Origin of the sequence: Pseudoxanthomonas sp. CCNWLW251, from assembly GCF_037402255.1 — a bacterium.
Classification (GTDB): domain Bacteria; phylum Pseudomonadota; class Gammaproteobacteria; order Xanthomonadales; family Xanthomonadaceae; genus Pseudoxanthomonas_A.
Genome location: NZ_JBBEGA010000004.1, coordinates 57,095 through 100,000, shown reverse-complemented (window position 1 = coordinate 100,000; position 42,906 = coordinate 57,095). Strand labels below are relative to the sequence as shown.

Below are 42,906 nucleotides of genomic sequence, written 5' to 3'. Positions count from 1 at the left end.
TGTGACGCCTGCCCGGTGCTGGAAGGTTAATTGATGGGGTCAGCCGCAAGGCGAAGCTCTTGATCGAAGCCCCAGTAAACGGCGGCCGTAACTATAACGGTCCTAAGGTAGCGAAATTCCTTGTCGGGTAAGTTCCGACCTGCACGAATGGCGTAACGACAGCGGCGCTGTCTCCACCCGAGACTCAGTGAAATTGAAATCGCTGTGAAGATGCAGCGTTCCCGTGGCAAGACGGAAAGACCCCGTGAACCTTTACTATAGCTTTACATTGAACGTTGAGTTCGTCTGTGTAGGATAGGTGGGAGGCTATGAAACCGAGGCGCTAGCTTCGGTGGAGCCAACCTTGAAATACCACCCTGATGTGCTTGACGTTCTAACCTAGGTCCGTAATCCGGATCGGGGACCATGTATGGTGGGTAGTTTGACTGGGGCGGTCTCCTCCCAAAGAGTAACGGAGGAGCTCGAAGGTACGCTCAGCGCGGTCGGACATCGCGCACTGTGTGCAAAGGCATAAGCGTGCTTGACTGCGAGATCGACGGATCAAGCAGGTACGAAAGTAGGACTTAGTGATCCGGTGGTTCTGTATGGAAGGGCCATCGCTCAACGGATAAAAGGTACTCCGGGGATAACAGGCTGATACCGCCCAAGAGTTCATATCGACGGCGGTGTTTGGCACCTCGATGTCGGCTCATCACATCCTGGGGCTGTAGTCGGTCCCAAGGGTATGGCTGTTCGCCATTTAAAGTGGTACGCGAGCTGGGTTCAGAACGTCGTGAGACAGTTCGGTCCCTATCTGCCATGGGCGTTGGAGATTTGAGAGGGGCTGCTCCTAGTACGAGAGGACCGGAGTGGACGAACCTCTGGTGTTCCGGTTGTCACGCCAGTGGCATTGCCGGGTAGCTATGTTCGGAAGCGATAACCGCTGAAAGCATCTAAGCGGGAAGCGCGCCTCAAGATGAGATCTCCCGGGGCACAAGCCCCCTAAAGGAACCATCAAGACTAGGTGGTTGATAGGTCAGGTGTGTAAGTGGGGTAACCCATTGAGCTAACTGATACTAATGATCCGTGTGGCTTGACCATATAACCTCAAGTGGCCTTGGACTCGACGATATCGTCAGAGAAAATCCAATGCCCGCTACGTCACAAGACCCTATGAGAGACTGGCGCCTAAATCCGTTTATTGGATGGCGACGCTCCAACCCTCTCCCTGGTGAAATTAGCGCTGTGGTCCCACCCGTTCCCATCCCGAACACGGAAGTGAAACGCAGCCGCGCCGATGGTAGTGTGGCTTAAGCCATGCAAGAGTAGGTCATCGCCAGGGGCTTTACCCCGAAACCCCCGTCCGATAGGACGGGGGTTTTTTCTTGCGTCGCTTTGGCCAACAATCGATCCTCATCTCACAGGGGACGATGCATGAAGCGGTGTCGATTGATCTTGGCGATTGCGCTGATCGTGCCCGGTGCTGATGCTGCGGCAGGAGGCACGTCGATGACGGCGCAACGCGTGCATGAAGCAGCGTTGGTGCTTGATACGCATCTGGACACGCCCGCGAATCTGCGGCGCCCCGGCTGGAGCATCGCAGACAATCACCAGCATGAAGGCGATCTCTCGCAGGTCGACCTGCCGCGCATGAAGGCTGGCGGGCTGGATGGTGGCTTCTGGGTGATCTACACGGCCCAAGGTGCGCGCGATGACACCGGCAAACGCGCCGCGCGCGACCATGGTCTCGAGCGTCTGGCCAGTATCCTGGAGATGCTCGCGGCGCATCCTGCCGAGATGGAACTCGCGCTCACCGCGGATGACGCCGAGCGGATCGCCGGTGCCGGCAAGCGCGTGTCGTTCATCAGCATGGAAAACGCCGCGCCGCTGGCGAGTGATCCAACCCTGCTGACGGCTTACCATCGCCTGGGGTTGCGCATGCTCGGCATCACCCATGTACGCAACAATGATTTCGGCGATTCTTCCACCGATCCGGCAGGTGCCGAGTGGAAGGGACTCAGTCCGGCCGGACGGGCTCTGGTGGCCGAAGCGAACCGGCTTGGCATCGTGCTGGATGCGTCGCATGCCAGCGACGCGGTGTTCGACCAGTTGCTCGCGCTGTCTTCGGCGCCGATCGTCTTGTCGCATACGAGTGCCGATGCGATCTACGACCATCCGCGCAATATCGACGACGCGAGAATCCGCCACCTCGCGGCGAAAGGCGGGGTGATCCACGTCAATGCTTACGGCGGCTACCTGGTCGACATCCCGAAGATTCCGGAACGCGAAGCGGCGATGGAAAGCCTGTCGAAGACGTTCGGCCCCGAAAACAGGCTGCCGGCGGATCGCGTGGCGGACTATCTGGCCGAGCGCCGCGCAATAGACGTGCGGTATCCCGCCAGACGGGCGACGTTCGACGAATACATGGCACACCTGCTGCACATCCTGAAGGTTGCTGGCGTGGATCATGTCGGCATCGGCGCAGACTGGGATGGCGGCGGTGGCGTCGTTGGCCTGGAAGATGTCAGTGCCCTGCCACGGATCACCGAGGCGCTGCTGGCGGCAGGCTACTCCGAAGTGGACATTCGGAAAATCTGGGGCGGCAACCTCCTGCGCGTATTGCGGCAGGCGCAGGAGGGCGCCGCGCCCCCGGCATCTCCATGATCGCAAGGGTGCACTGCCGATACTCTTCGACGACCGCTCCGCTGTGGGTGAATCGATGCGGTGGGTCAGGACGCCTTCGCCCTCGCCGGTGAGCACGGGCAGGGCCGAGACATGAGTGAATCCATCACGCCGCGACGCTTCGTTGCAGGCCTTCCTCTCGACATTCCCCGGCACTGGTTGCCGGGCAACGAAGTGGTTTCGTCGCTGCTCAACGCATACACCATCCTGGTGCCCGCGAACGAAGCCTTCTATATCCGGACGCTCAATGCGTGCATGCCGCATGTCGCCAACGACGCGCTGCGCGGGCGCTGCCAGGCGTTCATCCGGCAGGAGGCGCAACATGGAGTGGCGCACAAGCGCTACTGGGACAACCTGGATGCGCAGGGATACGCATACCGTGGCTTCGAGCGCACGGTTGATCGTGTCGTCTTCCGCACGATGGACCGCTACGCGCCGCTTTGGCTACGGGTCTCACTGGTGAGCTGCGTCGAACACATCAACGCATTCCTGGGGTATGAGTTCCTGTCGCAGTCGATCCTGGTCGAGGCGGATCCAAGTGTGCGCGACCTGATGGAATGGCACTTCGCAGAAGAGATCGAGCACCGTGCAGTCGCGTACGATCTGCTGCAGGCGATTGCGCCTCGCTACTCGGTGCGCCTGCTGGGCGCTCTGACGACAACCACGCTCTTCTACGCGTTGATGATCGGCATGGCGACGTCACTGTTGGCCCAGGATCGCTTGTTGTGGAGAAAGGCCTCCTGGCGCCAGGTGGCCCATCACCTCGGGAAGGGGTATGGGATGGCGCGCCGCACCCATCGTCACCTGCGCGATTACCTGCGTCGGGACTTCCATCCTTCGCGTTTGGAGGGTGCCGACGACCTTGCCGCCCAGGTGCTGGCGAGGCAGGCTCGGAAAGCGCCGCCCGCCGTCGTGGCGATGTCCTCTCGAACCTGAACGCCAGATCGCCGGAGCGGGTGAGGGATTTCCGAACTAGCTGGGCGTTACGTGATCCGGGATTGCCAAGTAATTGATAGGGCAGGAATATTCCTGGACTAGCCCGCCGGAGGGAGATTGTTGCAGACGTAGGACAATGGGGAACTTCCCTGGTGGTTAGCAGTCGAACCCCCCGACTGCTAACATCCCTGCCCATGAGCCAGAACACTCCTACTACCGCCCTGGTCACCAACAGCCTGCCGATTCCCAGTGCCCTGGGTTCGCTGGACGCCTACATCAGTGCCGTGCACCAGATCCAGGTGCTGTCGGTCGAGGACGAGCGAGCGCTCGCCCACCGTTATCGCGAGGATGAAGACCTCGACGCAGCGCGCGAGCTGGTGCATTCGCACCTGCGCTTCGTGGTGCATGTCGCCCGCGGTTACAACGGCTACGGCCTGCCGCTGGGGGATCTGATCCAGGAAGGCAACATCGGCCTGATGAAGGCGGTGAAGCGTTTCGATCCCGACATGGGTGTGCGCCTGGTGAGTTTCGCGGTGCACTGGATCCGTGCCGAGATGCACGAGTTCATCCTGAAAAACTGGCGCATCGTGAAGGTCGCCACGACCAAGGCGCAGCGCAAGTTGTTCTTCAACCTGCGCAAGTCCAAGACACGCCTGGGCTGGATGAATGCCGAGGAAGTCAGCGTCATCGCCAAGGACCTCAACGTGTCCGAGCGCGAGGTGCTGGAGATGGAAGCGCGCCTGTCTGGTCGTGACATCGGTTTCGACGCCTCCTCTGACGAGGACGAGGATCATGCCCCGCCCTCTCCGGCCAGCTACCTGGTCGCCCACGATGAGGATCCTTCGCAGGCCTACGAGCGTGCGGACAGCGAAGACAATCAGATGGAACTGCTGCGCGAAGGCCTGGCGAATCTGGATGAGCGTTCGCGCGACATCATCAAGCGCCGCTGGCTGGATGGCGAAAGCAAGATCACGCTACAGGAACTTGCCGACGAGTACGGCATTTCCGCCGAGCGTGTCCGCCAGGTGGAAGCCAACGCGCTGAAGAAGATGAAGGCGCTGTTCGCGGCCTGACCCGGCATCGCGTCAGCGTACTGAAGAGGCCCCGTAAGGGGCCTCTTTTCGTTTGCAAGGTTCATCGATCGGCGGAAGTGTGATCCACTACGCCGCGATCCGCCTCGGGCGGCAACTAAAGGAGCAGGGCATGGCGTGGGGCAACAAGCGGCAGTGGGTACTCGCGTTGGCATTGGCATGCGGCATGGGGGCGGGCGCGGGCGGCACGCCGGCCATGGCGGCCATGGCGGCCGAAACCGGCAACACCAAATCCTCCGGCGAAACGCGCGGCGTGAGTTTCAGCATCGATCGCGAGGAATACGACGCGCAGGCGCGCGCCGCGATGCAGATCGATCCGGTGGTGTCCGCGCAGCTTGGCGCGATTCGCAAGGTCGTGCTGGACGATGCCGCGAGCATGGACCAGCCCGGCCCGGACGTACTGGTGTTCGACGTCGAGGGCAGCCGTGGCAAGGGGCGCGTCACCGCGCGTTTCATCACCGTCAGTGCGACGGAGGAGGCGCTCGGCCCCGGCGTGCTGGTGATGTCGGACGGCACCGAGCACGTGATCGAAGGCGACGCCGACGCGTTGGCTGCGGAAGACGACCACCATGGGCACGACCACGATGAGGACGTCGGGGCGGGCGCCGATCTCTTCACCCGCCAGGCGCAGGAAGCCGCGCAGCGGTATCCGCTGATCCGCCAGCACATCGGCCAGATCACGACATTCGAGATCGACACGGAGGCTACCGGTGCCGCGCCGGGCATGAACACCTTCGTGTTCGACGTGGTGGGCGACAAGGGCCGTGGGCGATTGGAAGCGGACTTCATCACCGTCAGCGCCGAGACCGAACGCCTCGGCAAGGGCGTGCTGACGCTGGCCAATGGCCGCCGCTTGCCGTTCGAAGGCGAGCCGCGCGGTGAAGACGAGCCCGCCGATGAAGTGGGCGTCGATGGCCTGTTCGGCGACATGCAGGACAACATATTCACCCGCCAGGCGCGCGTCGCCGTGCAGCGCTACCCGCTGGTGCAGCAGCACATCGGCACGCTCGCCTCGTTCGAATTCGACCTGGCCGCCACGGGCGAGGCCGAGGGTGCCAACGAGTTCGTGTTCGCACTGGCGGGCGACAAGGGGCGCGGCCGCATCCTCGCGGAATTCATCACCGTGGACGCCGACACCGAGCGTCTCGGAAAGGGTGTGCTGACGCTCGCCGATGGCCGCGAGATTGCGTTCGAGGGCGAGGCGCCGATGGAGGGCGAACTGGCGTCGCCGCGCATCGATACGGATCGTGGCGAGGTGCCCGATACGTTCGCGCGGCAGGATGGCATCTTCGTGCTGCAGGCCAACGCGGCGATGCAGGCGCATCCGGTCGTGCAACGCCACATCGGCGACATCCGCGAGGCTGCCTTCGACCGTGACGCGTCCTGGGCAGCGGAAGGCGAGCTGTATGTCTTCGACCTGAAAGGCAGCAAGGGCGCAGGCCGCCTCGAGGCCGAATTCATCACGGTCGATGCGGACAGCGAGCGCATCGGCGACGGCGAGCTGGTCATGGCCGATGGCAAGCGCTATCCGCTGGACCCGAAGTAGGCCGGACAAGATCCGGATAGCGTCGCCTCAAGGGCGGCACGAACATGGCATCCCGTTTCCCGCAGCGTGATGCCATGTCGTTCGTGATCCGCGGGCTGTCGCCCGAACCCTTCCGTCCTCTGTTCGCGCTCGACGCCGCCGCACTGGCGGCGCGCAACATCCGTCGCGTCGTCGCCGATGCCGACCGTGGCTTTCCCTGCCGCGTTACGCTGCAGGATGCGCAGCAGGGCGAGACCCTGCTGCTGCTTCCCTACCCGCACCACGATGTCGCCGGTCCGTATCGCGCCAGTGGGCCGATCTACGTGCGCGAAGCGGCGCTGCATATCCATGCCGCCGAATACCACGACACATTGCCGCCGTCATTCCCGCGCCGGTTGCTGTCGCTACGGGCCTATGACGAGGACGGTCTGATGCGGGACGCCGAGGTGGTGGAAGGCGCGAACGCGTCACCGCACCTGCAGCGTCTGCTCGACGCGCCCGGTGTCGCCTATCTGCACGTGCATAACGCACGTCCCGGCTGCTATGCCTGCCGCGTGGATCCCGGCTGATCCTCGTCCTTGCCGAGGATGATCCGCGCGCCGCGCTGGTAGCTCCAGTACGCCCAGCACCAGTTCAGCAGCACGACCAGGCGGTTGCGGAAGCCGATCAGGAAGAACACGTGCGCGGTCAGCCAGAACCACCACGCCAGCAGCCCGGAAAATTTCAGCCGACCGAAATCCACCACCGCCGCCATCCGCCCGATCGTCGCGAGATTGCCGTAGTCCTGGTAGCGGAACGCGCCGGGCGCCGGACCACCCGACAGTCGCGCACGCAGCACCTGCGCCACGTGCCGGCCCATCTGTTTCGCCGCCGGCGCCACGCCGGGCACGGGACGCCCGTCCGAGGTCACGGCGGCGAGATCTCCCGCGACGAAGATGTCCGGATGACCCGTGACGCTGAGATCGGGCTGCACCGGCACGCGGCCGGCGCGGTCCAGTGGCACGTCCAGCGAGCGCGCCAGCGGTGATGCCGCCACACCGGCCGCCCACACCACCGTCTTCGCGGGCACGAAGGCGTCGCCCAGCCGGTAACCCTCGTCGGTGATGTCGCTGACCGGCGTGCCGGTCACGACCTCGACGCCCAGTTTTTCCAGTTGCCTGCGCGCCTTTTCCGACAGTGCGTCGGGAAACGAAGCCAGCACGCGCGGTCCCGCTTCCACCAGTCGCACGCGCGCCTGCGAGGGATCGATGCGGCGGAATTCGTTCTTCAGCGTGTGCCGCGCGATCTCCGCCAGCGTGCCCGCCAATTCGACCCCGGTCGGTCCACCGCCGACGATCGCGAAGCTCAGCCATGCGGCGCGCCTGCCTGGATCGGTCTCTGCCTCCGCACGCTCGAACGCGAGCAGCAGGTGACGTCGCAGTTGCAGCGCATCATCCAGCGTCTTCAGGCCCGGTGCGTGTCGCGCCCATTCATCGTGACCGAAGTAAGCGTGCGTCGCGCCCGTGGCCAGCAGCAACGAGTCGAACATGATCGTCGTGCCGTCCGCCAGGACGACCTGCCTTGCATCCGGCTCGATCGATGCAACATCGGCCAGCCGTACTTCGACGTTCTCCTGTTTGCGCAGGATGTGGCGCAGCGGCGCGGCGATATCGGGTGCGGACAGCCCGGCGGTGGCCACCTGGTAGAGCAGGGGCTGGAACAGATGGTGGTTGTGGCGGTCGATCAGGGTGATGCGTACCGGCGCGGAAGCCAGCGCACGCGTGGCCCAGAGTCCGGCGAAGCCGCCGCCGACGATGACGAGATGGTGTCCTGCCTGCATGTCGTCTCCTGCTGCCATGGTCGCGTGGCGTCGTCGCGGATTGTCGCACGCGCCGTATCCGGGGCGCGCAGGATCATTCCGGATCGCGATCGATCAGCGAGGTCTCGCGCGTATCGGGCATCCACAGGTACACCAGCAGCGAGCATGCGATGCACGCCGTGACATACCAGTAGAAGCCGGTTTCGTGGCCGATGTCCTTGAACCAGAGCGCAACCATGTCGGCGGTGCCGCCGAAAATCGCCACGGTCAGCGCATAGGGCAAGCCGACGCCGAGGGCGCGGATCTCGACGGGAAACATCTCCGCCTTCACCACCGCGTTGATCGCGGTGTAGCCGCTGAGGATCACCAGCGCGGCCATCAGCAGCCAGAATGCCTGCGCCGGGCTCGAGACCGTCTGCAGCGTGGACAGGATCGGCCACGTGCACAGTGTGCCCAGCACACCGAAGGCGATCAGGATGCGTCGACGGCCGATCCGGTCGGACAGCGCACCGACCACCGGCTGCAGCAGCATGAAGAAGAACAGCGTCGAGGCGTTGATCAGGCTGGCCGTCTGGCTCGCCATGCCGGCGCTGTTGACGAGGAATTTGTGCACGTAGGTCGTGTATGTGTAGAACGCCAGCGTGCCACCCATCGTCAGTCCGACCACGGCGAGCACCGCACGTGGGTGTTGCATCAGGGCACGCAGCGTGCCCTGCGCCTCCTGCTGGTCCGGCGTGCCCGCAGCCTCGCGGCGGGAGAACGATTCGGTCTCCACCATGTTCCGGCGCAGCCACAATGCCACCAGCGCCGCCGCGGCGCCGATCGCGAACGGGATGCGCCAGCCCCATTCGCGCAGCTGCCCGTCGGTCAGGAATACGCGCTGCAACGCGATCAGTACGGCCAACGCGATCAGGTGGCCCATCACCAGCGTGACGTACTGGAAGCTGGACCAGAAGCCGCGATGCCCGCGCGTGGCCATCTCGCTGAGATAGGTCGCCGATGTGCCGTATTCGCCGCCGACGGACAGGCCCTGCAGCAGCCGCGCCAATACCAGCAGGATCGGTGCCGCCACGCCGATGGTCGCGTAGCCCGGCGTGCAGGCGATGATGAGCGAACCCGCACACATCATCACCACCGACAGCATCAACGCGCGCTTGCGGCCATGGCGATCGGCGTAGCGGCCCAGCAGCCAGCCGCCGAGCGGGCGCATCAGGAAACCCACCGCGAAGATCGCGGCGGTCTTCAGCAACTGGCTGGTGCGGTCCCCACCGGGGAAGAACACCTCGGCGAAGTACAGCGAGAATGCCGCGTAGACGTACCAGTCGTACCACTCCACCAGGTTGCCGACCGAGCCGCTGAAGATGCTGCGCAGGCGGCGCGCGGGCGTCATGGCAGCGTGTGTGTCGGCGCTCATCAGTAGAGGTCCATCGGGTCGATGTCGAGCGACCAGCGCGTACGGCGCGCTTCCGGCATGGCATGGATCTGCGGCAACGCGAGGTCGAGTGCGCGGTGCAGCGTGCGGCGTTCCGGCGAGGACAGCAGCAATTGCACGCGGTGCAGGCCGGCGCGGCGTGGCATCGGTGCGGGCAGGGGGCCGTGCATTTCCAGGGTGGCGTCCTGCGCGCGCAGGCTCTGCTTGGCGGCCTGCAGGAACTGGTGCGCGGCGTCCACGTGCTGGGCTTCCGCACGCAGCAGGGCCAGATGTGCGAACGGGGGGAAGCCCGCCATCCGGCGTTGCTCCAGCTCCGCATCGGCGAAGGCGTGGTAGCCGCCGGTGATCAGCGTGTTCAACAGCGGATGATCGGGGTGATGCGTCTGCAGCCAGACATCGCCGCGCTTGCCGGCGCGCCCGGCGCGCCCCGCGACCTGGATCAGCTGCTGGGCGAGCTTCTCGCCCGCACGGAAGTCGGTGGAAAACAGGCCCTCGTCCACGCCGACCACCGCCACGCGGGTGAGGTGCGGCAGGTCGTGGCCCTTGGCCAGGATCTGCGTGCCCACCAGGATGCCGGGCGCATCGCCCAGCCTGGCCAGTTGTTGCGCCAACCCATCACGCTTCTGCGTGGTGCCGCGGTCCACCCGCAGCACCGGCACGTCGGCGAACAGGTCGGACAGCGTTTCCTCCAGCCGCTCCGTGCCGATCCCCTGCGGTTGCAATGCCAGGCCGCCGCAGTCGGGGCATGCCGGGGGGGCGGCCTGCCGCGCGCCGCAGTGATGGCACTGCAGGCGCTTGCCGCCCGCATGCACCGTCATCGCACTGTCGCAGCGCTTGCAGTGCGCGCTCCAGCCGCAGTCGTGGCACAGCAGCACCGGGGCGTACCCGCGGCGGTTCTTGAACACCAGTACCTGGCCATCCGCCTCCAGCGCCTGGCGGATGGCCTGCAGCGTGTCGGGCAGCAGGCCGGCCTGCTGCGGTCGCTTGCGCATGTCCAGCACGCGCACGCCGGGCGGTTGCGCCTCGCCCGCGCGCCGCGACAGGCGCAGGTGCGCGTAGCGGCCGCTGCGCGCGTTGTGCAGCGTCTCCAGCGATGGCGTGGCGCTGCCCAGTACCACCGGCACGTCCAGCGCCTTGCCGCGCACCAGCGCGAAGTCGCGTGCGTGGTAGCGGATGCCGTCCTGCTGCTTGTAGCTGCCATCGTGTTCTTCGTCGATCACGATCAGGCCGGCCTCCGGCAACGGGGTGAACACCGCCGAACGCGTGCCCACGATCACCCGTGCCTCACCACGCAGGCAGGCGGCCCAGGTACGGGCGCGCTCGCCATCGTTGAGGCCGGAGTGCAGCGCATGCACGGGCACTCCCAGGCGCTCGCGGAAGCGCGCCAGCATCTGCGGCGTCAGGCCGATCTCCGGCACCAGCACCAGCGCCTGGCGTCCACGATGCAGGCAGTCGGCGATCGCGTGCAGGTAAACCTCGGTCTTGCCGCTGCCGGTCACCCCGTCCAGCAGCAGGGCACCGAAGCCGGTCGTGCCGGTGATCGCCTCGGCCGCGACGCGCTGTTCGTCGTTGAGCGCCGGACCAGGCCGGGGCGAAGGGGGCGTCGTCGTGGCGGGCGCGACGACGCGTTCGGCCAGGCCGCGTCTGGCGAGGTCTCGTGCGGTGGCGCGCCCGGCATCCACGTGCAGGTCCAGCACGTCCTCGTCGAGCGAGGCGTGTGCGGCCAGCAGGTCGGCCAAACGCCGTGGCCGGCTGCCTGCGCGCAGGCGATCCTGCTGGGTGCGGCCGGCTTCCGTCAGCCGCCAGTGCCAGGCGTGGGTGTCCGGCAGCGGCTCGCCCTGGCGCAACTGGACCGGCAGGGCCGTTGCGACCACCTCGCCCATTGGCGCGTGCGTATAGCGCCCCAGCCAGTGCAGCGAGTCGAGCAGTTCCCCGTGCAGCAGGGGGCTGGCATCGAGCAGCGCCTCGGCGTGGCGCAGCTCCAGATCCGGATCGGCCGGCTGCCCGACGCCGGCCACGAAGCCGGTCAGCGCACGGTTGCCGAACAGCACCTTGACCCGCTTGCCCACGTCCTCCGGCGAGGCGGCGTGGCCGGGCGGGGGCAGGTAGTCGAACAGCCGTGGCAGGGGGATCGGCAGCGCGACCTGGAGGACGGAAACGGGCGACATTGCGTGACAGTGTATCGGCCCCTCCCGGCGGGGGCACATCTCGCGCAGTTGCGGTGATGTCCTGTCAAAATCTTGACGAAAATCACGCAAGTGCCCATCCCACAAGGGGATTCCGATTTATCCACACCAGCTGTGGATAAATCTGTGCATGGCGAGATTGCTTCACGGCGCGATGACGGTCCTGCAAGCCTCGGTGCCACCTTGGCGAAAAAAGCGCCATCCCTATATTTTTCAATGAAATCATGCATTTGCCCGTGAAACCCGATTGACACAATGTCCTGACGGGGGAGTCCCGGGCCCGGCATGACGGTTTGGTGACCGCTGTGCACAACGTTTTTCGCGGAAAGCCTTGTGCGGCCGAAGAGAGCAGGTTCCGGCGCGATGTCAAGCGTCCATACGGGCCCGCAGGCTGACTATGATCGGGTCGTCCGCAACCGGTTTCGCCATGGCTCCCACCCCCGCTTCCGACCCGCCGCCCGCCGCCCTTGCCGCCTTCCTGCGGGGGTGCGAACGCCGGGGCGCGGTGTTCGCCGCGCTCCAGTGCGGAGACCCCGACCGTGGCGACGTCGCCCTGGCGGCGGCATTGCGCGCGTTCCGTGCCAAGGCGGCGGCGCTGCCGATGGCGGACTGGCCGGTGCGCTTCTGGTCGCTGCTTGCCGCCACCCCGCAACTGCGGGCGGACGGCGCGCACGCGCACTGGTCGGGTTCGCTTGCGGCCCTGGCGGCACCGGCGCCTGCCGACCGCGCCGCCCTGCTGCTGCGGCTGGCAGGCGGCCTGCAGGAGGCCGAGGCCGCCGAAGCGCTCGGCATCGACGACCCGGCCTACCGCGATGCCTTGGCCCGTGCCTGTCCGCGTGATGCGGCCGGGCAGCCCGACGCTGCCGGGTGGCGTGCGCTGGCGGAAGCCATCCAGCAGCACCTGCGCGACCTGTCCCCTGACCGTCTCGCCACACTGGCCCGCCTGCGGGAGGACGCCCTTGCCGGCACGCGCCCCGTGCCGCCGGTGGCGAAGCCCGCTGCGCTGGCCGTGACGGCTCCTCCGCGCCGCCGACGCTGGCATTGGAGCCTGCTCGCGGTGCTCCTGTTGCTGGCGGCCGCTGCGGCAGGGTGGTGGTGGTGGGACAGGCAGGGCGCCCCGCCACCGTCCGGCACGGCAGGAGTCCCGGCGGGCGGCGACGGCGCGCTGGCGCTGCCTCCGGATCCGGTGATCGCCGTGGCCGAACTGCCGGCTGCCGACGCCCCTGCCGTGCGCTCCGACGCTGCGATGGCGCCGCACGAACATGTGGACTTCGCGCTGCTCGCCGATGCCGACGAGGAGGCCCTCGCCCGCGAGGCCGACTTCCTGGCCTGGTACGTGGCCGGCGCAGGCACGCCTCAAACGCCTGCCGTGGAGGATGACGATGCGGCGCGTTGAGATGCGGATGGCGCTGCTCGGCGCCGTGGGCCTGGTGGTCTCGATCGCCGGCATCGCCGTCTCCGCCGCGCAGGACGTCGCGCCCGGCGCGCGCTGGCAGGCGATGTCGCCGGCCGCGCAGGCGGCGTGGCAGCAACGGCGCATCGCGTGGGACGCGCTGCCCCTGCACGAACGCGAAGACCGTCGCGCGCGCTACGCCGCCTGGCGTGCACTGGACGAAGTACAGCGCGCGCGGTTGCGCGCCGCGGCCGCCGAGGTCGCCGCGCTGCCGCCGGAGCACCAGGCTGCCCTGCGCACGCAGTTCGCCGTGCAGGATGCGATGCAGCGCAACGGATGGCGCTTGGGGCCGGCGCTCGGTGCTGACTGGCCGCGCCTGCACCCCTTGTTCGCCTACGTACCGCCCGGCGAGCGCGACGCGGCGCTCTCGGTGCTCCACCAGCTCGACGCGGAGCAACGGGACGATCTGGCCGCGCTGGCGCAGCGCTTGCCGCCGCAGGACCGGGATGCGTTCCGTCGTGAACTGCTGGCGGTGCCTGTCAGCCAGCGGCGCGCATGGCTGCGGCAACAGCGTGATCGCTAGCCAGGGGGGAGCACTGAACACCGGATCCCGTTCGTGGTTCGACGGGCTCACTACGAACGGCGTGCACGGCGGTGTGCCTGCACGGCGTCGTCGTGCGGCGCTTCCCTACGCATTCACCAGGCTGGTCAGGGACAGCAGGACCATGGCCGTGACGACGAGCATGAAGTACAGCATGCCCAGCGCGAGGTACTTCACCAGCGTGACGACCGGGTGCTGGCGATAGACGCGCTGCTGCATCCAGAACAGGTACACCGGCATCCAGCACATGATCAGCAGCTCGGCCAACCACACGGGCGCGCGTGCCACGGTCGCCTGCGCGGGCAGCAGGCTGTCGATGAAGGACAGGGCGAAGAACGCCAGCACGCACAGGCACAGGTAAGCGTGGCTGTAGAGCGCCACCACCAGGTGTTCCAGGTACACCCGCCGTGTACCGATGTACGCCAGCTTCAGCAGCAGCGCGAACACCGGCACCAGCACGAACAGCGCCGATGGAACCGACCCCATCATGGTGTTCTTGAACAGTTCGGGGTCTTTCTGCAGGCGCGGGATGTTGTCCTGCGCCCGCGCGATCTTCTTGTTCAACCAGCGGTTGCCGAACGCCGGCAGCCAGTCCACCCGGATCGGATTGTTGGTCGGATGCCATGGCTTTCCGTTCTGCGAGAACAGCGAGCCGGTGGAATCCGGCATCGGCCCGTCCTTCGGAATCCGGTCGGGTTCGGCCAGCGCCGGATGATCCGGCTGCAGCGCGGCGATGCGCGCGCGTGCCCGCGCCTGGGTCCCGCGGATGTTGTCTTCCACGCGACCGCGCGCGAAGGCGAGCGGCGGCGGGATGGTGGCGCGCGCGGCCAGCAGCCCGTCGATGGTCCGGTCGCGCAGGCGCACCACTTCGTCGGGGTCGGTCAACGATTCGAAGTCGACGCCTTCGTCCCCCGCGCCCGTCACCTGGACCGTCGTGCCGCCCTTGCCGTCCGCCACGGCTGGCGGGCTCAGCACATCGCCGCTGCCCATGGCGAACTTGCCCACGAAGAACGTCAGCACGCTGAGGACGACGAACAGCCGCAGCGGCGCCACGAAGGGCGCGCGATGGCCTGACAGGTAGGCGTTCGCCAGCTTGCCCGGCGACATCAGTGTGCGCAGGGTGCGGAAGATGCGGCCGTCCAGGTGCCAGAACGACTCGAACACTTCCTCCACCGCATGCCCGAAGCTGCGCAACGGATTGTGCGAGGTCTGTCCGCAGGCATGGCAGAACTCGCCCTGCAGCGGTGTATGGCAGTTCTCGCACGCGCTGGCGTGCACGGCATCGTGCGATGGGGTCATGGGGCGTTCGGGTGGCGCGGCGGGCTAGCGGGTAAGATACCGGCCTCCCGTGACCCGGTGCCAGCGCGAATCCGCGCGGCCGCAGTCCGGCGGTTGATCCCATGTCCCGTTCCCCCTCCCCGACCCCGCGCTTCGGACAGGAAGTGCGCGCCACAGGCACGCTCGCGTTGCCGCTGGTGCTGGGCCACGTCTCCACCGGCCTGATCGGCTTCGTCGACAACGTCATCGCCGGCCACCACGCCACCCAGACGCTGGCGGCCGTCACCGTGGGTACCGCGTTGCTGTGGCTGCCCATGATGGTGCCGATCGGTACGCTGATCTCGCTGACGGCGTCCGTGTCGCAGCTGGATGGCGCGAAGCGGCGCGACGAGATCGCGCCGTTGTTCCGCCAGGCACTGTGGCTGTCGCTGGGGCTGGGCCTGCTGATGTTCGCCTTCCTGAGTGCCGCGCCCTACGCGCTGGCCGCGTTCGGCATCACGCCCGACATCATTCCCGGTGCGACTGCGTTCCTGCACGGTATCCGCTGGGGCGTGCCGGCGCTGACGTTCTACTTCTGCATGCGCTATCTGAGCGAAGGCACGCACTGGACGCTGCCCACGATGATCCTGGGCTTCGGCGGCCTGCTGGTGCTGGCGCCGGTGGGGTACGTGCTGACGTTCGGCAAGCTCGGGTTCCCGGAGATGGGCGCAGGCGGGCTGGGCATCGCCTCGGCGCTGACCATGTGGCTGCAGGCCATCGCGTTCGCGATCTACCTGGCGCGCGCGCGCCGCTTCGCCGACCTGCAGCTGTTCGCGCATTTCGAGCCGCCGCGTCGCGAACCCATCCTGCAACTGCTGCGCACCGGCCTGCCCATCGGCATCACCGTGCTGATGGAAGGCAGCCTCTTCATCGTCACCGCGCTGCTGATCGCGCGCCTGGGCGCCACGCCCGCGGCCGCGCACCAGATCGCCATCAACGTGTCGGCGCTGTGCTTCATGATCCCGATGGGCGTGGCCGAGGCCACCACGGTGCGCGTGGGCCATGCAGTCGGTTCGGGCGACGTGGCCGGCATCCGCCGCGCCGCGCACGCGGGCTACGTCATCGTGCTGGCCACGCAGGCCATGTCGGCGTTGTTCCTGCTGCTGGGCCATGACCTGGTGGTGGCGCTGTATACCGATGACCTGGCCGTGGCCGCCCTCGCCGGCACCCTGCTGCTGTTCGCCGCCGCCTTCCAGTTCCCCGATGGCATCCAGGTGCTGTCCGCCGGTGCGTTGCGCGGGCTGAAGGACACCCGCGTGCCGATGTGGCTGGCCGTGGCGGCCTATTGGGGCCTGGGCATGCCGCTGGGCGCCGGGCTTGGCCTGGGCCTGGGCTGGGGACCGCAGGGCATGTGGCTGGGCCTGATCGTGGGCCTGACCGCCGCCGCCGTGCTGCTGGGCTGGCGCTTCCAGCGCAGCAGCCTGCGCTGGACCGCCGCCACGCCCGCGGCTTCCGCACGGTGACCAACGGGGCATGTAAGCCCCGCAGGCACACGCTACAGTGACCCCAGTTTCCCGGAGTTCCCCATGAGCCAAGTCGCACCTGCACCCCGCCGCAGCCCGATCACCACGTTCTTCGTCGGCCTGTGGGACGTGATGAACTTCACCCGCAAGCTGGTCCTCAACCTGATCTTCTTCGGGCTGCTGTTCCTGATCTTCATCGTGTTCGTCATCGCCGCCGGCAGTGGCGGGGTGAAGCCGCTGATGGAGCGCACCACCTTCGTGCTGGCGCCGGAAGGCCGCCTGGTGGAACAGTTCACCGCCGACCCCGCCACCCGCGCGCTGGCCAAGGCGTTCGGCGACAAGAGCGCCGAGGAAGTGCAGCTGCGCGATCTGCTGCGCGCCATCGAGGCCGCGCAGAAGGACGAGAAGATCGAACGCATGCTGCTGCGCGTGGACCAGCTGCAGCCCACCGGCTACGCCTCGCTGCGTGAAGTCGCCGCCGCGCTGGCGAAGTTCCGCGCCTCGGGCAAGCAGATCGTCGCCTTCGGCGAGAACGTCAGCCAGACCCAGTACCTGCTGGCCGCGCAGGCCAACGAGGTCTACATCGACCCGATGGGCAGCCTGATGCTGGAGGGCCTGGGCCGCTATCGCCAGTACTACCGCCAGGGCCTGCAGGAGAAGCTGGGCGTGGACGTGCACCTGTTCAAGGTGGGCGAATACAAGTCCGCGGCCGAACCGTACGTGCTGGACGCTGCATCGAAGGAAGCCAAGGAAGCCGACCTGTACTGGATGAACGACGTCTGGCAGCGCCTGCTCGCCGACATCGCCAAGGTGCGCAAGACCACGCCCGAGGCGCTGGCCGCCGGCATCGACACCATGCCCGAAGGCATTGCCGCCGCCGGTGGCGACCTGGCCAAGTACGCCCTGCAGCAGAAGCTGGTGGACGGCCTGAAGACGCAGGAAGAAGTCGAGAACCTGCTGATCGAGCGCGGCGTGGCCGACGAGGATTCCGACACCGGCTTCCGCGCCATCGGCCTGGTCGGTTACCTGTCCCAGCTCGATTCCCGCACCAATCCGCTCGACAAGCGCCCGCAGGTCGCCGTGGTGGTCGCCGAAGGCGAGATCACCGACGGCGACCAGCCGGCCGGCCGCGTCGGTGGCCTGTCCACCTCGGCGCTGCTGCGCGAGGCACGCGACGACGAGGACGTGAAGGCCGTGGTGCTGCGCGTGGATTCGCCCGGTGGCGGCGTGTATGCCTCCGAACAGATCCGCCGCGAAGTGGCTGCGCTGAAGAAGGCCGGCAAGCCGGTGGTCGTCTCGATGGGCGACCTGGCCGCATCGGGCGGCTACTGGATCAGCATGAATGCCGACCGCATCTATGCCGACCCGTCCACCATCACCGGTTCCATCGGCATCTTCGGCCTGATCCCCACCGTGCCGCGCACGCTGGAGAAGATCGGCGTGCGTACCGACGGCGTGGGCACCACCCGCTTCGCCGGCGCGTTCGACATCAGCCGCCCGCTGGACCCGGCGGTCGGCCAGGTGATCCAGTCCGTGATCGACAAGGGCTACGCCGACTTCACCGGCAAGGTCGCCGAGGCGCGCAAGAAGCCGGTCGAAGAGATCGACGCCGTGGCACGTGGCCGCGTGTGGAGCGGTGCGCAGGCCAAGGAGCGTGGCCTGGTCGATGAACTCGCCGGCCTGGACGCGGCGCTGGCCGATGCCGCCAAGCGCGCCAAGCTGGGCGAACCCGACAAGTACCGCGTGCGCTACATCGAGAAGATGTCCTCGCCGTTCTCGCAGTTCATGGGCGGCTTCGCCGGCAGCCGCCTGGGCTCGGCGTGGTTGAAGGACTCCGACTTCGCCCGCGCCCTGCTGGCGCGCAGCCTGCCGGAGATGGAAGCACAGCTGCGTTTCGTCGACGAAGCCGTCAACGACCGCCACGGTGCCCCGGTGAAGAGCCTGGCGTACTGCTTCTGCGGGTTCTGAACCTCATCGTCATCGCATGATCGACGGGCCGCGTGGGTAACCGCGCGGCCCGTTGCGTTTGCGGCATCGCCTGCCATGCAGGTCGCGGAGTGCAGGATCGCCCGGCTGGCAGTGAATATATGAAACATATATGATTCATGTACTCCATCCCTTCTCAAGGCACCTCCATGGGCATCGTCAACATCGACGACGCACTGCACGACCAGCTCCGCCGCGCCTGCACCGTCAGTCACCGCTCGATCAATGCGCAGGCCAACTTCTGGATCAAGGTCGGGATGCTGTGCGAGATGCACCCGGAACTGAGCTTCCAGGCCATCGTCGCCAATGAGCTGCGCGCGGCGGGCGTGCAACCGCAGCCGGTGCGCCCGGGACACGCGTGATCAAGCGCGAGGCCGAGCTCGCGTTGATGGCGGAGGCTGGCGTATTGCTGGCCTCCGTGTTCGACGCGCTCGGCAGGCTCACCCTGGAAGGCATGAGCACGATGGCGATCAACGACTTCGTCGAGCGCATGATCGTGGACGACCTGCACGCGCGGCCCGCCAGCAAGGGGCAGTACGACTTCCCATATGTGCTGAATGCCTCGATCGACGACGTGGTCTGCCATGGCATGCCGTCGGAGGCGGATGTGCTGCGCAGCGGCCAGATCGTCAACCTGGACATCACGCTGGAGAAGAACGGCTACATCGCCGATTCCAGCACCACGTATCTCGTCGGCGAGGTGGCGTATCCGGCGCGGCGCCTGGTGGCGGCCACGTACAGCGCCATGTGGAAGGGCATCGCTGCCGTACGACCCGGTGCGCGGCTGGGCGACATCGGCCATGCCATCGCGCGGTATGCGCGCGCGCACGGCTACAGCGTGGTCAGGGAATACTGCGGCCACGGGATCGGTCGCGAGATGCACGAAGACCCGCAGGTCCTGCACTACGGCACCCCGGGCACCGGTCTTGAGCTGGAAGAGGGCATGGTGTTCACCATCGAGCCCATGCTGAACCAGGGAAAGGCGGCGATCCGCTCGCATCCGGACCAGTGGCCGGTCTACACCCGCGACGGAAAACTCTCCGCCCAGTTCGAACACACGGTTGCGGTCACGCGGACCGGCGCTCGCGTGCTGACGCTGCGGCCGGGAGAAGTGCCGCTGTGTGAGCTTGGGTGATCAGCAACGACCGCATTGCCAGAGCGAGTTCATGCGAGGTCGTGTGATCAGGCAGGATTCTCAAACAACTGCTTGCAATGTCGGATTGACCACGTGGACGACCACGCAGTGGGCCACGATGTGCGAGCCTTCTTGGGCGATGAACTTGAATCCGGGATGGAGGCGGCCAGCCTGATACTCGGGTGCGAGAAACCAGAGCTGCGCTCGTGCGGCGGTCCCGGGGGAATGGATTCGACGCCGATGTACTCGTGATATGCGTCATTGAGCATGCCATCGAGGCCAAAGTCGTGGTGTGGCCTGTATCCGGAGTGGATCGGGCCTGACTTGCCATTGTCTTCGGAGCTCAGGAAGCAGATGTCGGCTTCTATATCAGGTGGACGGCCTGGCCTCGCCATAGTGTCGAATGCTTGAAGTGGGCGAACGATGGAATGAGGTTTCAGTCCTCGCGCTCCAGCGCCGACCACATCGCTTCGATGATCACCATTGAGGCATCATCTGGGCGGCACGGCTTGCGCACGCTGAATCGATAAGCTGGTCATAGCCCCGCCACAGTCCGAGGAGCGGTATCGGTCGAGTGCACTTTATCCCGGAAACCATCGATGACGCCCGACGCTGGCGCAGGGGCGTGATCGATGAATCAGGAGGTGCCGTTGTCGCTGCCCGCCTGCGGTTCCGGCGGCTCGTCGGTCGGTGGCGGCTCGGGAGCGCGGCAGGCCACGCACGCCAGGGTGAGCAGGGCGAGCAGGATGAGGCGGATCCGGATCATGGCGACGGTCCTCCTGTGACGTGGCGCTATGCTACGCCCATCGATGAAGGAGACGCATGTGGCGGCGAACCGGTGGCGATTGGACGGGCAATTGGCCTTGGTGACCGGGGCCAGTGCGGGCATCGGGCTGGCGATCACGCGCGAGCTGCTGGGTTTCGGTGCCGACGTGCTGCTGGTGGCGCGCGACGAGGATGCCTTGCAGGCGGCGCGAGCCGAACTGGCGGAGGAATTCCCCGAGCGCGGTATCAGCACGCTGGCTGCCGACGTGGCGGACGACGAGGATCGCCGGGCCATCCTGGACTGGGTGGAAGACCACGATGACGGCCTCAACATCCTGGTGAACAACGCTGGCGGCAACGTCACGCGCGCGGCGGTGGACTACACCGAGGACGAGTGGCGCAACATCTTCGAGACCAACCTGTTCTCGGCATTCGAGCTGTCGCGCTACGCGCATCCGCTGCTGACGCGGCATGCCGCCTCGTGCATCGTCAACGTGGGCAGCGTGTCCGGCATGACCGCCGTGCGCAGCGGCGCGCCCTATGGCATGACCAAGGCCGCGCTGCACCAGCTCACCCGCAACCTGGCCGCCGAGTGGGCCGAGGACGGCGTGCGCGTGAACGCGGTGGCGCCGTGGTACATCCGCACGCGCCGTACGTCCGGGCCCCTGTCGGACCCGGACTACTACGACGAAGTGATCGAACGCACCCCGATGCGCCGCATCGGCGAACCCGAAGAAGTCGCCGGGGCCGTCGCCTTCCTGTGCCTGCCGGCGGCGAGCTACGTCACCGGCGAGTGCATAGCGGTGGATGGCGGGTTCCTGCGATACGGGTTCTGACGATGGAGATGCGCATGGGCAAGCGGATCGGGATGGCGGTGGTGCTGGTCATCGCGATGGCGTCCTGCGCCTCGGTGCGCGCACCGCTGGCGCCTGACGCCTATCAGCTGGATATCCGCGACAATCCTGCGGAACGTCGCTTCGACGTGGTACTGCAGTCGCGCCACGACCGCGCGCTGTGCGTGTCCAGCGACAGCTGGCCGCTCTCCCCGGGCACGCTGCGTGCCGAGAACACCGGGGTGTACCTGGAGACGGCGGCGGGAATCCTGCCGCTCCAGGGTCAGTTCGTCAGTGTCTATTGCCCCGGTGGTTGCGGCGAGGTGCGCGTCGAACCCGGTGCAACGCTGTCCGGCTTCTTCGCCTACAGTGCGTTCGGCGACGCCGATCGCATCGCCGCGGATGCGAGCAGACAGCTTCACTACGCCCTGGCGCCCCAGGCCTGCCGTCGATCCGTGCGCTAGGGTGTCCGGGCGGCCGCCTCCGGCGCGCTGAAAACCACCCGGCCGTCCGCATCCAGCACTTCGATGCGGGCGTCGCCGGCACGATCCACGCGCAGGCGGATGCGGTCCTTGCCGCTCGCGTCGGCCAGCAGGATCTCGGCATCGTTGCGTTCGTTCTGGATCACGATGCGGCGCGTGGCCTGCCTGGCCGCGTCGAGCACCTTCACGTGCGAGGGCACGGCCTGGTTGATCTGCAGGCCGCTGCTGATGGGCTCGCCGTCGGCGCCGATGCGCGTCAGCAGGCCGATGGCGTCCATGTTGGGATTGTCGAAGGCAAGCGCCGAAACCTTGCCGGCCTCCACGTCGGTGAGTGCAAGGCCGCCGACTTCGTTGCCCTTGCGGTCGTAGAACACCAGTCCCGCGGGCGTGACGGCGCGCTTGAAGGTTTCTCCATTCAACATCGGCGGCGGAAACCGCTGCTGGTTGGCCAGCACCACGCGCGGCGTGCCGTCCGCGTCCACGATGTCCAACCGCTCCACCGACAACCGTTCGAAATGCGGGTCGGGCGCCTTGAAGGCCACCAGCAGCAAGGCGATGAAGGCCATGGTCAGCGCGCCGGCGTAGGCACGCATCAGGCGCATCTCGCGGACCAAGCGGGGCAGGGGGTCGTGCGGCATCGGTCAGTCTCCCAGGGCGGAACACCCGATTCTACCCAGCGCCCTGCGCACGCGTGCCGCATCGCGGTCCGCGATGTTCCGCAGTGCGGCGACGGTCGCCACGGTGCGAAGGAGGGTGCGATTGAAGTTCGTTTTACACGCACGACGTAGCGTGTGCCGACCTGGAGATGAGGGTATCGGGATGCGGCGATGGATCAAGCGCGGGCTGTTGGCCTGCCTGGCGGCGATGCTGGTGGTGGGACTCGGAGGGTTCGCCTACGTATACACGCTGGACCTGGATGCGCAGCCGCCTGCGGATCCGGACAGCACGGTGGTGGACCTGGCCTTCATGCGCGATGCGCAGCCGCCGACACGCGGGAAGATCCTGGCGGTGGTCACCAGCACCTCGCACTTCCCGGGTGGCCAGAAGAAAGCGGGCTTCGAACTGACTGAGCTGGCGCGGGCGTACTACGTGTTCCGGGCCAACGGCTATGACGTCGACATCGCCAGTCCGCAAGGGGGATCACCCCCGATGCGGCGGGATGACGAGGACATGGTCGAAGCCGACCATGCCTTCCTCAACGATGCCGTCGCGCGCGGGAAACTCGATGCCAGCCTGTCGGTGCGAGAGGTGGATCCCGCACGTTACGCGGCGGTGTACTTCGTCGGCGGCAAGGGCACGATGTTCGACTTCCCCGATGATCCGGCCATCCAGCGGCTGGTGCGCGCGGTGTACCAGGCAGGTGGTGTGATTGGCGCGGTGTGCCACGGGCCGGCCGCGTTGCTGGAGGTGACGCTGGACGATGGCACGCCGCTGCTGCGCGGCCGTCGCGTGGCCGGCTTCAGCAACGCGGAAGAGCTGTTCCTGATCGAGGATGCACGCGCGCGCTTCCCGTACCTGTTGCAGGACCGCCTGGTGGAAAAGGGCGCGCGTTACGTGGAAGGCCCGATGTACCTGGACAACACGGTGGTCGATGGTCGGGTGATCACCGGACAGAATCCGTGGTCGACATGGTCCACCGCGGAGGCGATGGTGCGCGCGCTGGGCCATGCGCCGGTCGCGCGCGCACCGGGACGCGACGAGTTGGCGGTGCAGGTGCTGGCGGCCTATCACGCGCGCGGTGTCGATGACGCGCGCAAGGCACGTGCGGAGCGGCCGGGGGCGGACAAGCGCCTGCTGTTGATGCATGCGCTGGTGGCCGCCATGCAGGGGCGACTCGGCGATGCGTGGCGGTTGCAGGCGCTGGCGCGAGACTGAGGGGCATGCAACGACGAGGCGCCGATGCAGGGATCAGGGGCGCAGCGTCATTGCCCGCAGTTGCTTTCGCTGACGATGCGCGCGACGCGCTCGTGTTCGGCCTTGTTCCGATCGACGTTCTCGCGGCGGGCGAAGCGCCAGGCCACTTCGGTTTCGTCGAGGCGCTTCTGCCATGCCTCGCAGAGCGCGCCATCGGGCACGCGGGCGCAGGTGTCGCGCACGACTTCGCAGGCTTGGCCGGCGCCGGATTGCGGGTTGCCATCCAGTCCCACTGTCCGCAACGTCACGCAGCGCGAGGCGGGTTCGCTGTCTTCGGTGACGTAGGTGCCCTTGTCGTGCGTCGTGCACTGGAACAGCACCGGCGGGGGCAGCCGGCGCGCGCTGTCGGCGGTCGCTGGCGCGGCAGGCGTTGCGGATGCGGGTGCGGCAGGCGTGGCCATGGCCGGCGATGCCTGCGTGGGCGAAGCGGGCGACGTGGCCGTGGGCGCGGACGTCATCGGCACCGTGTTGACGCCCTGCATGGTGCGCGCTTCCTGCTTCATGCCTTTGGGGCATGGCGAATTCTGCAGCGTCAGTGCGCCGCTCGCATCCGTGCAGCGGTAGATGGTCACTTCGTCCGCGTGGGCGGCCGGGGTCGCGGTGATCCAGCACAGGACCAGCAACGGAAGACAGGCGGGGGCGGCGCGCACGGGGGGACTCATGGATTCCTGCAATCGTTGGCGATGCGCGCGTCGATGCCGCGCTGTTCCAAGTCTAGCGCGCGCCGCTCGCTCGACATGGCGCTGCCGTAGCGGCGCAGGATCTCGTAGCGACGGTCGGAGAGGCGCGCGCACACTTCCTGCTGTGGCAGCGGGTGGCAGGTGTCGCGCACCCAGGTGCCACCGGGCAGGATCACCGGGCCGGGCCCCGGCGGGTGGCCACCCGGGGGACGCGGTGGCCGGCGGTCACCGCTTTCGAAGGACAGGTGGCCGTTGCCGACCGACACACTGCCGGACACGCTGGCACTGCTTCCGACGCGCGGCCAGGCGGGATAGGCCACGCCATACGGGACCCAGCGCGGATTGCCGTCGTCGTTGTCGCTGGTGTAGACCTTGCCCTCCGGCGTGGTGCATTCGTACATCGGCCGTGGCGGGGTGAGGTACACCACGCGCGTGGGGGGCGGCTCGGCAGGCGGTGGCGGCACGGGCGTGGGCGCAGCGACAGCAGGTGGTGGCACGGGATCCAGCGGCCGTTGCATCGCGCGGACTTCCTGCTTCTCGCCTTTCAGGCACGGCGAATCGCGCAGCGCCACGCTGCCGTTGGCGGTCACGCAGCGGTAGATGGTGACCTGCCCGGCGCCGGGTGCCGCCTGCGCGCCCATGGCGGCAGGCGACAGCGTCAACAGCATCGTCAACAGCGGTGGGGCGAGGCGGAGCATGCGGCCATGGTGCGCGCGTGCCGGAGGGATGGGAAGGTGGAAGGGCGGCCGTGTACGGCCGCCAGTCATTCGCGCAGCGATTGGCCGGTCAGCGCATCACGGATGACCGTGGGACGGGCGAGGCCGCCCGTGTGGCCGGCGACGACGGCGTCGACGCGTGGCAGCAGCAGCGGGTCCAGGGCGTCGCGGTCGCTGACGGCGGGCTTGCCACTGAGGTTCGCACTGGTGGACACCAGCGCGCCGCCATAGGCCTGGCACAGGCCGATCACGACCGGGTGTTCGCTCACGCGCACGGCGATGCCGCGGTGCACGCCGGTGATCCAGCGGGGGGCTTGCGCGGTGGCGGGCATCACCCAGGTGTGAGGGCCTGGCCAGCTGGAGAGCACCTGGGTGAGGCGGTCCGTCGGAACGGCGGCGACATCGATCAGCGGCTTGAGCTGTTCCAGCGTGGCAGCGATGAGGATCAGGCCCTTCTCCACCGGTCGCTGCTTGATCGCCAGCAGCCGGTGCACGGCGCCTTCGTCGAACGGATCGCAGCCCAGGCCCCACACCGCCTCGGTGGGGTAGGCGACGATGCCGCCACTGCGGATGACTTCCGCGGCTTCCTCGATGGTCCGTTCGATGGGCATGGCGTCGTCGGCGTCGTGGTGGGGTCAGAAAGGAGCGTCGTCTCCGGCGACCGCCTTGGATGCCGCCTTCTTCACCGTCTTCTTTGCTGCTGTTTTCTTGCTGGCGGATGTGGTCGCCTTCTTCCCGGTGGCTTTCTTCGCTGCCTTCTTCGCCGGTGCCTTCTTGGCAGCAGCCTTCTTCGGTGCGGCTTCTTTCTTCGCCACGGCTTTCTTGGCGGCGGTCTTCTTGCCGAAGCCCTTGCGCACCGGCTTGCCGGTTTCTTCCAGCAGCTTGGTCACCTCGTCGAACGTCAGCGATGCCGGCTCGCGATCCTTGGGGATCTTTCCGTTGAGCTTGCCATCGCTGATGTACGGGCCGAAGCGACCGTTCAACACCTGGATGTCGCTGCCATCGAATTCCTTGATGATGCGGTTACGCGCGATTTCTTCCTTCTCTTCGATCAGGAACACCGCGCGCGCCAGGTCGATCGTGTAGGGATCGTCTTCCTTCTTCAGCGACGCGTACACGCTACCGCGCTTGGCGAACGGGCCGAAGCGGCCGATGCCGACGCTGACCTCCTCGTCCTTGTCCTGGCCCAGCTTGCGGGGCAGCTTGAACAGTTCCAGCGCGTCTTCCAGCGTGATGGTGTGCATCGACTGGCCGGGACGCAGCGAGGCGAACTCCAGCTTCTCGTCGGTGTCCTTGTCGCCGATCTGCGCATACGGCCCGTAACGGCCCAGGCGCACGCTGACCGGCTTGCCGGACTTGGCGTCGGTACCGAGTTCGCGCGCGCCGGTGGCTTCGCTGCGGTCCACGGTCTCCGCCTTTTCGGCGACCAGGTCCTTGAAGGGACCCCAGAACCGCTCCATCAGCGGCACCCAGTCTTCCTCGCCGCGGGAAACGGCGTCCAGCTCGTCCTCCAGCTTGGCGGTGAAGTCGTAGTCCACGTACTGGGTGAAGTGGCCGGACAGGAACTTCGATACCGCGCGGCCCACGTCGCTGGGCTTGAACGCGCGGCCTTCCATTTCCACGTACTTGCGGAACTGCAGGGTCTGGATGATCGAGGCGTAGGTGGAGGGACGGCCGATGCCGTACTCCTCCAGCGCCTTGACCAGCGCCGCTTCGGTGAAGCGCGGCGGCGGCTGGGTGAAATGCTGGTCGGCGTGGATGCGGTCGAGCGGCACGGTGTCGCCGGGTTTCATCGGCGGCAGCTTGCGGCCTTCGTCGTCGTCCTCGGCGTTCTTCTGGTCCTTGCCTTCCTCGTACACGGCCAGGAAGCCCGGGTCGACCACGGTGGTGCCGCTGGCGCGGAAGCTGTGCTGGCTGCCGGCGGCCAGGTCGACCGAGACGGTGTTGAGCGTGGCCGGGACCATCTGGCAGGCGACGGCGCGCTTCCAGATCAGGTCGTACAGCTTGCGCTCGTCGTCGCTCAGGTGCCGGGCGACCTGCGCGGGCGTGCGCAGCGCGCTGGTGGGACGCACGGCTTCGTGCGCTTCCTGCGCGTTCTTCGACTTGGTGACATAGACGTTGGGCTTGTCCGGCAGCGCCTGCGTGCCGAAGTCGCGCGCGATGACGTCGCGGATCTCGGCCAGCGCTTCCGCCGACAGGCTCACAGAGTCGGTACGCATGTAGCTGATCAGGCCGACGGTGCCTTCCTCGTCGCCGATGTTGACGCCTTCGTACAGCTTCTGCGCCACCTGCATGGTCTTGCGGGTGGTGAAGCCGAGCTTGCGCGAGGCTTCCTGCTGCAGCGTGGACGTGGTGAACGGCGGTGCCGGGCGGCGCTTGCGTTCCTTGCTGGTCACGTCGGTGACGTGCAGCATGCCCTGCGCGGCCTGCTGGATGCGCAGACGGGCCGCTTCGGCGGTGTCGCCGTCGGTGACGGTGAACTGTTCGAACTTCTGCCCGTCGAGCTTCGTCAGCTTGGCGGTGAAGGCCTGGCGCGGATGCGCGCATTCGGCCTCGATGCTCCAGTACTCGCGGGCGATGAAGGCTTCGATCTCTTCCTCGCGCTCCACGATCATGCGCAGGGCAGGCGACTGCACGCGGCCGGCGGACAGGCCGCGCTGCACCTTGCGCCACAGCACCGGCGAAAGATTGAAGCCGACCAGGTAGTCCAGCGCGCGGCGCGCCTGCTGGGCATCGACCAGGTCGCCGGCGATCTGCCGCGGCTGGGCCATGGCTTCCTTGATCGCGCGCGGCGTGATTTCGGTGAAGACCACCCGGTGCAGCGGTTTGTCCTTCAGCAGGCCGCGCTCCTTCAGGATCTCGGCGATGTGCCAGCTGATCGCCTCGCCCTCGCGGTCCGGGTCGGTCGCCAGGAAGATGTCATCGGCACCCTTGGCGGCCTTGGCGATGGCGTCGACGTGCTTCTCGTTCTTCTCGATCAGGTCGTAGCGCATCGCGAACCCGTTGTCGGGGTCCACCGCTCCTTCCTTCGGCACCAGGTCCCGGACGTGGCCATAGGACGCGAGGACGGTGAAGTCCTTGCCGAGGTATTTGTTGATCGTCTTGGCCTTGGCGGGCGACTCGACGATGAGCAGGTGCTTGGGCATGTCAGGGGTTCAGGGGAGTTCGGGTGGGCCGTCCGGGGCCGGCTAGGGTGGCCCAGATGCGGGCGCCAGAGAAGCGGACGCCCGGGGCGGGGGCCCCGGGCGTTCAGATTTCCTATTTATAGTGGTGTCACGGCCGGCCCCGGCCTGTCAAGCCGCCGTGGTGGGGCCGGGCCGGGTTCCGTGACCCGGATCGCGCCGTGGGGCCGGTCAGCGGCTCATCGAAAACAGGGCAGCGAAGGCCACCAGCATCAGGATCACCGCACCGGCGATCAGCAGGCCGCCGATGATCAGCACCACCAGGGCCACCGACCCCAGTTCTTCGCGCTGGCGCCCGGGGTGCGAGGTGAAGGCCCACTTGTCGACCACCAGCGTGTCGCAGACCAGGTCATGCAGGGCCTGCTTGCGCGACGTGAAGGCGGCCATGAGGAAGCCGATGCCGAGGATGACGGCCGACAGTATGGTGGCCCAGTAGCGGGCGAAGCCGCGCAGGAAGCTGATCCTGTCCCCGTCGGTGCGAACCACCTTGATGCCGATGGCCAGTTTGCCGGGTGTGGCCATCAGCCCGGCTGCGGAGTGGAACCAGCCGTAGGCCATGGCAGAAAGCACGTACGAGATGGCGGTTTCGCCGACGTTGAAAGCGCCCGCCGCCCCCGAGAAGCCATCGGCGAACGAACTGCCCAAGCCCAGCAGCCCGGCGATGATGGTGGCCACGATGCCCACCGGGATGCCGATGGCGAACGCGTCGATGAAGCTGGCCGCCACGCGCTTCCAGAAGCCGGCATACACCACGTGACCATCCGCGACGGGGGGGCTGTAGGTGACGCGGCCCATGTCCGCGCGTGGTGCCGCGTAGGGCGACGCGGCCGCCTCCGGGGATTCCCCCGCCGCAACCGCGCGGGTGGCGGCGGCTGCGGCCGCCACGGCATCGGACTGGCTGGCATGCGCTGGCGCATGCCGTGCATAGCTGGGTTCGCTGGCGGTGAAAACGGCCCGGCCGGTCAGCGGGCGCTCTACGGGTGCCGGCTCCGGTTCGGGCTCCTGCGCGGCGGGCGCAGGTGAAGCCGGGACGGGGCGCGTGTCCGCGATGCCGAGTTCGACCGCGAGTTCGCCCAGCGGCGTCCACTGGTTCATGCCCTCCCGCCAGGCAAGCGATGCACTGGTCAGGGCACCGGAACGGTAGAGCCCCGTGAGAGCCTCCGGGGACACCGGGCCTTGGCGCTCGTGCCGGATATCGACGTAATACCACTCGGTCATGCAGGGTCTCCTTGCCCTTTCAGGATTGTGTGGCCAGCGGAATCAGGATGGCGGCCATCATGGCGATGAAGATCAGGCCGTAGATCACGGCCGCGATCGCCAGGATCACCTTCGTGGCGGTGCCGAGGCCGCGCTGCTGCCAGTCGGGGTGCGCGGTGTACGCCCAGCGGTCCACCACCAGCGTGCCCACCGCCATGTCGTGCAGGCCCTGCTTGCGCTCGGTGAAGGCCGCGATCAGGTAGCCGATGTACAGCGTGAGGTAGTTCAGCATGACGGCCAGCCAGCGCAGCAGCGCGCGACCCAGCGTCAGGCGGCGCCCGTCGATGTCGGTGACCTTGATGCCGACCGCCATCTTGCCCAGCGTGGCCTGCTTGCCCGAGGACTCGAAACCGACGTAGTACGCCGCACTGATCACCGGATACAGCAGGTAGACCAGCGCCATCATGCCGAACATCGCCGCCATGCCTTCGGCGTCGTTCCCGCCGCGCATCAGCAGGCTGCCGCCGACGCCCAGCACGACCACGCACACGATGAGCACCAGGTAGTAGGCGAAGCCCACCACCATCGAGTCGATGAAAAGCGCCGCGAGGCGCCGCCAGAAGCCAGCGAGCACCACGTCGCCATCGCCCACGTAATGCTGTTCCGATGCGATCTGTGCCGCAGGCGGTGCGTAAGGCGCGTCTGCGGCGGGGATGTGAAGTTCAGTGGCGGCGTCGGCACCTGGTACCGGCAGGTCCATCGTGCCGACCGGCAGGTCCAGTTCGGAGGCCAGTGCACTCAGCGGCTTCCAGTCCTCCAGCCCCTCTCGCCACACCAGGGACTGCGCGCCCAGGCGCGCCTGGCGGACATGGCCGCCGAGTTCCCCGGCCGTGAACGGCCCCTGCCGCTGCCCTTGGGCGTCGGCGTAATACCAGTGCGTCATGCGTTCGATCCCCGATGAAATACGTGGCCTGCCGCGCCACGTCGACGTTGCTCAGCCGCGACACTCCATGGGCAGCCATTTGTCGTCGATTTCCGACGAGCACTGCCATTCGGTGTGGTCGCTCCCCATGTCCCACCACAGCTTCCTGCCGTCGATCTGCGCGTTGCCGGTATTGCCGAACTCCAGCTCGAAACCGCAGGTGCCGTCGTCGAAGTCGCCGACGACAGCGCGCGTGATGTAGGTACCCGCGTAGCTCTCGGGCGTGCCGATGCCGCCTTCGCCATTGGTGGGGCAGCGGCCTTCGCGATCATGGAAGGTCTTCACGTCGCTGCGCAGTTCGAAGTTGTCGATCACCGCCTGGGAAACCTTCGAGCGCAGGGTGTAATCGTTGTACGCAGGGATCGCGATGGCGGCCAGGATGCCGCCGATGCCGACGCAGGGCAGCACCAGGGCCGCCGCCACGATCAGTGCGATCCTGCCGCCCGACATCCCTTTCTTGGCGACGGGCTGCGCGGGTGCGCGCAACAGACGTTCCTGTGCGGGAGAAGCGGCAACATGCGCCGTCGGCGGCGGTGGAACGGGCGGTGGCGTCCCGCCGCCATCGGCCGGTGCCGCATCCAGTCCCAGCTCGGCGGAAAACTCCCGCAGCGGCAGCCACTCGGACAGGCCTTCGCGCCAGACAAGGCTGTCCAGCGCGACGCGGCCGTAACGGTAATGGGTGACCAGTTCTTCCGACGACACCGGCCCGTGCTGCTGACGGTTCCGGTCAGCGTAGTACCAACCCGACATGCTTCCCCCTGAAGCGTTTCAACGCCTCAGTGTACCGGCTCGGGTTCGTCCGCAAACATCTGGGTTTCCATCCACGCGTAGGCGGCTTCCGAGCCGGGCTGGTTGAACAGCACCATCAGCACGACCCACTTCAGGTCGTCCAGGTCCAGTTCGTCCTGGTCCAGTGCCATTGCACGGTCCAGCACCAGCTCGCGCTGGTCCGCGTCCAGTACGCCATGCTGCTCCAGGAACAGCAGGAAGCCCCGGCATTCGACGTCGAGCTTTTCCAGCTCGGGACCGTGGAAGACGCGGGTGGGGCCGCCCACGCGCGGCGTCGACGCGGCCGGCCGCTGGTCGGCCAGGGCGTCGAGCCAATCGAAGGCCTTGCTGATCTCGGCGGGGCTGAAACCGGCCTGGATCAGGCCGTTCTGGAGAGAGTCGCGATCGCGGACGGGGTCCGCATCTTCAGTGAAGTAATGTTCGAACAGGTACAGCAGTACATCCAGGATGCTCTCTTTCATTGCCCCTCGGCCTGCGTCATCGACGCTGTGGAGGTGAAGAAACCGGTCTTTCTCTGGTATCGGCCGTGTTCTGCCGTTACTAAGCCATCCAGTTCCATGACCAGCAGCATGGAGGACAGTTCCGCAGCCGTCAATCCGGTTCGTGAGACGAGCTGATCCATACCTGTTGGGTCGTGACCCAATCCTTCCCACAACTTCTGGTAGTCGGCATCCAGTCGCAAGGGTGTCTCGCCCGGCCCTGCGATTGCCGCCGATTCAGTCTCGCCCAAGCGGCCACGCAAGGCGTTGGCGAGGTCTGCGGCCAGTGGCGCCACCGCCTCGATGACCTCCTGCGCGCATTCCACCAGAGCGGCGCCGTCCCGGATCAGGCGGTGGCAGCCCCTCGCCAAGGGGTTGTGGATCGAGCCGGGGATGGCGAAGACCTCGCGCCCGGCTTCGCCGGCCTGGCGGGCAGTGATCAGCGCGCCCGACCGCTCGGCGGCTTCGACCACGAGCGTGCCCAGCGTCAGGCCCGCGAGGATCCGGTTGCGCGAAGGGAAATGGCTGCGCATCGCAGGGGTCCCGGGTGGGTGTTCACTGACCACGGCGCCGTGGGTGGCCAGGCGATGGCGCAACCGGTCATGCCCCGGGGGATAGGCGATGTCCGGGCCGGTGCCGACGACCGCAAGGGTGGTGCCGGGTCCCAGCGCCAGCGCGGCCTCATGCGCCGCTGCGTCGATGCCCCGCGCCATGCCGCTTGCCACCACGATCCCTGTCGAGGCGAGCGCCCGTGCGAAGGCGTGGGCATTGTCCCGTCCCCCGCTGGTCGGCGCGCGGCTGCCGACCACGGCGACGGCGGCCCGCCACAGCAGGGTTGGATCGCCTTCGACGAACAGCGCCAGCGGCGGGCTTCCGATCTGCCGCAGCGGGGCCGGGTAGTCCGCGTCGTGCCAGCCGATCAGGTGATGACCGGGGACTTGCAGCCACTCCAGTGTTCTCATGTGTGCTTCATCGGCAGGGCCGCGCAAACGGGTGATCTGTACGTCATCCATTCCTGCCGCTCGCCAGGCGCTTGCTCCTGCCCGGAGGGCCGCCGCCGGTGTGCCGTACTGGTCGAGCAGGCGTCGGCGGCACAACACCGGGCCACTGGCCAGGACCAGTCTGGCCAGTGCGATCGTGTCGTCGGTATGCATGCCGCGAGCGTAGGCCGGAAACGACGACGGCGCCCTCGGGCGCCGTCGCGGTCTTGCGTAGGAATTGCCTGACGCGGATCAGTAGGTCGCGTCGGGGTGCTTCAGCTCGTAGCCGACCCGGGTGGCCTCCACGCCTTCCATGACCAGCGCGTAGCTTACCTTGTCGAAGGTGCGGAACACCATCGCATGGCTGGCGTATTCGTCAGGCAGGCTGACGCGGCCAGCGCCCGACTTCGGCGACTCGCTGATTCGCGAGGACTCCGGATGGGCCATGCGGTTGGCGGTGTGGCTGCCATTGCGCCAGATCGAGAACACGGTGCCGTTGTCCACGCCGTCCAGGCGGCCGCCGGAGATGGCGATCACGTCGCGCGTACCGCCCGAGGTGAGGGCATCCGCCACCGCCAGCACGCGCAACTTGCCGGCCGGATCGCTGGCGGGCGGATGCGGGAAGAAGTGCAGGTCGTAGGGCTGCGCGTCCACCGGGATCAGGCGGTCACCGACGCGGACCTCATGTCCGCCGATGTCGGCGACCAGCGTGCTGACCTCGGTGCCCGGGACGACACCCCGGGTGAAGGTCGCCACGTTGACCTTGGCCAGTTCGTAGCCCAGGAAAGCGCCCTTGCCACTCTGTTCGACGATGTCCTTCCACTGGTCCACTTCGCCGCGGATGGTCTTGCCGCGGAAGTCCAGGTCCTGCGCGCGCGGGTTGTCGGTGAAGCGGGCCGTCGGCCGGACCACCGCGAAGCGCTGGCCCGGCTGCGCGCCATCCAGTCCGCGGACATAGATGTTGTGGCCGCCGGAGCCGCGCAGGCGGTCTTCATCCAGCCCGGCGACATGCGGCAGGCTTTCGAAGCTGTCGACGACGCGGCGATCCTTCAGGTATGCCTCGATGTCGGACAGCGGGATGGCGTTCAGCGGGGCTTCCTGGCGCGGGCCCGGTTGCACGGCCACGCGGTCCAGGTAGGCCAGGCTGATCACATCGCCCGGATAGATCAGGTGCGGGTTCTGGATCTGCGGATTGGCCTGCCAGATCTCCGGCCACAGCCACGGCTTCTTGAGGAAGCGCGCCGAAATATCCCACAGCGTGTCGCCACGCTTGACCACGTAGGTATCAGGGTGGCTCCCCGCCATCTCGGCAGCGGCCGCGTAAGTGCCGACGGTCAGCGCCGCAACGGCGAGAACCGTACGAAAATATTTAAACATGGCGGTATCTACCTGATTCCCCGACAGGTGGTCAGCACTATAGTCCAGAAAACCCGACGCAAAGCAAGCGCCCGCGTTAGAATTCGTGAGGGCTTGCCGGATTCCACTGGCGCCCCCATCCAGAGAAGCATCATGGCCCTGCTCCCCATCCTCGAATTCCCCGATCCCCGCCTGCGCACGAAGGCCGTGCCGGTGGATGCGGGGCATGTGACCTCGTTGGCGTTCCAGCGCCTGCTGGACGACATGTTCGAGACCATGTACGACGCTCCCGGCATTGGCCTGGCCGCCAGCCAGGTGGATGTGCACCAGCGTTTCATGGTGATCGACATCAGTGAAGAGAAGAACCAGCCGCAGGTCTTCATCAATCCCGAGCTGAGCGACAAGTCGGGCGAACAGATCTACCAGGAAGGCTGCCTCTCCGTCCCGGGCATCTTTGCCGACGTGACCCGTGCCGATGCGGTCACCGTGCGTTTCCTCGACCGCCAGGGGCAGCCGCAGGAACTGCGGGCCGATGGCCTGCTGGCGGTCTGCATCCAGCATGAGATGGACCACCTGGACGGCAAGCTGTTCGTCGATTACCTCTCGCCGCTGAAGCGCGAAATGGTGCGCAAGAAACTGGCCAAGCAGCGCAAGCACGTCGCCTGACGTGCGGGCGTGGCGGGATCGGGTGCCGGGCTGGTCCCGCCCGTTCCGATATCCCTTTCCTGAGGTCTCACCCGCATGAGAATCGTCTTCGCCGGCACGCCGGCGTTCGCCGTGCCCAGCCTGCGCGCCGCACATGCCCACCATGAAGTCGTCGCGGTCTACACCCAGCCCGATCGCCCGGCGGGGCGCGGGCGCGGGCTGACCCCTTCGCCCGTCAAGCTGGAAGCGATCCAGCGCGGCATCCCGGTGCTGCAGCCGCTCTCGCTGAGGAAGAAGTCCACCCAGGACGCACTGCGCGAGATGCAACCGGACGTCATGGTGGTAGTGGCTTATGGCTTGATCCTTCCGCAGGCGGTCCTGGACATTCCCCAGTACGGTTGCTGGAACGTACACGCCTCGCTGCTGCCGCGCTGGCGCGGTGCCGCGCCGATCCAGCGCGCCATCGAGGCGGGCGATACCGAGACGGGTGTCTGCCTGATGCAGATGGAAGCGGGCCTGGACACCGGGCCGGTGCTGCTGGCGCAGAGCATGCCGATTGGTCCGGAAGATACCGGCGGGCAACTCCACGACCGGCTTTCCGATCTGGGCGCCCAGGTGTTGCGCGATGCATTGGGTCTGCTGCGCGCCGGTGTCCGCCTGCCGCCGCATCCCCAGGCGGAAGAGGGCGTGGCGTACGCACACAAGCTGGACAAGGCCGAAGCGAAGCTCGACTGGTCGCAACCGGCCGGAGTGCTGGCCCGCAAGGTGCGTGCCTTCAATCCTTGGCCCGTGGCCGAAGCGCAGGTCGCCGGCGAGCGCTTGCGCATCCACGGCGCGGTCGTGGTGGACCAGTCCCACGACGCCACGCCGGGCACGTTGCTCGCGGCAGGCCGGCAGGGGTTGGACATCGCCTGCGGCGTTGGCGTCCTGCGCCTGCGTGTCGTCCAGCGGGAAGGGGGCAAGGCCATCACCGCAGCGGACTACCTCAACGCCCGGCGCGACCTGGTGACGGCATGAACACGCAGGCCGGCGTCGCGGTACGGGTCCTGGCCACCCGTGTCGTCGATGCCGTGATGCACCGTGGCCGTTCGCTGAAAGCAGAACTGGCCGCCTGTCTGCCCCGCATCGATGACGCACGGGATCGCGCGTTGCTGGAGGCGATCTGCTTCGCCGTGCTGCGTTCGCGTGCCCGCAGTGAGGCAGCGCTGGGGCAGTGGATGAGCAGGCCGCTGGGGCCGCGCGACAACGAGTTGCGTGCGCTCCTGCACGTGGGGTTCGCGCAGGTGGTCGTCCTGGGGCTTCCCCCGCACGCGGCGCTGTCGGCGACCGTGGAAGCCGTGCGCGCGCTGGGGAGGCCGCACCAGGACAAGGTCGTGAATGCGCTGCTGCGTCGTGCGCAGCGTGAAGGCCTGCCCGCTGTGCCTGCTGACGCGCTCTGGCCGGAGTGGCTGCGCCGGCAGATCAGGGCCGATTGGCCTGAGCATGCCGAGGCGATCTTCGAGGCCAGCCAGCAGGAAGCGCCGCTGTGGTTGAGAGTCAATCGGTCTCGTGGAAGTCGCGACGAGTACCGGCAACGACTGGCGGATGCGGGCATCGTGGCGGACCTCGCAGAAGGCATGGCGGATGCGCTGGTACTGCACGAACCGCTGGCCGCCACGGCGTTGCCCGGTTTCGCCCAGGGCGATGTCTCCGTACAGGATGGCGCCGCACAGCGCGTGGCCGACCTGGCAGCTGCATTGCCCAACGGAGTCCGCGTGCTGGACATGTGTGCCGCACCCGGGGGCAAGTCCGCACACCTGCTGGAACGTGATCCTTCATTGCGACTGGTTGCACTGGATGTGGACGCCCGCCGGTTGCAGCGCGTCCGGGAGACACTCGACCGGGTGGGTGTCAGCGCACACCTGCAGGCAGCCGATGCCACCGATACGGCGTCCTGGTGGGATGGCCAGCCGTTCGATGTCGTGTTGCTGGATGCGCCCTGCTCCGCCACGGGCATCGTGCGCCGGCAACCGGACGTGCTGCTGCATCGGCGAGCCGAGGACCTTGCGGCGCTGACGCGGCTGCAAGCCAACCTGATGGATGCGGCCTGGCATGTCCTGGCCCGCGGCGGGCAACTGATCTACACGACATGTTCGATTCTGCACGCAGAGAACGGACGACAGATAGAGGCGTTCCGCTCACGCCACCCGGAAGCGATGCTGGATGCACTGGATGACACATGGGGTCACGAAGACGCGGGCGGCCGGCAGTGTTTGCCCGGTGAGGAGGACCGCGACGGGTTCTTCTACGCGTCATGGCACAAAGCGTGAGCCGCGTTGCAGGACGCAACCTGACTAGACTGCATGGAGCGTGCCGCGTACCGGGAATGCCTCGATTGCCGCATACTTCCGCACGCAGAGAACCGTCGATTCACATCACTTTGACGTAACAAGTAAGCGGTTGGCTCAGACTCTGTTTCCCGGAGTACCGCCTGCCGCCTTCATGATCGTGCCGCCACAATCCGCAGGACCCGAGGTGTACAGGTGAGGAGCTATCGTCGACAGGATGTCGCGCGTGGGTTGGCGTGGCTGGCGGGATTCAGCGCGGCCGCGCTGCTGGTGGTGCCGAAGGGACTATCCGTATTCGCGGTACTGATGCTGGCGGCAACCTTGGCCGCGCTCCCCGACGTCTGGCGCAGCGGACGCACAATCCCACGTGCCTGGTATGCGTTGTTGGCGGCGGCATTGATCGTTGTCGCGATCACGGCCATATCCACCTGGTCGGCTGGCGCGGGTTGGACAGCGTTGGACAATCCTTCGCGCGCCCTGCTGCTGCCTTGGTGCGCCTGGGTGGCATGGACGACTGGCGTGCGGATGTCGAGCCTGTGGTATGGCGCGCTGGCGGGCCTGCTCATCGCGTTCGCCATCTCGATCGTGCAGGTGTGGCTGGGCGTCGAGCGGGCTGGCAGCGAGGCGAACCCGATCGTGTTCGCGAATGCCGTGCTGACGTTGCTGGTGGTCGCGGTGTTCTGTCGGCCGCCGGGCAGGGGTCTCCTGATGCCGCTGCTGTTGGTGGGGATGATCGTGCTGGCCAATGTGGCCGTCATTCTCAGCGGCAGCCGCGGCGCGCTGTTGGGTCTGGGATTGGTGGTGCTGATGTTGCTGGTGGGCGGTGCAACGCAGTACCGGTGGCGGCGGCTGGGTATCGCCGGCGGTGTGCTCGCGACCTTGTTCGTCGCGCTATGGACCGTGCCATGGCTGTCCACCCAGTTCAGGCTGGACCAACTGCATGCGGACGTGTCCGGCTATGCGCTAGGCCAGGTGGACAAGCCGATCAGCGCGCGCCTCGCGCTTCTCTCCGTGGCATGGGACGCTTTCCGCGACGCGCCGCTTACGGGCATCGGCATTGACGCTTTCGAGGCGCGTATCGACGCCAGCATCTATTGCCAGGGGGCAGAGCGGCATTTCTGCGGGCTGGAGCACGCTCACAACGATCTCGCCCAGTGGGGCGCGACGATGGGGGTCGCCGGGATCATCGCCTTGTTGACCCTGTACCTGGTCCCGCTGGTAATCGCGGTGCACCAGATCCGCACGGGACGCACGGGGGTGGCGGCAGGAGCCCCGTGGGCGGCCGGCATGCTGGTGGCCACCTACATGGTTTCGGGTCTGACGCAGTCCATGTTCGCCCACGCGCTCAGCACGAGTGCATATGTGGTGCTGGTGGGATTGCTGCTTGGCATCGGCATGCGGAACGAGTGAGCGCGCGCCCGCGCATCATTGCTGGCACATGCTTCATGCTGCGTTAGCGTGTTCTCCGCCTGCAGAACTCGCCAGGTCGGGCAGTAACGCCCGGTCAGCCGTCTCAAGGTGCCTGTCCAGGCCCAGTAGGCTGCGCGTGCGCCGTCCGTGTTTCGTTTCGAAGATCAGCGCATCATTGGCGCTCGTTTCCCCATCGTGGCGTTCAGGGTGATACAGATGGCTGGCCAGACCGGCGAAACGGAGTGACCGACGCCTTATGCCCAACCGTATGGCGCGAACCGCCAGATCAACATCTTCGCGTCCCCATCCCTCGTAGCGTTCGTCGAAGCCGTTGAGTGCGACCAGATCTTCACGCCACCACGCCTGGTTGCAGGTCTTGATGGCTTTCAGGGACGTACTGGGGCTCACGGCTGCGATGCAGCGCGACAACCATGGCAGGCGCAAGGCGTGACGCCGCCGGCGAATGCCCGGATCGAAGAACCGTAAGGTGTAGGCGTCGCTGGCAAGTAGCCTGTCACGACCGTCGGCATCGGTCAGCACGCGCATACCTTGCACGAAGGTGTTACGCCGCGCGGCAGCAAGGTGATCGGCGACGAATGCAGGATGCGGCACCATGTCGCCATCGAGCAGGATCACGTACTCGCCGGAAGCGGCCGCGATGGCGCGGTTGCGGCACAACGCAGCCCGGAAGCCCTGGTCGGGTTGCCAGCAATGATGCAGAGGTATCGGATAGTCGCGTGCAATGCGCTCGACGCAGTCACGCGTGGCGGGGCCAGACCCGTCATCGGCCACAATCACTTCACCAGGCAGTGTCTGCTGAGCTGCGAGCGCGCGCAATGTCTTCGCCAGCGCCTCGGGCCAATTGAATGTCGTGACGACGACGCTGACCGAATGCGGCTTGCGCGAAGCGGGCTTGGTATTCATCGCTTCCCCATTCTGCGGCCAAGCATGATCCCAAGCGCCCGCTCCCATCGTTTCCACCATGGGGCCGTTCCACGCAGCGCGAGCGAAGCATACCGTTTGCGCTCCGTCCGCGAGGGCGCGACCTTCGTGCGGTACTCGTACTTGCCAAGATCCGCTGCGGACCGGTCGAGGCCGACGATGGCCGCGTAGTGGTTGATGATGCCGAGGTTGCGGATGCGGTTGCGGTAAATTGACACCGGGTCGCGGCGTGTGGCCCACCAGCCATTCTTTCCGTGCGACCGATAGCGTACCTCGCCGGTTGGCAGGAAGTACTTGCGTGCGCCCAGGATGCTGGCGCCGTGGACTACGCAGGCATCGGCGCACAGTCGCCACAATGCGTCGAAGGAAGCGGGAAGGTCGAGCGTCCGCACGGCCCAGTTACGGCGGAGCGACAGTGCGGACGTGGGGGCGCCGTACCAGGGCTGGAATACGAGGGTGCTGATGGCCGTGAAGCCGAGATCGACGGGTTTCTCATCGAAGCGGATGTGCTCGCTGTCGTCACCGAAGACCTGCAGGTCACTGAAGACAAAGTCAACATCCGCGCGCTGGTCGTATAGCCCGGCGAGTGCTTCCAGGTAACCGGGTTCCCACAGGTCATCCGCATCCAGGAAGCAGACCACGTCGGCATCGGCTGACATTACGCCTCTTCGGAACGCCGACAATTGCCCGCCATTCTCGCCGAACAGGAGTGTCACCCTGGGGTCGGCACCGTAACGTTGCCGGAGCAGTTCGGGCGAGCCATCACTGGATCCGTCGTCCACCACGATGACCTGTCGTGGCGCATGGCGTTGGGCCAATGCACTGTCCACCGCAGCCTCGACGAACGCGCGGTAGTTGTAGTTCGTGACGACGACGGCGAACGTGGTCATGCTAGGCCTGCAGCAGGCGGCGGAAGTAGGAGATGGTTTCTTTCAGTCCATCCTCCAGCTCGATACGGGGCTGCCACCCCAGCTTCTCGCGCGCCAGCGCGATATCCGGCTGGCGCTGCTTCGGGTCGTCGGAAGGCAGAGGCTGGAAGACCAGCCGGGAACGGCCGCCGACCAGAGCGAGTACTTTTTCCGCCAGCTCCAGCATGCTGAACTCGCCGGGGTTGCCTATATTGACCGGGCCGGTGAAGCCGCGCTCTGTCTCCATCATGCGACCCATGGCATCGATGAGGTCATCCACGTAGCAGAAGCTGCGTGTCTGGCTGCCATCGCCGTAGATGGTGATGTCGTCGCCGCGCAACGCCTGCACGATGAAATTGGACACGACGCGGCCGTCGTTGGGATGCATCCGAGGTCCGTAGGTATTGAAGATTCGCACGACCTTGATGTCGAGCTGGTGCTGGCGGAAGTAATCGAAGAACAGTGTTTCGGCGCAACGCTTGCCCTCGTCATAGCAACTGCGGATGCCGATCGGGTTGACGCGCCCCCAGTAGCCTTCCTGCTGCGGATGCACCTCCGGGTCCCCGTACACCTCGCTGGTGGACGCTTGCAGGATGCGCGCATCGAGCCGCTTGGCCAGCCCCAGCATGTTGATGGCACCATGCACGCTGGTCTTCGTGGTCTGCACCGGATCGTGCTGGTAATGCACGGGCGAGGCAGGGCAGGCAAGGTTGAAGATGCGGTCCACTTCCACGTAGAGGGGGAAGGTCACATCGTGCCGCATCAATTCGAAACGGGGATGATTGAGTAGGTGGGCAATGTTCTGTTTGCTGCCGGTGAAAAAGTTGTCGACACACAGTACGTCATGGCCTTGCTCGACCAGTCGCTCGCACAGGTGCGACCCGAGGAAGCCGGCTCCGCCGGTGACCAGGATGCGCTGCATGGGAAAGGGGGATAGTGGGGACGCAGTATTTTCCCGGGACTGTGGGCTGAGGGCGGGTCCGCGTGTAAGCGCAAGACAGCCGCCAGTCAGGAAGTCATGCCAGTGAAGGATCGGCAGGCCTCCTGCAGCCGGAATCTGCGTGGGAGTCTAGAATGACCGCCATGCACCCCCCCCTTCCCATCTCCCTCGTCGTCATTACCCACAACGAGGCGCTGAACATCGGGCGCTGCCTGGATAGTGTGCCGTTCGTCACGGAAAAGCTGGTGGTCGACAGCGGGAGTACCGACGATACCGTCGCGGTCGCGGAGGCGCATGGCGCGCGCGTGGTTCACCAGGACTGGCTGGGGTTCGGGCCGCAACGCAACTTCGCCAGCACCCAGGCGCGCCACGACTGGTTGCTGGTGCTGGATGCGGACGAGTTCCTGTCGGAGGAACTTGCCGCGCAACTCGAACGCGAATTGCCCTCCTTGCTGGCCTCTGCGAAGGCTGGTGCCTGGCTTCGCCGTCGTACCTGGCTGATGGGCGCACCGATGCGGTGGTACCGGCCGATGGTGGGCGAGCGTTCTGCGCGGATCTATCACCGCGACCGGGCGCGATGGACGGATGCCCGCGTGCATGAGTCGTTGCGTTTCGATGGCGAGACGGTAGAGTTCCGCGCGCCATTCAATCACGCCGACAACCCCAGCTTGGTGCACAAGCAGCTGAAGGTACTCCGTTACAGCGAACTCAAGGCTCTGGACTGGCGCGACAAGCGGCGGCCGGTACGGATGTGGCTGACCCCGCTGGTCTATCTGTCGAGCTTTATCAAGGACTACCTGCTGCGACTGGCTTTCCTGGACGGCTGGCGCGGTTTCATCATCGCCCAGACTGCCGCGAACTACGCTGTCTACAAACGCATGCGCTACTACGAGATGCAACACAACCCGGCCTCCATCGAGGCCGCGCACCGCAAGCTCGCACGACACCAACTGGAACACTGATGGCCAAGCATTATCTCCTTTACGGCTCGGAGCGCTACGCGCTCGCCATCCTGCGGCCGTTGCAGGATGCCATCCGTGCTCGCGGCGACGAGGCCGCCTGGTTCTTCGATGGCCCAGGGGCGGAGGACCTGCGGCCGGACGAGAGGCTGCTGACTACCACGGAGGAAGTCCGCCGCTGGAACGCCATCGCCGTGATCACCGGCAGCAACGCGGTGCCGCACTTCTTCCCAGGCGTGAAGGTGGAAACCTTTCACGGCTTCGATGCGGGGAAGCCCCGGCATATCTACATCCGCGGGTTCTTCGACCTCTACTGCACCACGGGGCCGAACGACACGCGCGCATTCACGGACATCGCCGAGCGCGTCGGCCACTTCAAGGTGGTCGAGACGGGCTGGCCGAAGATCGACCCCTTCATGAAGGATATCGCCGGCGCCCTGCCGCCGGTTCGCGAACCGCCGGTCATCCTGTACCACTCCACGTTCTCCCCGTCGTGGAGTGCCGCGGAGACGCTGTACGAAGAAGTGAAGCGACTGTCGCGCACCGGGGAGTGGCGCTGGATCGTCACCTTCCATCCGAAGATGAATCCGGACACCGTGGCGAAATTCCGCGCGCTGCAGAACGAACACCTGCGCTTCGCCGACGACGACAACATCCTGGACCTGTTCCCGCAGGTCGACATGATGTGTTCGGACACATCGTCGGCGCTGAACGAGTTCCTGCTCACGCACAAGCCGGTGGTGACGTTCAAGAACCGCAGGCCGGGCCCGCAACTGATCGACATCGACGATGCGGCCCAGTTCGAGCCGGCCATCCGACGCGCGCTGTCCCGGCCGCCGGCGCTTATGCAGGCCATCGTCGACTACGCCGACAGCATCCACCCATACCGCGACGGC

General features: G+C 66.8%; 39 protein-coding genes and 2 rRNA genes (2 of these 41 only partly in view). 22 read left to right on the top strand and 19 right to left on the bottom strand.

Features of this window, described 5'->3' with window-relative positions:
• From WBN46_RS15340 to WBN46_RS15310, 7 genes are all read left to right on the top strand, one after another.
• Nucleotides 1-1,080, top strand: a 23S ribosomal RNA gene (locus tag WBN46_RS15340); it begins 1,799 nt to the left of the window's first position.
• Nucleotides 1,081-1,206: 126 nt separating this feature from the next.
• Nucleotides 1,207-1,321 (top strand): 5S ribosomal RNA (gene rrf / locus WBN46_RS15335).
• Between the two features lie 92 nt (nt 1,322-1,413).
• Nucleotides 1,414-2,643, top strand: a complete 1,230-nt coding sequence (locus WBN46_RS15330; RefSeq protein ID WP_337732317.1) for a dipeptidase — start codon at nt 1,414-1,416, stop codon at nt 2,641-2,643.
• A gap of 111 nt (nt 2,644-2,754) precedes the next feature.
• On the top strand, nt 2,755-3,597 hold the full coding sequence (locus tag WBN46_RS15325; RefSeq protein ID WP_337732316.1) for a metal-dependent hydrolase: 843 nt from the start codon (nt 2,755-2,757) through the stop codon (nt 3,595-3,597).
• A 194-nt stretch (nt 3,598-3,791) separates the two neighbouring features.
• Complete coding sequence (gene rpoH / locus WBN46_RS15320) at nt 3,792-4,670, top strand: RNA polymerase sigma factor RpoH (RefSeq protein WP_192199889.1); 879 nt, start codon at nt 3,792-3,794, stop codon at nt 4,668-4,670.
• Nucleotides 4,671-4,800: 130 nt separating this feature from the next.
• Nucleotides 4,801-6,234: a hypothetical protein gene (locus tag WBN46_RS15315; RefSeq protein WP_337732315.1), complete on the top strand. Its 1,434-nt coding sequence runs from the start codon at nt 4,801-4,803 to the stop codon at nt 6,232-6,234.
• A gap of 44 nt (nt 6,235-6,278) precedes the next feature.
• A complete protein-coding gene (locus WBN46_RS15310) occupies nt 6,279-6,782 on the top strand; it encodes a DUF1203 domain-containing protein (RefSeq protein ID WP_337732314.1) in 504 nt (167 codons plus the stop codon).
• On the opposite strand, the gene WBN46_RS15305 is transcribed toward WBN46_RS15310, so the two are convergent.
• The 3 genes from WBN46_RS15305 to WBN46_RS15295 form a co-directional block, all read right to left on the bottom strand.
• Nucleotides 6,755-8,032, bottom strand: a complete 1,278-nt coding sequence (locus tag WBN46_RS15305; protein ID WP_337732312.1) for an NAD(P)/FAD-dependent oxidoreductase — start codon at nt 8,030-8,032, stop codon at nt 6,755-6,757. The genes WBN46_RS15310 and WBN46_RS15305 overlap by 28 nt on opposite strands.
• A gap of 73 nt (nt 8,033-8,105) precedes the next feature.
• A complete protein-coding gene (locus tag WBN46_RS15300; RefSeq protein WP_337732310.1) occupies nt 8,106-9,425 on the bottom strand; it encodes an MFS transporter in 1,320 nt (439 codons plus the stop codon).
• Nucleotides 9,425-11,611, bottom strand: coding sequence for a primosomal protein N' (locus tag WBN46_RS15295; protein ID WP_337732309.1), 2,187 nt, complete (start codon nt 11,609-11,611; stop codon nt 9,425-9,427). The genes WBN46_RS15300 and WBN46_RS15295 overlap by 1 nt, the downstream gene beginning before the upstream one ends.
• A 445-nt stretch (nt 11,612-12,056) precedes the next feature.
• Between WBN46_RS15295 and WBN46_RS15290 the strand changes: the two genes are divergently transcribed.
• Nucleotides 12,057-13,025 carry a hypothetical protein gene (locus WBN46_RS15290; RefSeq protein ID WP_337732308.1) on the top strand — a complete coding sequence of 323 codons (969 nt, stop codon included), beginning with the start codon at nt 12,057-12,059 and terminating at the stop codon, nt 13,023-13,025.
• Complete coding sequence (locus tag WBN46_RS15285; RefSeq protein WP_337732307.1) at nt 13,012-13,605, top strand: DUF3106 domain-containing protein; 594 nt, start codon at nt 13,012-13,014, stop codon at nt 13,603-13,605. Before WBN46_RS15290 ends, WBN46_RS15285 begins: the two co-directional genes overlap by 14 nt.
• Before the next feature lie 105 nt (nt 13,606-13,710).
• Here the strand turns inward: WBN46_RS15285 and WBN46_RS15280 are convergent, their stop codons facing one another.
• Nucleotides 13,711-14,922, bottom strand: coding sequence for a DUF3667 domain-containing protein (locus tag WBN46_RS15280; protein ID WP_337732306.1), 1,212 nt, complete (start codon nt 14,920-14,922; stop codon nt 13,711-13,713).
• A gap of 101 nt (nt 14,923-15,023) precedes the next feature.
• Here WBN46_RS15280 and WBN46_RS15275 point away from each other — a divergent pair, with 101 nt between their 5' ends.
• The 4 genes from WBN46_RS15275 to map all read left to right on the top strand — a co-directional run bounded on the left by WBN46_RS15275 (nt 15,024) and on the right by map (nt 19,524).
• The gene (locus WBN46_RS15275) at nt 15,024-16,403 is read left to right on the top strand and encodes an MATE family efflux transporter (protein ID WP_337732305.1); all 1,380 of its coding nucleotides are present in this window, start codon (nt 15,024-15,026) and stop codon (nt 16,401-16,403) included.
• A gap of 63 nt (nt 16,404-16,466) precedes the next feature.
• Complete coding sequence (gene sppA / locus WBN46_RS15270) at nt 16,467-18,371, top strand: signal peptide peptidase SppA (RefSeq protein ID WP_337732304.1); 1,905 nt, start codon at nt 16,467-16,469, stop codon at nt 18,369-18,371.
• A 167-nt stretch (nt 18,372-18,538) separates the two neighbouring features.
• Nucleotides 18,539-18,751: a ParD-like family protein gene (locus WBN46_RS15265; RefSeq protein WP_337732303.1), complete on the top strand. Its 213-nt coding sequence runs from the start codon at nt 18,539-18,541 to the stop codon at nt 18,749-18,751.
• Nucleotides 18,748-19,524, top strand: coding sequence for a type I methionyl aminopeptidase (gene map, locus WBN46_RS15260; RefSeq protein ID WP_337732302.1), 777 nt, complete (start codon nt 18,748-18,750; stop codon nt 19,522-19,524). Before WBN46_RS15265 ends, map begins: the two co-directional genes overlap by 4 nt.
• 637 nt (nt 19,525-20,161) lie before the next feature.
• Here map and WBN46_RS15255 read toward each other — a convergent pair.
• Entirely contained in the window at nt 20,162-20,290 is a 129-nt protein-coding gene (locus WBN46_RS15255; protein WP_337732301.1) for a hypothetical protein, read from the bottom strand.
• A gap of 58 nt (nt 20,291-20,348) precedes the next feature.
• Here WBN46_RS15255 and WBN46_RS15250 point away from each other — a divergent pair, with 58 nt between their 5' ends.
• Nucleotides 20,349-21,125: an SDR family oxidoreductase gene (locus WBN46_RS15250; protein WP_337732530.1), complete on the top strand. Its 777-nt coding sequence runs from the start codon at nt 20,349-20,351 to the stop codon at nt 21,123-21,125.
• A gap of 14 nt (nt 21,126-21,139) precedes the next feature.
• Nucleotides 21,140-21,586, top strand: a complete 447-nt coding sequence (locus tag WBN46_RS15245) for a hypothetical protein (RefSeq protein ID WP_337732300.1) — start codon at nt 21,140-21,142, stop codon at nt 21,584-21,586.
• Here the strand turns inward: WBN46_RS15245 and WBN46_RS15240 are convergent.
• Complete coding sequence (locus WBN46_RS15240; protein ID WP_337732299.1) at nt 21,583-22,242, bottom strand: hypothetical protein; 660 nt, start codon at nt 22,240-22,242, stop codon at nt 21,583-21,585. The genes WBN46_RS15245 and WBN46_RS15240 overlap by 4 nt on opposite strands.
• 181 nt (nt 22,243-22,423) lie before the next feature.
• Between WBN46_RS15240 and WBN46_RS15235 the strand changes: the two genes are divergently transcribed.
• Nucleotides 22,424-23,479: a type 1 glutamine amidotransferase domain-containing protein gene (locus WBN46_RS15235; RefSeq protein WP_337732298.1), complete on the top strand. Its 1,056-nt coding sequence runs from the start codon at nt 22,424-22,426 to the stop codon at nt 23,477-23,479.
• Between the two features lie 47 nt (nt 23,480-23,526).
• Here WBN46_RS15235 and WBN46_RS15230 read toward each other — a convergent pair whose 3' ends face one another.
• The 10 genes from WBN46_RS15230 to WBN46_RS15185 form a co-directional block, all read right to left on the bottom strand.
• Nucleotides 23,527-24,180, bottom strand: coding sequence for a DUF4124 domain-containing protein (locus tag WBN46_RS15230; protein ID WP_337732297.1), 654 nt, complete (start codon nt 24,178-24,180; stop codon nt 23,527-23,529).
• Nucleotides 24,177-24,896: a DUF4124 domain-containing protein gene (locus tag WBN46_RS15225; RefSeq protein WP_337732296.1), complete on the bottom strand. Its 720-nt coding sequence runs from the start codon at nt 24,894-24,896 to the stop codon at nt 24,177-24,179. The genes WBN46_RS15230 and WBN46_RS15225 overlap by 4 nt, the downstream gene beginning before the upstream one ends.
• A gap of 65 nt (nt 24,897-24,961) precedes the next feature.
• Entirely contained in the window at nt 24,962-25,525 is a 564-nt protein-coding gene (locus tag WBN46_RS15220) for an L-threonylcarbamoyladenylate synthase (protein WP_337732295.1), read from the bottom strand.
• A gap of 24 nt (nt 25,526-25,549) precedes the next feature.
• A complete protein-coding gene (locus WBN46_RS15215; protein WP_337732294.1) occupies nt 25,550-28,060 on the bottom strand; it encodes a DNA topoisomerase I in 2,511 nt (836 codons plus the stop codon).
• Nucleotides 28,061-28,267: 207 nt separating this feature from the next.
• Nucleotides 28,268-29,314: an RDD family protein gene (locus WBN46_RS15210; RefSeq protein WP_337732293.1), complete on the bottom strand. Its 1,047-nt coding sequence runs from the start codon at nt 29,312-29,314 to the stop codon at nt 28,268-28,270.
• 19 nt (nt 29,315-29,333) lie between these two features.
• Nucleotides 29,334-30,236, bottom strand: coding sequence for an RDD family protein (locus WBN46_RS15205; protein ID WP_337732292.1), 903 nt, complete (start codon nt 30,234-30,236; stop codon nt 29,334-29,336).
• A 51-nt stretch (nt 30,237-30,287) separates the two neighbouring features.
• The gene (locus WBN46_RS15200) at nt 30,288-31,025 is read right to left on the bottom strand and encodes a GYF domain-containing protein (RefSeq protein WP_337732291.1); all 738 of its coding nucleotides are present in this window, start codon (nt 31,023-31,025) and stop codon (nt 30,288-30,290) included.
• Between the two features lie 26 nt (nt 31,026-31,051).
• Nucleotides 31,052-31,525 (bottom strand): DUF494 family protein, encoded by a 474-nt coding sequence (locus WBN46_RS15195; protein ID WP_142123186.1) that lies wholly within the window; start codon nt 31,523-31,525, stop codon nt 31,052-31,054.
• Complete coding sequence (gene dprA / locus WBN46_RS15190) at nt 31,522-32,697, bottom strand: DNA-processing protein DprA (RefSeq protein ID WP_337732290.1); 1,176 nt, start codon at nt 32,695-32,697, stop codon at nt 31,522-31,524. The genes WBN46_RS15195 and dprA overlap by 4 nt, the downstream gene beginning before the upstream one ends.
• A gap of 78 nt (nt 32,698-32,775) precedes the next feature.
• On the bottom strand, nt 32,776-33,900 hold the full coding sequence (locus WBN46_RS15185) for a LysM peptidoglycan-binding domain-containing protein (protein ID WP_337732289.1): 1,125 nt from the start codon (nt 33,898-33,900) through the stop codon (nt 32,776-32,778).
• Between the two features lie 132 nt (nt 33,901-34,032).
• Here WBN46_RS15185 and def point away from each other — a divergent pair, with 132 nt between their 5' ends.
• From def to WBN46_RS15165, 4 genes are all read left to right on the top strand, one after another.
• Entirely contained in the window at nt 34,033-34,545 is a 513-nt protein-coding gene (gene def, locus WBN46_RS15180) for a peptide deformylase (RefSeq protein WP_337732288.1), read from the top strand.
• A 75-nt stretch (nt 34,546-34,620) separates the two neighbouring features.
• The gene (gene fmt, locus WBN46_RS15175; protein WP_337732286.1) at nt 34,621-35,541 is read left to right on the top strand and encodes a methionyl-tRNA formyltransferase; all 921 of its coding nucleotides are present in this window, start codon (nt 34,621-34,623) and stop codon (nt 35,539-35,541) included.
• Nucleotides 35,538-36,833, top strand: coding sequence for a 16S rRNA (cytosine(967)-C(5))-methyltransferase RsmB (gene rsmB, locus WBN46_RS15170; protein WP_337732285.1), 1,296 nt, complete (start codon nt 35,538-35,540; stop codon nt 36,831-36,833). Before fmt ends, rsmB begins: the two co-directional genes overlap by 4 nt.
• A 249-nt stretch (nt 36,834-37,082) precedes the next feature.
• The gene (locus tag WBN46_RS15165; protein ID WP_337732284.1) at nt 37,083-38,261 is read left to right on the top strand and encodes an O-antigen ligase family protein; all 1,179 of its coding nucleotides are present in this window, start codon (nt 37,083-37,085) and stop codon (nt 38,259-38,261) included.
• Between the two features lie 33 nt (nt 38,262-38,294).
• On the opposite strand, the gene WBN46_RS15160 is transcribed toward WBN46_RS15165, so the two are convergent.
• From WBN46_RS15160 to WBN46_RS15150, 3 genes are read right to left on the bottom strand one after another with little or no spacing between them, the layout of a single operon-like run.
• Nucleotides 38,295-39,185: a glycosyltransferase family 2 protein gene (locus WBN46_RS15160; RefSeq protein ID WP_337732283.1), complete on the bottom strand. Its 891-nt coding sequence runs from the start codon at nt 39,183-39,185 to the stop codon at nt 38,295-38,297.
• Nucleotides 39,182-40,093, bottom strand: coding sequence for a glycosyltransferase (locus WBN46_RS15155; protein ID WP_337732282.1), 912 nt, complete (start codon nt 40,091-40,093; stop codon nt 39,182-39,184). Before WBN46_RS15155 ends, WBN46_RS15160 begins: the two co-directional genes overlap by 4 nt.
• A 1-nt stretch (nt 40,094) precedes the next feature.
• A complete protein-coding gene (locus tag WBN46_RS15150; RefSeq protein WP_337732281.1) occupies nt 40,095-41,033 on the bottom strand; it encodes a UDP-glucuronic acid decarboxylase family protein in 939 nt (312 codons plus the stop codon).
• Between the two features lie 161 nt (nt 41,034-41,194).
• Between WBN46_RS15150 and WBN46_RS15145 the strand changes: the two genes are divergently transcribed.
• Nucleotides 41,195-42,013, top strand: a complete 819-nt coding sequence (locus WBN46_RS15145) for a glycosyltransferase family 2 protein (RefSeq protein ID WP_337732280.1) — start codon at nt 41,195-41,197, stop codon at nt 42,011-42,013.
• Nucleotides 42,013-42,906: the 5' portion of a CDP-glycerol glycerophosphotransferase family protein gene (locus tag WBN46_RS15140; protein WP_337732279.1), read on the top strand. The gene runs 135 nt beyond the window's last position; 894 of the gene's 1,029 nt are visible here — the first part of the coding sequence; its start codon is at nt 42,013-42,015; its stop codon lies beyond the right edge, outside the window. The genes WBN46_RS15145 and WBN46_RS15140 overlap by 1 nt, the downstream gene beginning before the upstream one ends.

What these genes read in the sequence shown, in the direction of transcription:
- WBN46_RS15150 (WP_337732281.1), bottom strand. Translation starts at nt 41,033, where the DNA reads ATGCAGCGCATCCTGGTCACCGGCGGAGCCGGCTTCCTCGGGTCGCAC.
- WBN46_RS15285 (WP_337732307.1), top strand. Translation starts at nt 13,012, where the DNA reads ATGCGGCGCGTTGAGATGCGGATGGCGCTGCTCGGCGCCGTGGGCCTG.
- WBN46_RS15245 (WP_337732300.1), top strand. Translation starts at nt 21,140, where the DNA reads ATGGGCAAGCGGATCGGGATGGCGGTGGTGCTGGTCATCGCGATGGCG.
- WBN46_RS15325 (WP_337732316.1), top strand. Translation starts at nt 2,755, where the DNA reads ATGAGTGAATCCATCACGCCGCGACGCTTCGTTGCAGGCCTTCCTCTC.
- WBN46_RS15275 (WP_337732305.1), top strand. Translation starts at nt 15,024, where the DNA reads ATGTCCCGTTCCCCCTCCCCGACCCCGCGCTTCGGACAGGAAGTGCGC.
- WBN46_RS15295 (WP_337732309.1), bottom strand. Translation starts at nt 11,611, where the DNA reads ATGTCGCCCGTTTCCGTCCTCCAGGTCGCGCTGCCGATCCCCCTGCCA.
- WBN46_RS15225 (WP_337732296.1), bottom strand. Translation starts at nt 24,896, where the DNA reads ATGCTCCGCCTCGCCCCACCGCTGTTGACGATGCTGTTGACGCTGTCG.
- dprA (WP_337732290.1), bottom strand. Translation starts at nt 32,697, where the DNA reads ATGCATACCGACGACACGATCGCACTGGCCAGACTGGTCCTGGCCAGT.
- WBN46_RS15255 (WP_337732301.1), bottom strand. Translation starts at nt 20,290, where the DNA reads ATGATCCGGATCCGCCTCATCCTGCTCGCCCTGCTCACCCTGGCGTGC.
- WBN46_RS15205 (WP_337732292.1), bottom strand. Translation starts at nt 30,236, where the DNA reads ATGACGCACTGGTATTACGCCGACGCCCAAGGGCAGCGGCAGGGGCCG.
- sppA (WP_337732304.1), top strand. Translation starts at nt 16,467, where the DNA reads ATGAGCCAAGTCGCACCTGCACCCCGCCGCAGCCCGATCACCACGTTC.
- WBN46_RS15230 (WP_337732297.1), bottom strand. Translation starts at nt 24,180, where the DNA reads ATGAGTCCCCCCGTGCGCGCCGCCCCCGCCTGTCTTCCGTTGCTGGTC.
- WBN46_RS15290 (WP_337732308.1), top strand. Translation starts at nt 12,057, where the DNA reads ATGGCTCCCACCCCCGCTTCCGACCCGCCGCCCGCCGCCCTTGCCGCC.
- WBN46_RS15185 (WP_337732289.1), bottom strand. Translation starts at nt 33,900, where the DNA reads ATGTTTAAATATTTTCGTACGGTTCTCGCCGTTGCGGCGCTGACCGTC.
- WBN46_RS15160 (WP_337732283.1), bottom strand. Translation starts at nt 39,185, where the DNA reads ATGAATACCAAGCCCGCTTCGCGCAAGCCGCATTCGGTCAGCGTCGTC.
- fmt (WP_337732286.1), top strand. Translation starts at nt 34,621, where the DNA reads ATGAGAATCGTCTTCGCCGGCACGCCGGCGTTCGCCGTGCCCAGCCTG.
- WBN46_RS15310 (WP_337732314.1), top strand. Translation starts at nt 6,279, where the DNA reads ATGGCATCCCGTTTCCCGCAGCGTGATGCCATGTCGTTCGTGATCCGC.
- WBN46_RS15220 (WP_337732295.1), bottom strand. Translation starts at nt 25,525, where the DNA reads ATGCCCATCGAACGGACCATCGAGGAAGCCGCGGAAGTCATCCGCAGT.
- rpoH (WP_192199889.1), top strand. Translation starts at nt 3,792, where the DNA reads ATGAGCCAGAACACTCCTACTACCGCCCTGGTCACCAACAGCCTGCCG.
- WBN46_RS15330 (WP_337732317.1), top strand. Translation starts at nt 1,414, where the DNA reads ATGAAGCGGTGTCGATTGATCTTGGCGATTGCGCTGATCGTGCCCGGT.
- WBN46_RS15215 (WP_337732294.1), bottom strand. Translation starts at nt 28,060, where the DNA reads ATGCCCAAGCACCTGCTCATCGTCGAGTCGCCCGCCAAGGCCAAGACG.
- WBN46_RS15305 (WP_337732312.1), bottom strand. Translation starts at nt 8,032, where the DNA reads ATGCAGGCAGGACACCATCTCGTCATCGTCGGCGGCGGCTTCGCCGGA.
- WBN46_RS15210 (WP_337732293.1), bottom strand. Translation starts at nt 29,314, where the DNA reads ATGACCGAGTGGTATTACGTCGATATCCGGCACGAGCGCCAAGGCCCG.
- WBN46_RS15240 (WP_337732299.1), bottom strand. Translation starts at nt 22,242, where the DNA reads ATGCCGCACGACCCCCTGCCCCGCTTGGTCCGCGAGATGCGCCTGATG.
- WBN46_RS15315 (WP_337732315.1), top strand. Translation starts at nt 4,801, where the DNA reads ATGGCGTGGGGCAACAAGCGGCAGTGGGTACTCGCGTTGGCATTGGCA.
- WBN46_RS15265 (WP_337732303.1), top strand. Translation starts at nt 18,539, where the DNA reads ATGGGCATCGTCAACATCGACGACGCACTGCACGACCAGCTCCGCCGC.
- def (WP_337732288.1), top strand. Translation starts at nt 34,033, where the DNA reads ATGGCCCTGCTCCCCATCCTCGAATTCCCCGATCCCCGCCTGCGCACG.
- WBN46_RS15195 (WP_142123186.1), bottom strand. Translation starts at nt 31,525, where the DNA reads ATGAAAGAGAGCATCCTGGATGTACTGCTGTACCTGTTCGAACATTAC.
- WBN46_RS15145 (WP_337732280.1), top strand. Translation starts at nt 41,195, where the DNA reads ATGCACCCCCCCCTTCCCATCTCCCTCGTCGTCATTACCCACAACGAG.
- rsmB (WP_337732285.1), top strand. Translation starts at nt 35,538, where the DNA reads ATGAACACGCAGGCCGGCGTCGCGGTACGGGTCCTGGCCACCCGTGTC.
- WBN46_RS15235 (WP_337732298.1), top strand. Translation starts at nt 22,424, where the DNA reads ATGCGGCGATGGATCAAGCGCGGGCTGTTGGCCTGCCTGGCGGCGATG.
- WBN46_RS15280 (WP_337732306.1), bottom strand. Translation starts at nt 14,922, where the DNA reads ATGACCCCATCGCACGATGCCGTGCACGCCAGCGCGTGCGAGAACTGC.
- WBN46_RS15200 (WP_337732291.1), bottom strand. Translation starts at nt 31,025, where the DNA reads ATGTCGGGTTGGTACTACGCTGACCGGAACCGTCAGCAGCACGGGCCG.
- WBN46_RS15155 (WP_337732282.1), bottom strand. Translation starts at nt 40,093, where the DNA reads ATGACCACGTTCGCCGTCGTCGTCACGAACTACAACTACCGCGCGTTC.
- WBN46_RS15300 (WP_337732310.1), bottom strand. Translation starts at nt 9,425, where the DNA reads ATGAGCGCCGACACACACGCTGCCATGACGCCCGCGCGCCGCCTGCGC.